Annotated in this window: 54 protein-coding genes and 2 pseudogenes (2 of these 56 running past the window's edge); 42 read left to right on the top strand and 14 right to left on the bottom strand. The window is 66.9% G+C overall.

Translation table 11 applies throughout. The annotated features are described in order from the left end of the window. From WDM86_21490 to WDM86_21435, 12 genes are all read left to right on the top strand, one after another. Positions 1–2,138, top strand: partial view of a TonB-dependent receptor gene (locus WDM86_21490; GenBank protein ID MEI9992592.1) — the 3' portion only. It extends 109 nt beyond the left edge of the window; only the last 2,138 of its 2,247 coding nucleotides appear in the window; its start codon lies off the left edge, out of view; the stop codon is at positions 2,136–2,138. A 13-nt stretch (positions 2,139–2,151) separates the two neighbouring features. After that, positions 2,152–3,348 carry a histidine-type phosphatase gene (locus tag WDM86_21485; protein MEI9992591.1) on the top strand — a complete coding sequence of 399 codons (1,197 nt, stop codon included), beginning with the start codon at positions 2,152–2,154 and terminating at the stop codon, positions 3,346–3,348. 33 nt (positions 3,349–3,381) lie between these two features. After that, on the top strand, positions 3,382–3,876 hold the full coding sequence (locus WDM86_21480; GenBank protein ID MEI9992590.1) for a GxxExxY protein: 495 nt from the start codon (positions 3,382–3,384) through the stop codon (positions 3,874–3,876). 178 nt (positions 3,877–4,054) lie between these two features. Continuing rightward, positions 4,055–7,033: an isoleucine--tRNA ligase gene (ileS, locus tag WDM86_21475; protein ID MEI9992589.1), complete on the top strand. Its 2,979-nt coding sequence runs from the start codon at positions 4,055–4,057 to the stop codon at positions 7,031–7,033. A 13-nt stretch (positions 7,034–7,046) separates the two neighbouring features. Further along, positions 7,047–7,550 (top strand): signal peptidase II, encoded by a 504-nt coding sequence (gene lspA, locus WDM86_21470; GenBank protein MEI9992588.1) that lies wholly within the window; start codon positions 7,047–7,049, stop codon positions 7,548–7,550. A 28-nt stretch (positions 7,551–7,578) separates the two neighbouring features. Then, a complete protein-coding gene (locus tag WDM86_21465; protein ID MEI9992587.1) occupies positions 7,579–8,175 on the top strand; it encodes a DUF3035 domain-containing protein in 597 nt (198 codons plus the stop codon). Positions 8,176–8,369: 194 nt separating this feature from the next. After that, on the top strand, positions 8,370–9,671 hold the full coding sequence (locus WDM86_21460) for a pitrilysin family protein (protein ID MEI9992586.1): 1,302 nt from the start codon (positions 8,370–8,372) through the stop codon (positions 9,669–9,671). Beyond that, positions 9,668–11,008: a pitrilysin family protein gene (locus WDM86_21455; protein ID MEI9992585.1), complete on the top strand. Its 1,341-nt coding sequence runs from the start codon at positions 9,668–9,670 to the stop codon at positions 11,006–11,008. The genes WDM86_21460 and WDM86_21455 overlap by 4 nt, the downstream gene beginning before the upstream one ends. A 48-nt stretch (positions 11,009–11,056) precedes the next feature. Beyond that, positions 11,057–12,349, top strand: coding sequence for a hypothetical protein (locus WDM86_21450; GenBank protein ID MEI9992584.1), 1,293 nt, complete (start codon positions 11,057–11,059; stop codon positions 12,347–12,349). 142 nt (positions 12,350–12,491) lie between these two features. Next, positions 12,492–14,270 carry a DNA mismatch repair endonuclease MutL gene (gene mutL, locus WDM86_21445; protein ID MEI9992583.1) on the top strand — a complete coding sequence of 593 codons (1,779 nt, stop codon included), beginning with the start codon at positions 12,492–12,494 and terminating at the stop codon, positions 14,268–14,270. Between the two features lie 105 nt (positions 14,271–14,375). Beyond that, the gene (locus tag WDM86_21440; GenBank protein ID MEI9992582.1) at positions 14,376–15,485 is read left to right on the top strand and encodes a pentapeptide repeat-containing protein; all 1,110 of its coding nucleotides are present in this window, start codon (positions 14,376–14,378) and stop codon (positions 15,483–15,485) included. Positions 15,486–15,602: 117 nt separating this feature from the next. Further along, positions 15,603–16,706: a pentapeptide repeat-containing protein gene (locus WDM86_21435; protein ID MEI9992581.1), complete on the top strand. Its 1,104-nt coding sequence runs from the start codon at positions 15,603–15,605 to the stop codon at positions 16,704–16,706. On the opposite strand, the gene WDM86_21430 is transcribed toward WDM86_21435, so the two are convergent. Both WDM86_21430 and rsmD read right to left on the bottom strand, forming a co-directional pair. Beyond that, positions 16,707–17,348 (bottom strand): GNAT family N-acetyltransferase, encoded by a 642-nt coding sequence (locus WDM86_21430; protein MEI9992580.1) that lies wholly within the window; start codon positions 17,346–17,348, stop codon positions 16,707–16,709. It lies immediately after the preceding gene. Then, complete coding sequence (rsmD, locus tag WDM86_21425; protein ID MEI9992579.1) at positions 17,345–17,914, bottom strand: 16S rRNA (guanine(966)-N(2))-methyltransferase RsmD; 570 nt, start codon at positions 17,912–17,914, stop codon at positions 17,345–17,347. Before rsmD ends, WDM86_21430 begins: the two co-directional genes overlap by 4 nt. A gap of 328 nt (positions 17,915–18,242) precedes the next feature. Here rsmD and WDM86_21420 point away from each other — a divergent pair, with 328 nt between their 5' ends. The 5 genes from WDM86_21420 to WDM86_21400 all read left to right on the top strand — a co-directional run bounded on the left by WDM86_21420 (position 18,243) and on the right by WDM86_21400 (position 21,895). Next, positions 18,243–19,652, top strand: coding sequence for a protein-disulfide reductase DsbD domain-containing protein (locus WDM86_21420; GenBank protein MEI9992578.1), 1,410 nt, complete (start codon positions 18,243–18,245; stop codon positions 19,650–19,652). Between the two features lie 145 nt (positions 19,653–19,797). Continuing rightward, positions 19,798–20,310 carry a thioredoxin family protein gene (locus tag WDM86_21415; GenBank protein ID MEI9992577.1) on the top strand — a complete coding sequence of 171 codons (513 nt, stop codon included), beginning with the start codon at positions 19,798–19,800 and terminating at the stop codon, positions 20,308–20,310. A 1-nt stretch (position 20,311) separates the two neighbouring features. After that, positions 20,312–21,073, top strand: a complete 762-nt coding sequence (locus tag WDM86_21410; protein ID MEI9992576.1) for an N-acyl homoserine lactonase family protein — start codon at positions 20,312–20,314, stop codon at positions 21,071–21,073. A 4-nt stretch (positions 21,074–21,077) separates the two neighbouring features. Continuing rightward, the gene (locus tag WDM86_21405; GenBank protein ID MEI9992575.1) at positions 21,078–21,581 is read left to right on the top strand and encodes a hypothetical protein; all 504 of its coding nucleotides are present in this window, start codon (positions 21,078–21,080) and stop codon (positions 21,579–21,581) included. Next, a complete protein-coding gene (locus WDM86_21400) occupies positions 21,578–21,895 on the top strand; it encodes a hypothetical protein (protein MEI9992574.1) in 318 nt (105 codons plus the stop codon). Before WDM86_21405 ends, WDM86_21400 begins: the two co-directional genes overlap by 4 nt. Positions 21,896–22,765: 870 nt before the next feature. Here WDM86_21400 and WDM86_21395 read toward each other — a convergent pair. Continuing rightward, a complete protein-coding gene (locus WDM86_21395) occupies positions 22,766–23,128 on the bottom strand; it encodes a hypothetical protein (GenBank protein ID MEI9992573.1) in 363 nt (120 codons plus the stop codon). A gap of 28 nt (positions 23,129–23,156) precedes the next feature. Between WDM86_21395 and WDM86_21390 the strand changes: the two genes are divergently transcribed. The 3 genes and pseudogenes from WDM86_21390 to WDM86_21380 all read left to right on the top strand — a co-directional run bounded on the left by WDM86_21390 (position 23,157) and on the right by WDM86_21380 (position 25,271). After that, complete coding sequence (locus WDM86_21390; protein ID MEI9992572.1) at positions 23,157–23,939, top strand: hypothetical protein; 783 nt, start codon at positions 23,157–23,159, stop codon at positions 23,937–23,939. Positions 23,940–24,308: 369 nt separating this feature from the next. After that, a pseudogene (locus WDM86_21385) lies at positions 24,309–24,551 on the top strand (Glu/Leu/Phe/Val dehydrogenase dimerization domain-containing protein). Then, positions 24,531–25,271, top strand: a complete 741-nt coding sequence (locus WDM86_21380; protein MEI9992571.1) for a Glu/Leu/Phe/Val dehydrogenase family protein — start codon at positions 24,531–24,533, stop codon at positions 25,269–25,271. Before WDM86_21385 ends, WDM86_21380 begins: the two are co-directional and overlap by 21 nt. A gap of 141 nt (positions 25,272–25,412) precedes the next feature. On the opposite strand, the gene WDM86_21375 is transcribed toward WDM86_21380, so the two are convergent. Together WDM86_21375 and WDM86_21370 are read right to left on the bottom strand one after the other, a co-directional pair. Next, the gene (locus tag WDM86_21375) at positions 25,413–25,721 is read right to left on the bottom strand and encodes a hypothetical protein (GenBank protein MEI9992570.1); all 309 of its coding nucleotides are present in this window, start codon (positions 25,719–25,721) and stop codon (positions 25,413–25,415) included. 30 nt (positions 25,722–25,751) lie between these two features. Continuing rightward, a complete protein-coding gene (locus WDM86_21370) occupies positions 25,752–25,913 on the bottom strand; it encodes a DUF3096 domain-containing protein (GenBank protein ID MEI9992569.1) in 162 nt (53 codons plus the stop codon). A 145-nt stretch (positions 25,914–26,058) separates the two neighbouring features. Here WDM86_21370 and WDM86_21365 point away from each other — a divergent pair. Continuing rightward, positions 26,059–27,159 (top strand): annotated as a pseudogene (locus WDM86_21365) (S-(hydroxymethyl)glutathione dehydrogenase/class III alcohol dehydrogenase). Between the two features lie 52 nt (positions 27,160–27,211). Here the strand turns inward: WDM86_21365 and WDM86_21360 are convergent. Further along, on the bottom strand, positions 27,212–28,150 hold the full coding sequence (locus WDM86_21360; GenBank protein ID MEI9992568.1) for a S1/P1 nuclease: 939 nt from the start codon (positions 28,148–28,150) through the stop codon (positions 27,212–27,214). Between the two features lie 318 nt (positions 28,151–28,468). Here WDM86_21360 and WDM86_21355 point away from each other — a divergent pair, with 318 nt between their 5' ends. From WDM86_21355 to WDM86_21340, 4 genes are all read left to right on the top strand, one after another. Then, the gene (locus tag WDM86_21355) at positions 28,469–29,059 is read left to right on the top strand and encodes a TetR family transcriptional regulator (GenBank protein ID MEI9992567.1); all 591 of its coding nucleotides are present in this window, start codon (positions 28,469–28,471) and stop codon (positions 29,057–29,059) included. 22 nt (positions 29,060–29,081) lie between these two features. Then, positions 29,082–30,212: a ferritin-like domain-containing protein gene (locus tag WDM86_21350; protein MEI9992566.1), complete on the top strand. Its 1,131-nt coding sequence runs from the start codon at positions 29,082–29,084 to the stop codon at positions 30,210–30,212. 77 nt (positions 30,213–30,289) lie between these two features. Continuing rightward, positions 30,290–30,610 (top strand): 2Fe-2S iron-sulfur cluster-binding protein, encoded by a 321-nt coding sequence (locus WDM86_21345; GenBank protein MEI9992565.1) that lies wholly within the window; start codon positions 30,290–30,292, stop codon positions 30,608–30,610. Between the two features lie 12 nt (positions 30,611–30,622). Then, positions 30,623–31,891: a cytochrome P450 gene (locus WDM86_21340; GenBank protein MEI9992564.1), complete on the top strand. Its 1,269-nt coding sequence runs from the start codon at positions 30,623–30,625 to the stop codon at positions 31,889–31,891. Positions 31,892–32,278: 387 nt separating this feature from the next. On the opposite strand, the gene WDM86_21335 is transcribed toward WDM86_21340, so the two are convergent. Then, positions 32,279–32,542: a hypothetical protein gene (locus WDM86_21335; protein MEI9992563.1), complete on the bottom strand. Its 264-nt coding sequence runs from the start codon at positions 32,540–32,542 to the stop codon at positions 32,279–32,281. Here WDM86_21335 and WDM86_21330 point away from each other — a divergent pair. The 3 genes from WDM86_21330 (at position 32,541) to WDM86_21320 (ending at position 35,711) form a co-directional block, all read left to right on the top strand. Continuing rightward, the gene (locus tag WDM86_21330; protein ID MEI9992562.1) at positions 32,541–32,972 is read left to right on the top strand and encodes a hypothetical protein; all 432 of its coding nucleotides are present in this window, start codon (positions 32,541–32,543) and stop codon (positions 32,970–32,972) included. The genes WDM86_21335 and WDM86_21330 overlap by 2 nt on opposite strands. A gap of 22 nt (positions 32,973–32,994) precedes the next feature. Beyond that, on the top strand, positions 32,995–34,647 hold the full coding sequence (locus WDM86_21325) for a hypothetical protein (GenBank protein MEI9992561.1): 1,653 nt from the start codon (positions 32,995–32,997) through the stop codon (positions 34,645–34,647). Between the two features lie 149 nt (positions 34,648–34,796). Continuing rightward, a complete protein-coding gene (locus WDM86_21320; GenBank protein ID MEI9992560.1) occupies positions 34,797–35,711 on the top strand; it encodes a DUF2189 domain-containing protein in 915 nt (304 codons plus the stop codon). Here the strand turns inward: WDM86_21320 and hemE are convergent. Beyond that, complete coding sequence (hemE, locus tag WDM86_21315) at positions 35,708–36,730, bottom strand: uroporphyrinogen decarboxylase (GenBank protein MEI9992559.1); 1,023 nt, start codon at positions 36,728–36,730, stop codon at positions 35,708–35,710. The genes WDM86_21320 and hemE overlap by 4 nt on opposite strands. A 69-nt stretch (positions 36,731–36,799) precedes the next feature. Next, positions 36,800–36,982 (bottom strand): hypothetical protein, encoded by a 183-nt coding sequence (locus tag WDM86_21310; protein ID MEI9992558.1) that lies wholly within the window; start codon positions 36,980–36,982, stop codon positions 36,800–36,802. Positions 36,983–37,223: 241 nt separating this feature from the next. On the opposite strand from WDM86_21310, the gene WDM86_21305 reads away from it, so the two are divergent. The 13 genes from WDM86_21305 (at position 37,224) to WDM86_21245 (ending at position 52,078) form a co-directional block, all read left to right on the top strand. Further along, positions 37,224–37,463: a hypothetical protein gene (locus tag WDM86_21305; protein MEI9992557.1), complete on the top strand. Its 240-nt coding sequence runs from the start codon at positions 37,224–37,226 to the stop codon at positions 37,461–37,463. A gap of 309 nt (positions 37,464–37,772) precedes the next feature. Further along, positions 37,773–37,862: a K(+)-transporting ATPase subunit F gene (locus WDM86_21300; GenBank protein MEI9992556.1), complete on the top strand. Its 90-nt coding sequence runs from the start codon at positions 37,773–37,775 to the stop codon at positions 37,860–37,862. A 12-nt stretch (positions 37,863–37,874) separates the two neighbouring features. Next, on the top strand, positions 37,875–39,602 hold the full coding sequence (kdpA, locus tag WDM86_21295; protein MEI9992555.1) for a potassium-transporting ATPase subunit KdpA: 1,728 nt from the start codon (positions 37,875–37,877) through the stop codon (positions 39,600–39,602). A gap of 12 nt (positions 39,603–39,614) precedes the next feature. Then, positions 39,615–41,759 carry a potassium-transporting ATPase subunit KdpB gene (kdpB, locus tag WDM86_21290; GenBank protein MEI9992554.1) on the top strand — a complete coding sequence of 715 codons (2,145 nt, stop codon included), beginning with the start codon at positions 39,615–39,617 and terminating at the stop codon, positions 41,757–41,759. A 10-nt stretch (positions 41,760–41,769) separates the two neighbouring features. Next, a complete protein-coding gene (kdpC, locus tag WDM86_21285) occupies positions 41,770–42,345 on the top strand; it encodes a potassium-transporting ATPase subunit KdpC (protein ID MEI9992553.1) in 576 nt (191 codons plus the stop codon). Positions 42,346–42,359: 14 nt separating this feature from the next. Then, positions 42,360–45,041, top strand: a complete 2,682-nt coding sequence (locus WDM86_21280) for a sensor histidine kinase KdpD (GenBank protein ID MEI9992552.1) — start codon at positions 42,360–42,362, stop codon at positions 45,039–45,041. After that, on the top strand, positions 45,038–45,748 hold the full coding sequence (locus WDM86_21275) for a response regulator transcription factor (protein ID MEI9992551.1): 711 nt from the start codon (positions 45,038–45,040) through the stop codon (positions 45,746–45,748). Before WDM86_21280 ends, WDM86_21275 begins: the two co-directional genes overlap by 4 nt. 269 nt (positions 45,749–46,017) lie before the next feature. Further along, positions 46,018–46,845 (top strand): flagellin, encoded by an 828-nt coding sequence (locus WDM86_21270; GenBank protein ID MEI9992550.1) that lies wholly within the window; start codon positions 46,018–46,020, stop codon positions 46,843–46,845. A 409-nt stretch (positions 46,846–47,254) separates the two neighbouring features. After that, entirely contained in the window at positions 47,255–47,488 is a 234-nt protein-coding gene (locus tag WDM86_21265) for a hypothetical protein (GenBank protein ID MEI9992549.1), read from the top strand. A gap of 115 nt (positions 47,489–47,603) precedes the next feature. Beyond that, a complete protein-coding gene (locus tag WDM86_21260) occupies positions 47,604–49,763 on the top strand; it encodes a TonB-dependent receptor (GenBank protein ID MEI9992548.1) in 2,160 nt (719 codons plus the stop codon). A 7-nt stretch (positions 49,764–49,770) separates the two neighbouring features. Next, positions 49,771–50,760, top strand: a complete 990-nt coding sequence (locus WDM86_21255; protein MEI9992547.1) for an alpha/beta hydrolase — start codon at positions 49,771–49,773, stop codon at positions 50,758–50,760. Positions 50,761–50,859: 99 nt separating this feature from the next. Next, positions 50,860–51,591, top strand: a complete 732-nt coding sequence (locus WDM86_21250) for an SDR family oxidoreductase (GenBank protein ID MEI9992546.1) — start codon at positions 50,860–50,862, stop codon at positions 51,589–51,591. Between the two features lie 64 nt (positions 51,592–51,655). Continuing rightward, complete coding sequence (locus WDM86_21245; GenBank protein MEI9992545.1) at positions 51,656–52,078, top strand: alpha/beta hydrolase fold domain-containing protein; 423 nt, start codon at positions 51,656–51,658, stop codon at positions 52,076–52,078. 15 nt (positions 52,079–52,093) lie between these two features. On the opposite strand, the gene WDM86_21240 is transcribed toward WDM86_21245, so the two are convergent. Next, entirely contained in the window at positions 52,094–52,855 is a 762-nt protein-coding gene (locus WDM86_21240; protein ID MEI9992544.1) for an SDR family oxidoreductase, read from the bottom strand. Between the two features lie 132 nt (positions 52,856–52,987). Between WDM86_21240 and WDM86_21235 the strand changes: the two genes are divergently transcribed. Further along, entirely contained in the window at positions 52,988–53,914 is a 927-nt protein-coding gene (locus WDM86_21235) for an AraC family transcriptional regulator (protein MEI9992543.1), read from the top strand. A gap of 14 nt (positions 53,915–53,928) precedes the next feature. Here the strand turns inward: WDM86_21235 and WDM86_21230 are convergent, their stop codons facing one another. The 4 genes in view from WDM86_21230 to WDM86_21215 are tightly spaced (at most 2 nt apart) and all read right to left on the bottom strand, a layout consistent with a single transcriptional unit that may run on beyond the window. Continuing rightward, positions 53,929–54,432: a nuclear transport factor 2 family protein gene (locus tag WDM86_21230; protein ID MEI9992542.1), complete on the bottom strand. Its 504-nt coding sequence runs from the start codon at positions 54,430–54,432 to the stop codon at positions 53,929–53,931. Positions 54,433–54,434: 2 nt separating this feature from the next. Continuing rightward, complete coding sequence (locus WDM86_21225) at positions 54,435–55,907, bottom strand: aldehyde dehydrogenase (protein ID MEI9992541.1); 1,473 nt, start codon at positions 55,905–55,907, stop codon at positions 54,435–54,437. Next, entirely contained in the window at positions 55,908–56,675 is a 768-nt protein-coding gene (locus WDM86_21220) for a hypothetical protein (protein ID MEI9992540.1), read from the bottom strand. Then, on the bottom strand, positions 56,672–56,718 hold the 3' end of the coding sequence (locus WDM86_21215; GenBank protein ID MEI9992539.1) for an FAD-dependent monooxygenase. It continues 1,150 nt past the right edge of the window; the window shows 47 of its 1,197 coding nt (coding positions 1,151–1,197); the start codon falls outside the window, past its right edge — the gene reads right to left on this strand; the stop codon is at positions 56,672–56,674. The genes WDM86_21220 and WDM86_21215 overlap by 4 nt, the downstream gene beginning before the upstream one ends.

Below are 56,718 nucleotides of genomic sequence, written 5' to 3'. Positions count from 1 at the left end.
CGCCGGACGCGCAAATCGAAACCGTCACGGTCATCGGCCAGGCGATCTACATCGCGCCGTCGGCGCCGCCGGTGGACGTGCTGCAGCCGACGTCGATCGTGCAGGAAGGCTTCATCCGCGACAACATCATCCCGCTCGGCAGCTATGACGACGTCGTCAAGTTCGAGCCCAGCGTGTTCGACGCGAGCCCGAACGGCCCGGGCCTCGGCAAGTCCGAGACGCTCAGCCTGCGCGGCTTCCAGGACGGCCAGTACAACGTCACCTTCGACGGCATCCCGTTCGGCGATTCGACCGACCTGCACCACACCAGCTCGGCTTTGTTCATCGCCCACGACCTCGCCACCGCCGAGATCGACCGCGGCCCCGGCACCGCCTCCACCATCGGCAAGGCGACGTTCGGCGGCACGATGGGCTTCGTCACCAAGAGCGCGCCCGACACCGCCTCGCTCAATCCCTACTTCACCTATGGCAGCTTCAACACGATCTCGGGCGGCCTGGAGCTGAACACCGGCGACACCGGCTTCGGCAGCGGCTTCGTCGATTACCAGCACGAGAACACCGACGGCTATCTGACCTATTCGGCGGAGCATCGCGACAACGTGCTGGTCAAGTTCGAGCACCAGTTCGACGCCGACACCACGCTGACGCTGCTGGGCAGCTACAACCACGAATTCCAGTACACGACCCAGGGCGCGACGCTGGCCAACATGGCGAAATACGGCCGCGATTTCGGGCTGAACAACGACCCCGCGACGCAGGCCTATTACCGCTACAATCCGAGCGACTACTATTCCGACTTCGCCTATGGCGACCTCAAGACCCTCATCGGGGGCCTGCGCGTCGAAGATAAGGTGTACACGGACTATTTCGCGCACGTCTACACCGAGAGCAAGGACTCGACGATCACCGACCCGTCGCTGAACACGCTCACGATCTATCCCGACGTCTACAACGCGGCCGGCTATGCCTCGCGGCAGGGCCGGAAGACGACCGACATTCCCGGCAAGGCGACCAATGCGCGGTTCCGCGCCTTCGGCAACGTCTTCCGGGTCTCCTACGACGGCGATTTCGGCACCGTCCAGGCCGGCGTCTGGTACGACGACCAGCACGACAACCGCTGGTCCGAGACCATCGACCTGTCGACCGGCGGCACGCCGGCGCCGGGCAAGAACGGCACGCCCTACAGCTATAACTACCACACCGTGTCGAGCACGATTCAGCCCTTCGCCGAGCTCGACTGGCAGGTGCTGCCCGAGTTGCTGGTGACGCCGGGCGTGAAGTTCTCGATCTTCCAGCGCGACGTGAACGGCCCGATCAACAAGGGCACGGTCGCGCCGATCGACTATTCGGAGGAATACGATTCGCTGCAGCCCTCGGTCTCGGCCCGCTACACGATCGACGAGAACTGGAACGCCTATGCCCAGGTCGCGCGCGGCTTCCTCGCCCCGCCGGTCGATGTCTTCCAGGTGACCGCGCCGCACTCGATCCGGCCGGAGACGACCTGGAACTACCAGGTCGGCAGCACGCTCAAGCGCGACAACTTCACGGTCAGCGCCGATGCGTACTACATCGACTTCAGCAACTACTTCGCCCAGATTCAGATCCCCGGCGGCACCGACACGACCTTCGTCAATGGCGGCGGCGCGGTCTATCAGGGCCTGGAGTTCGAAGGCCAGTACGCGCTCGGCGACGGCGTGTCGTTCTACGGCAACTACTCGCTGAACAGCGCGGTGTACAAGGGCACCTCGGTGACGATCGCCGAAAGCCCGGCCTATACGGCTGCGCTCGGCGTGCTCTACGACCGGGGCACCGGCTTCTACGGCTCGCTGATCGGCAAGCTGATCGGGCCGCGCTATGGCGACGACGGCAATTCGCTCGATCCGGTCACGCAGAAGCTGATCGCCGTGGATGACGTGCGGCTCGGCTCGTCCGCCACGGTCGACCTCGCGGCCGGCTATCGCTTCGATCCGCTGATCGAGAACACCGCCGACCTGGTCGTCAGCGTCAAGATCAGCAACCTGCTCGATAACCGGCAGATCGTGGATTATGCCGGCACGCAGTCGGGAACCGATGTGCCGCTGTACTGGACCGTTGCGGGCCGCAGCGTTTTCCTCAACTTTTCGTCCTCGCTCTACTAGGAACGGTCCGGGCTTGCGCAACTTTCACCGCCTCTGCGCCGCCGTCGCGCTGCTTGTCGGCGCGGCGGGGGCGCAGGCCGCGCCCGTCCTGGAGCGTGTCGTGATCGTCGAGCGGCACGGCGTGCGCTCGCCCACCAAGCCGCCCGAGGCCTATGCCGCCTTCGCCGCGCAGCCCTGGCCCGCCTGGCCGGCGGCGCCCGGCGAGCTCACCGATCATGGCGCCGAAGCGCTCCATCGCATCGGCGCCGCGCTTCGCGAGCATTATGCGCGGACCGGTCTCTTCGCCGCGCAAGGCTGTCCGTCCGGCGTCTTTCTCTGGGCCGACAATGCCGACAGCCGCACCCTTGCGAGCGCCGCCGCCGTCGCCGAGGGGCTGTCGCCCGATTGCGCCGTGCCGGTGAAATCGGCGCCGCCCGGCGACGACGATCCCTTGTTCCATGGCGCGAAGCTTTGCCGGCTCGATTCCAAGGAGGCCGCGCAGGCCCTTCGCACGCGCCTGGCGCGGGTCGTGGCGCGCAACCGCGCCGGCTATGCGCGCGCCAATGCGGCGCTGCGCGGCATCCTGCGGCCGCAGGCGTGCCTGGCTTCGGCCGACTGCGCGCTCGCCGGCGACAATCGGGTGAGCGACGACGGGAAGCTCTCCGGCCCGCTCGATACCGGCTCGACGCTGGCCGAGAATCTGCTGCTCGAATACGCGCAAGGCTTCGCGCGAGATCAGGTGGGCTGGGGCCGCGCCGCCGGACGGATCGCCGCCGTCATGCCGCTGCACAATCTCTACGCCGACCTGGCCCGGCGCACGCCCGCGGTCGCGGCCGCCAACGCGACCTTCCTCGCCCGCGCGATCCTCGCCGCGCTCGGCGTGCCGGGCGAAGAAGGCGTGCCTCTGCCGGACGGGGCGCGCTTCGTCCTCTTCCTCGGGCACGACACCAATCTCTCGAACCTGTCCGGACTTTTGGGCGTGCGCTGGCGCCTGCCGGGCCAGCCCGACGACACCGCGCCGGGCACCGCGCTCGCCTTCGAGCTGTGGCGCGACCACGGCGTGCGGACGGTGCGGATGAAGGTCTACTATCAGCCGCTCGACGCGATCCGCCGGCTGGCCCCCGGCCTGCGCGTGGTGCCCGTCGGGCAGCGCGGCCTTCCCCTCGACGCCTTCGCGCGCCGCCTCGACGCGCGCCTGCGGCCCGATTGCCGCCTCCCGCCGGCGCCCTGATCGCACAGACGAACGCCTGAAACAGCGTAACATGTGCTAGGATGCCCTGATCTTCGTCGGACCGAGGCGCGATGGGATTATCACGCGGAGCACGCGGAGCGCTCGCTCGACGACGTCACGGGCGCGATCGTCGATGCCGCCTACAGGCTGCACGTCGGGCTCGGACCCGGCCTGTTGGAGTCGGTCTACGAAGCGGTTCTGGCGCGCGATCTCGCGCGCCGGGGATTTTCCGTCGAGCGGCAGCACGGAGTCGCTTTCGACTACGACGGAATGCATTTCGACGACGGCCTGCGTGTCGATTTGCTCATCGATAGTCAGGTCGTGGTGGAAATCAAATCGGTTGAACGGACTTCGCCGGTCCACGCAAAGCAATTGCTGACCTATTTGCGCCTGCTCAATCTCCCCGTCGGCCTTCTCATCAATTTCGGTCAGCCGACGCTGAAAGATGGCCTCAAACGTGTCGTGAACGGCTTGGCGCCCTCCGCGTCTCCGCGCCTCCGCGTGAACCGACTGCCGCCGGGCACCTAGGCTGGACCGCCCGCCGCCCCCCTGTTAGAACCAGCCTCGCTGATTTGGCGGCCGGGAAAGATGCCTGTTTTGGTTGGATTTTCGCGAATTCGCCACCCGGCTCCTCGCCGGGGTTGAGCCCTGACGCGCGGAGGCCGGGACCCTATCCAACCATCCCGCCGACTCGAAAGCCCGACTGATGCCCGACACCACGACCGAGACTTCCGCGCACGATTACCGCGCCACCCTGTTCCTGCCCGCGACCGACTTTCCGATGCAGGCCGGCCTGCCCAAGGCCGAGCCGCAATGGCTGGCGCGCTGGGACGCGATCGATCTCTACCGCCGCATCCGCGCCGCCGCGAAGGGCCGCCCGCTCTTCGTGCTGCACGACGGCCCGCCCTATGCCAATGGCGAAATCCATTCCGGCACCGGCCTCAACAAGGTGCTGAAGGACATCGTGGTGCGGTCGCGCGGCTTCCTCGGCTACGACGCGCCCTACATCCCCGGCTGGGACTGCCATGGCCTGCCGATCGAATGGAAGATCGAGGAGAAGTACCGCAAGGAAGGCAAGTCGAAGGACGACGTGCCGATCGACGTGCTGCGCAAGGACTGCCGCGCCTTCGCCGAGCACTGGATCGACGTGCAGCGGAAACAATTCATCCGGCTCGGCTGCATGGGCGAATGGTACAAGCCCTACACCACGATGGACTACCGCGCCGAGGCGGTGATCGCGGGCGAGCTGCACAAGTTCGTCGCGAACAAGCTGCTCTATCGCGGCTTCCGCCCCGTGATGTGGTCGCCGGTCGAGAAGACCGCGCTCGCCGAGGCCGAGGTCGAGTATCACGACAAGACCAGCCCGACGATCTATGTGAAGTTTCCCGTCGTGTCCGGCGCGCTCAAAGGCGCGAGCATCGTCATCTGGACGACCACGCCTTGGACCATCCCCGGCAACCGCGCCATCGCCTATTCGCCGACGATGGATTACGGCCTTTATGAAGTGACGGCAGCGGAGGAGGGCGCTCTCGCCAAGCCCGGCGAGAAGATCGCGCTCGCCGATGCGCTGGCCGATCAGACGGCCAAGCACGCGAAGATCGTGCTGAACCGTCTCGGCGCCGCCGATCCGAAAGGCGCGGTCGCCGCGCACCCGTTCCGCGGCCAGGGCTACGAGTTCGACGTCCCGCTCCTTTCCGGCGATCACGTCACCGCCGACACCGGCACCGGCTTCGTCCACACCGCGCCCGGCCATGGCGAGGAAGATTTCGAGCTGATCCTCCATAACTTCCCAGACTACGCGCGCACGAATCCCGACGCCTTCAACGTGGTGAAGGAAGACGGCTCCTTCTCGGCCAACGTTCCCCTCTTCGCCGGCAAGTTCATCCTGTCGCGCGACGGCAAGAAGGACGGCGACGCGAACAAATCCGTCATCGCCGCGCTGATCGAGGCCGGCGCGCTGCTCGCCCAGGGCACGCTGCGCCATTCCTATCCGCATAGCTGGCGCTCCCGCGCGCCGGTGATCTTCCGCGCCACGCCGCAATGGTTCGTCGCGATGGACAAGGCCATCACGTCCGATCCGGCCGACACGCTGCGCGCCCGCGCCATGAAGGCGATCCACGACACCAAATGGTATCCGAAGTCCGGCGAGAACCGCCTCGCCGGCATGGTGAAGGACCGGCCCGATTGGGTCCTGTCGCGCCAGCGCGCCTGGGGCGTGCCGCTCGCCATCTTCGTGGAGAAGAAGACGCAGACCGTGCTGTTCGACGCCGACGTGAACGCCCGCATCACCGAGGCCTTCCGCGAGGAAGGCGCCGACGCCTGGTACAAGCCGGGTTCGGCCGCGCGCTTCCTCGGCAACGGCCGCGACGCCGACGACTACGAACAGGTGAAGGACATCCTCGATGTCTGGTTCGATTCCGGCTCGACGCACGTGTTCACGGTGGAACAGCCGCTCGAACCGGAATGGCCGCAAAAGGACCACGCCGATCTTTATCTCGAAGGCTCCGACCAGCATCGCGGCTGGTTCCAGTCCTCGCTGCTGGAAAGCTGCGCCACGCGCGGCCGCGCGCCCTATGACGAGGTGCTGACCGCCGGCTTCGTGCTCGACCGCGAGGGCGACAAGATGTCGAAATCGGTCGGCAATGTGATCCTGCCGCAGGCCATCGCGGAGAAGAACGGCGCCGACATCTTCCGCCTCTGGGTCGCCTCGTCGGATTTCACGCAGGACCTGCGCATGGGCAGCGACGTGATCCAGGCGAACGCCGACGCCTATCGCCGCCTGCGCAACACGATCCGCTTCATGCTCGCGAACCTCGCGGGCTTCGACGAGGCCGAGCGCATCGCGCCGGCCGAAATGCCGGAGCTGGAACGCTACATCCTCGCCAAGCTGGCCGAGCTCGACGGCCTGGTGCGCGAGGGTTACGAATCCTACGACTTCAACCGCGTCTACAACACCGTCTTCTCGTTCTGCACCAACGAGCTGTCGGCGTTCTATTTCGACATCCGCAAGGATTCGCTCTATTGCGACTCCAAGCACGCGGCGCGCCGCCGTTCCGCCCGCACCGTGACGGACGAGGTGTTCCGCCGCGTCGTCACCTGGCTGGCGCCGCTGCTGTGCTTCACCATGGAAGAAGCCTGGCTGCACCGCTTCCCCGGCGAGCATGAGAGCGTGCATCTGCAGGTCTTCCCGCCCACGCCCGAAGGCTGGCGGAACGACGCGCTGATCGAGAAATGGAACCGCATCCGCGTGCTGCGCCGCGTCGTCACCGGCGCGCTGGAGCTCAAGCGCCGCGACAAGGTGATCGGCGCCAGCCTGGAAGCGCGCCCGGTCGTATACGTTTCCGATCCAAAGGATGAAGAACTGCTCAAGAGTGTGCCGTTTGCGGAGATCGCAATCACATCACAAATCATGGTGCAGCTCGGAACAGCTCCGGGCACAGGGTTCGAGGCAGAGAATCTTGAAAATATGGGAAAGCTTGAAAGCCCCGGTCGGAAGGTCAATCGGTTGATCTGGCCAACCGGCGCGTTCGAGCTTGCGACCGAGGTTCCTGGCGTGGCGGTGGAATTCCATCACGCCGAGGGCGACAAATGCGCCCGCTGCTGGATGATCCTGCCCGAGGTCGGCAGCCACCCGAACCATCCCGACCTCTGCAACCGCTGCAGCGAGGCCGTCGATGCCGCCTAGGCCGTCGCTAACCATGTCCCCGCGCGACTGGGGCCTGGCCTCGGCCGCGGTCGCGCTCCTGCTCGACCAGGCGAGCAAGCTGGCCCTGCTGTACGGCTTCGGCTTCCGCGACATGGTCGCCGGCCAGTCCGTCCCCGTATTGCCGTTCTTTAATCTTGTGATGGTGTGGAATCCCGGCGTCAGCTACGGCCTGTTCCCGGCGCACAGCCGGATGGGCTCGACCTTCCTGGTTTTCCTGTCGCTTTTCGCGGTAATCGGCCTCGGCTGGTGGCTGTGGAACGCCCAGCGGCGGGCGCTTGCGATCGGCCTCGGCTTGGTTATCGGCGGCGCCATCGGGAATAACCTGATCGACCGGCTGATCTACGGAAAGGTTGCCGACTTTTTCCACTTTTACGTCTTCGGCTATGACTGGTATGTCTTCAACGTGGCCGACGCGGCAATCACCTTCGGCGTGATCGCGCTGCTGTACGACGCGCTGATGCGGCCGGAGGCGCACCCGGGCCATGAACCGGGTTGAACGGAATAGCAGAGTTCGGGAGTAGTCCATGCAGTCGCGCACCCTTTTCGCCCTTGCCTTCGCCGCCGGCGCCGCCTTCGCGCTGTCGGGCTGCGAGCAGATCCGCGACGCCGCCGGCCAGGGCAAGGATTCCCCCGACGAGTTCGCGGTCGTCACCAAGGCGCCGCTCGTCATCCCGCCCGACTTCAACCTGAAGCCGCCGGCGCCCGGCACCGCGCCGACCAACCAGACCGAGCCGACCCAGTCGGCGCAGAGCGCGCTGTTCAACGCCGACCAGGCGACCATCGCCTCGACGCTGCCCGCCACGATGAGCCCCGGCGAGCGCTATTTCCTCGCCGCCGCCGGCGTGCAGAACGCCGATCCGGCGATCCGCCAGCAGATCGCCTCCGACGCGCGCGGCATGCGCGCCTCCGACGACAGCTTCGCCAACAGCGTCCTGTTCTGGAAGGGTCCGACGCCCGAGCCGGGCTCGACGCCGGTCGATGCCGACGCCGAGGCCCGCCGCGTCGACGCCGCCCGCGCCGGCTCGCCGGCCGCCGCGCCGGGTGCTCCGGCGCCGCGGTCGCCCGACGATTCGAGCGGGACCAGCGACAAGGGCCTGCTCGACGACCTCTGGCCGTTTTGATGGGCTCCAATTTCTACCCTCCCCTTGAGGGAGGGTCGAAATTTGCGAAGCAAATTTCGGGGAGGGGTCAAGCTGGAGCACCCAGACCCCTCCCCGAAAAATTCTTCGCTGCGCTTCGAATTTTTCGACCCCCGCTGCGCGTCCATACGCTGTCGCTAGGACCCCTCAAGGGGAGGGTAGGGCTGCCCGCTTTCGTGGCGGCGACGCTGCTTTCGCTCGGTGCCGCCCCCGCCGCCGAATCCGTCACCCAGTTCGCGCTCCCCAACGGCCTGCAGGTCGTCGTCATCCCCGACCACCGCGCGCCGGTCGTCACCCAGATGATCTGGTACAAGGTCGGCGGCATGGACGATCCGGCCGGCCATTCCGGCCTCGCCCATTTCTTCGAGCACATGATGTTTCGCGGCACCAAGGCCGAGCCGGGCGACACCTTCTCGCGCCTGATCGCCCGCAACGGCGGCGAGGACAACGCCTTCACCACCGAGGACTACACCGCCTTCTACGAACAGATCGCGCGCGACCGGCTGAAGCTCGTGATGGGGCTGGAGGCCGACCGCATGGCGCATCTCGAACTCACCGATGCCGGCGTGAAGACCGAACGCGACGTGGTGCTCGAGGAGCGCCGCATGCGCATCGACAACGTGCCCGCCTCGCTCGCCGCCGAGCAGGTCGATGCCGCGCTCTATCTCTCCCATCCCTATGGCCGCCCGGTGATCGGCTGGCCGGACGAAGTCCACCGCATGGGCCGCGCCGAGGCACAGAGCTTCTACGACCATCACTACGCGCCCAACAACGCCATCCTGGTCGAGGTCGGCGACGTGACTCCGGACGAGGTGAAGGCCGCCGCCGCCGGCACGCTGGCGAAAGTGCCGGCGCGCGCGCTCGAACCGCGCGCGGTCTATGCCGAGCCGGCGCGGCTCGGCGAAACGCGCCTCGCCATCGCCCGCCCCGATGCCGGCGTGCCGAGCTTCTCGCGAAGCTGGCGCGTCGCGAGCTATGCCGAGGGCAGGCTCGGCCAGGCCGAGGCGCTCGAAGTCCTCGCCGCGCTGCTCGGCGGCGACGCCAACGCGGTGCTCTATCGCACCCTGGTGGTCGAGCAGAAGCTCGCCACCGATGCCGGGGCCACCTATGACGGCGACGCGCGCGACGCCGGCGCCTTCTCGGTCTTCGCGACGCCGCGCCCCGGCGTGTCGCTGCCCCAGCTCGAACGCGCGGTCGATACCATCCTCGCCGACTTTGCGAAGGCGCCGCCGTCCGCGGCCGCACTGGCGCACATCAAGACCCAGCTCGTCGCCGGCGACGTGTTCCGCCGCGACAACCAGCTCCAGCTCGCCACCGCCTATGGCCAGGTGCTCGCGGTCGGCCGCACGGTCGCCGACCTGCAGAACTGGCCGCGCGCCATCGAGGCGGTCACCGCCGAGGAGGTGCGCGCCGCCGCCGCCGAACAGCTCGTGCCGCGCGAATCCGTCACGCTCTATCTGACGCCGGGTCCGTCATGAGAAAATTCGCCCTCGCGCTTCTCTTCGCCCTCGGGTTCGCCGGTCCGGCACTCGCCTCGGCGCCGCGCCCGCTCGACATCGGGCCGAACGAGCAGGTCTGGTTCGAGGAGGATCACACCGTTCCGATGCTGGCCGTCACCGTCTCGCTGCCGGCGGGCTCGGCCTACGATCCGGCGGGCAAGGCCGGCCTCGCCGCCTTCGCCGCCTATCTGTTCAACGAGGGCGCCGGCCCGCTGACTTCCGAAGCCTACCAGTCCGAGATCGCCAACCGCGCCATCCAGCTTTCCATGTCGCCTGACCGCGACTGGCTGGTGCTGTCCTTCAGTACGCTGTCGTCGCAGGCGAAGGATGCCTTCCGCCTGTTCGCGCTGGCGCTGCGGCATCCGCGCTTCGACGCCGACGCGATCGAGCGCGTCCGCGCCCAGATGATCCAGTCCATCCAGCAGGACGACAGCGATCCCGCCGCCGTCGCGGCCAACCGCTTCTATCGGGTCTATTTCGGCAACCATCCCTACGCCCATCCGGTCAACGGCGAGACCCGGAGCCTGAGCGCGATCGGCGCCGCCGACCTGAAGGCCTTCGCCGCGACTCATTGGGTGAAGGGCGGGGCGAGGATCGCGGTTTCCGGCGATATCGACGCGGCGACGCTGACCGCGCTCCTGAAAGCGACCTTCGATCCCCTGCCGGCCACGGCGCCGCCCGCGCCGCCGCCCTTCGTCCATCCCGGCGCGCCGGGCGAGACCATCGTGGCGATGGCCGTGCCGCAGCCGAGCGCGGTGTTCGGCCTTCCGGGCATCGGCCGCGCCGACAAGGATTACCTCGCGGGCTATGTCGCCAACTACATCGTGGGCGGCGGCGGGTTCTCTTCGCGGCTGACCTATGAGGTGCGCGAGAAGCGTGGCCTCACCTACGGCATCTCCACCGGCTTCTCCGATTTCGCGGGCGGCGGCGTCGTACTGGGCCAGGTCGCGACGCGGCAGGACGCGATGGACGCCTCGCTCGCCGTGGTGCGCGGCGTGCTGGCCGACTACGCCGCGCACGGTCCGTCGGCGGCCGAGCTGGCCGACGCCAAGACCTATCTGACCGGCTCCTATCCGCTCGCCTTCGCCTCGAATGCCGGCATCGCGGCGCAGCTCAACACGTTCCAGCGCTCCGGCCTGCCGCTCGGCTATGTCGCGCGCCGCAACGGGTTGATCCAGGCGCTGACGCTGGCCGATGTGAAGCGGGCGGCGGCCCGGCTGTTCGATCCCCGCCGGATGACGGTCGTGGTCGGCGGCACCATCGCGGTCGCGTCGTCAAGTCACAAGCCGTCGCGGAAACCTGCCGCGCATGGTTGAGTTATAATTGTCGCTGGAATTCGACCCTCCCTCAAGGGGAGGGTAGCCATGAGGACGTATGCCATGTCGCTGCCCTTCACCATCTCCCTCGATCTCGCTCTCTCCGGCCCCGGTGCCGTTCCACGCGCTGCCTTCGACTCCGCGCTGAAGGAGGGCGCCGCCGCGCTCGCCTGGTTGCGCGAGCAGAAGAAGGCTCACGCGCTCGAACTGCTCGACATCGTCGAGCGCACCGACGACATCGCGGCGGCGAAGGCCGTCGCCGACACCTGGACCAAGGACTCCTCCGACATCGCCGTGCTCGGCATCGGTGGCTCCAGCCTCGGCGGCCAGGCGCTGAAGGCCATCGCGAAGAGGGACGGCGCGCCGCGCGTCACCTTCCACGACAATCCCGATCCCTGGAGCTGGCAGGAGACGCTGGCCTCGGTCGACCTCAAGACCACGCGCTTCGTGGTGATCTCCAAATCCGGCGGCACGGCGGAGACGCTGTTCCAGGCTCTGACCGCGGCCGACGCCATCGAGAAGGCCGGCGGCGGCAAATGGCTGAAGCAGCACTTCGTCGCGATCACCGAGCCGAAGAAAAGCCCGCTGGCGGACTTCGCCGACTCGATCGGCGCGCCCAAGCTCGATCATCCGCTCGGCATCGGCGGCCGGTATTCGGTGCTCAGCATGGTCGGCGTGCTGCCCGCCCTGCTGATGGGTCTCGACGTATCCGCCCTGCGCGCCGGCGCCAAGGCCGTGATCGACGCCACGCTCGCGAGCGAGGGCGAAGCGAATGGCCCGCTCGCCGGCGCCGCGCTGCATCACGCGCTGGCGAAGGCGGGCAAGCTGAATCACACGGTGCTCTGGAACTATGCCGATCGCCTCGCGACCTTTTCCGGCTGGTGGCGCCAGCTCTGGGCCGAAAGCCTCGGCAAGGACGGCAAGGGTTCGACGCCGGTCGGCGCGGTCGGCCCGGTCGACCAGCACAGCCAGCTCCAGCTTTTTCGCGACGGTCCCAACGACGCGCTCTACACCGTCGTCGCGCCCGACACGAAAGGCGAGGGTCTCATCGCGCCGCCGGAGCGCTCCCGCGCGCTCGGTCTCGATTATCTCGCCGGCAAGCACATGGGCGATCTCGTCGCCGCCGAGGCCCGCGCCACCGCCGCGACGCTGTCGCGCAACAAGCGCCCCGTCCGCCAGATCCGCATCCCCAAGATCGACGAGACCGGCGTCGGCGCCCTGATGATGCATTTCATGCTGGAGACGATCCTGATGGGCCGCCTGATGGGCGTCGATCCCTTCGACCAGCCCGGCGTGGAAGAAGGCAAGGTCCTGGCGCGGGAATATCTGGCGGGAAAATGACGCGCGAAGCGCGTCGGAGGCCTCACGCGGAGCCGCGGAGGACGCGGAGGTTTTCGCATTCCGCGTCTCCGCGCCTCCGCGTGAAACCCTTCATCCACAGGGGTTTTGCGCGCCGTCACGGCCGCGCGTGTATAGTCGCGCGATGAAGATTCGCCGCCTCTCGGAAGGAACCGTGAACCGCATCGCCGCCGGCGAGGTGGTCGAGCGGCCGGCCAGCGCGGTGAAGGAACTGGTCGAGAACGCGCTCGACGCCGGCGCGCGGCGCGTCGACATCGCGGTCTCCAACGGCGGCGCCGATCTCATCCTGGTCGAGGACGACGGCGACGGCATGGAGGCCGCCGACCTCGCGCTCGCCATCGAGCGCCATGCCACGTCGAAGCTGCCGGGCGACGATCTCTTCCACATCGTCACGATGGGGTTTCGCGGCGAGGCGCTGCCCTCGATCGGCGCCGTGGCGCGCCTCACCATCGCCAGCCGCACCGCGACGAGCGACGCGCACGAAATCCGCATCGACGGCGGCAGCGTCGTCGCGCCCCAGCCCACCGGTTTTCGCGCCAAGGGCCAGCACGGCACGCGCGCCGAAGTGCGCGAGTTGTTTTTCGCCACGCCGGCGCGCCTGAAATTCCTCAAATCGACGCGCTCGGAGGATCTGGCGACGCTCGACATCGTCAAGCGCCTCGCCATGGCCCGGCCCGATGTCGCCTTCACGCTGACGCTCGACGGCCGCCGCGCGCTCGACCTGCCGGCGGAGACCGATCTCATCGGCCCGCAGTTGAAACGCCTTGCCAAGATCATGGGCCGCGAATTCGGCGACAACGCCGCGCCGGTGAACGTCAGCCGCGAAGGCGTGACCATCGCGGGCTTCGCCGGGCTTCCGACCTACAACCGCGCCAACGCGCAGATGCAGTTCCTGTTCGTCAACGGCCGCCCGGTGCGCGACAAGCTGCTGATCGGCGCGGTGCGCGGCGCCTATGCCGATTTCCTCGCCCGCGACCGCCATCCCGCGCTCGCCCTGTTCCTGGAATGCGATCCCGCCTTCGTCGACGTCAACGTGCATCCCGCCAAGACCGAGGTGCGCTTCCGCGACGCCGGATTGGTCCGTGGACTGATCGTCTCGTCCTTGAAGGATGCCCTGGCCGAGGCCGGCCACCGCGCCTCGACCACCGTCGCCGGCGCGGCATTGGCGGCGCTGCGCCCGCAAGCGAACGCGCCGTTCTACCAGCAGGATTATACCCGCCGTCCTTCGGCGAACGATCCGGGCCGCGCTTTCTACGCCCCGCTGCTCGCCGACACCGCGCCGGCGGCGCGCGTCGAGGCGCAGCCGGAGGCGCCGCAGCCCGACCTGCCGCTCGGCGTCGCCCGCGCCCAACTGCACGAGACCTATGTCGTCGCCCAGACCGCCGACGGCATCGTGATCGTCGACCAGCACGCGGCGCATGAGCGCCTCGTCTATGAGCGGATGAAGAAGGCGCTGGCCGATGGCGGCATCGCGCGCCAGCCGCTGCTCATTCCCGAAGTGGTCGAGCTCGATCCCGCCGAAGTCGCGCGCCTCGCCGCGCGCGCCGGCGAGCTTGCCGAGCTCGGCCTCGTGGTCGAGCCGTTCGGCCCCGACGCGGTGATGGTGCGCGAAATGCCGGCGCTGCTCGGCCAGGCCGACATCAAGGCGCTGATCCGCGATCTCGCCGACGACATCGCGGAGACCGGCAACGCGCTGTCGCTCAAGGAGCGGCTCGAAGAAATCTCCGGCACGCTGGCCTGCCATATGAGCGTGCGCGCCGGCCGCCGCCTCACGGGTGAGGAGATGAACGCGCTGTTGCGCGAGATGGAAGCGACGCCGCATTCGGGCCAGTGCAATCACGGCCGCCCGACCTATGTCGAGCTCAAGCTCGCCGATATCGAACGGCTGTTCGGACGGCGCTGAAGATCGCGCGCCGCTTCAAGCGACCACGCATTACATCGAAAATTTACAACTCACGGGTTAGTTTGGAGATGACCTTAAACCCAGAATGGGTATGGCGGACCTGCCATGTTGAGAAATCTCTACGAGGAAACGCGCACCGCGTTGACGCAGCAGGAGCTGAACACGGTGCTCCAATCGCACGAGCGCTATCTGGCCCGCACCAGCGGCGGGCTGCGCGCGCATCTCGCCCATGCCAGGCTCGACGGGCTCAATCTCGCCAACCGCAATCTGACCGAAGCCGATTTCAGCGGCGCCTCGCTGGTGGGCGCCAATATAAGCGGCTCCAATCTGGAGCGGGCGGTCCTCTATTGCGCCGATTTGCGTGGCTGCAACATGCAGTCCTCGCGGCTGCCGCGCGCCGATCTGCGCGGCGCCTCGTTCAACGGCGCCAAGTTGTCCTTCGCGGTGCTCGACGCCGCCGACCTGCGGGCGGCGACGATGATGTACGCGGCGGCCGGCGGCATCACCGTCATCAGCCGCGACCGCGGCAAGGGCGCGCCCAGCGTCGACTTCTCGAACTGCTCGATGAAGGGCGCATCCTTCGGCAACGCGAAACTGGACGGCGCGATCTTCACCGGCGCGCTCCTGCAGGGTGCCAGCTTCAGGGGCGCCCGGCTCACCAATGCCACGTTCAAGAACGCGGTGCTGACCGGCGTCGCGATGCACGAATTGCAGGTGCCGGCCTCGGCCCTGGAAGGCTGCGTGACCGACGCCGCGCCGGTGCCGGCCGAAAAGGTCGATGCATTGAAAAGTCGCCTCGATGCGCATCGCCGCTGGATAACGAGCCATGGCGCCGAGGGCGCGCCGGCGGTGTTCGACGGCGAGGACATCCGTCCCCTGGGCGGCCTGCTGGCGGGGCGCAGCCTGGTGGGCCTGTCGGCGCGCGGCGCGATCGCCATCGGGATCGATTTCTCCGGCGCCCAGCTTCAGGCCGCCAAGCTCGACGGCGCGGATTTGCGCGACGCCGATTTCTCGGGCGCCGATCTGCGCGGCGCCTCGCTGCGGTCCGCGAAGCTGGCGCATGCCAAGTTCGACAAGGCGAATCTCTCGCGTCTGGTGCTGCGCGACGGAACGGCGATCGCGCCGGACCTGACCGGCGCCGCCGCAAGCCCGGGACAATTCTACGACAGCATTCTGGAGGACCGGATTGCCGTGCTCGGACTCGCCGACGCTTAGCGTCGCGCGCGGCGCGACATCTCTCGTTAACGATTTTCCCAAGCCTTTCCTTAACACTTGTCTGAGACGCTCTAGGAAGTCTTAACAGGGCGGTTAAGGCCGATGGCCGGGGCGTAGATGCTCAAGAACTATTATTCCGAGCCGCGAAAAGTGCTGACGCAGCAGGAGCTGAACGCGGTCCTGCTGGCGCATGAGCGGCTCCTCGCCTACCAGAAAGGCGCCGCCAAGGCGGAGCTGGCGCGCACCAAGCTCGACCGCCTCAACCTCGCCAACCGCAATCTGGCCGAGGCCGATTTCTCCTTCGCCTCGCTGGTCGGCGCGACCGCGTTCGGCACCAATCTGGAGCGCGCCAATCTGCACTGCGCCGATCTGCGCGACTGCGACTTCACGTCCGCGCGCATGATCAAGACCGACATGCGCGGCGCCTCGATCTGCGGCGCCAAGCTGTCCTTCGCCAAGCTCGACGGCGCCGATCTGCGCGCCGCGACCGTCGCCTATAAGGGCCCCGGCGCGGTCGCCGAGGAGACCGTGCGCGTCGATTTCGCCAACGCCTCGCTCAAGGGCGCGTCGTTCGGCCATGCCCGGCTGGACGGGGTGAATTTCACCGGCGCGATCCTGGAAGGCGCGAACTTCAAGAACGCGCGGCTCTCCAATGTCAGCTTCAAGAACGCGGTGCTCACCGGCGTGAACGTCGCCGATCTCGACCTGCCGCCCGAAGCGTTCGAAGGCTGCGTGATGGACGTCACCGACGAGGCCGCCGCCAAGGCCGAAGACCTCGCGGCGATGCTGGAGGCGCACGCGCTCTGCATCGCCAGCGCCGCCACCCGCGGCGCGCAGGCGGTGTTCGACGGCGAGGATTTGCGCGTGGTGCGCGGACGCTTCGCCGCAAGGCCGCTGACCGGCATTTCGATCCGCGGCGCCATGGCCATCGGCGTCGATTTCTCCGACAGCCAGCTTCAGGGCGCGCGCTTCGACGGCAGCGATCTGCGCGAATGCAACTTCACCGGCGCCGATCTGCGTGGCGCCTCGTTCCGCAACTGCAAGCTCGCCCATGCCGAATTCGAGAAGGCCAATCTCGGCAGCCTCAAGCTGGCGAACGGCAAGACGCTGGCGCCCGATTTCACCGGCGCCGACGCCTCCAAGACGCAGTTCTTCCACGCGGTGCTGGAGACCAATATCGGCGCGCTCGGCCTCGGCGCCCCGGCGGCCGTGGCGGCGTAGTCAAAGATCCCGCGCCAGCCGCCGGATGCCCGGCACGCCCATCGCCGCCTCGAATACCTTGTCCGTTTTGTCTTCCGCGAACACGAAGCCGCAGGAACGGTAGCAATGCTCGGCCGGCGCGTTGCCGATCAGAAAGCTGATCTGCGCCCGTTTCGGCGGACCCATCTCGCGCAGCATGTGCGCGATCAGCGCCCGCGCCACGCCGCGGCCGCGATAATCCGGCCAGGTGGCGACGTTCTCGATCGTCCAGCAATCGTCCTCGCCGGTCGTCGCGTTCAGGATGAAGGCGCCGCGCGGCCACAGCTCGGCCTGTTCCGCCTTGCCGATCCCCATCCTGTCGGAGGCTTCGGCCATCGCTTCGTCCGAGACCATATAGGGCGCGTTGTCGGCGAAGGCGCAGGCCGCGGCGGCGGCCACGCCGTCGACCTCGGCCACCGTGAAGAAGGAATGGTGCCACCACGACCGCGCCTCGGCATTGGCGAGCCGGGTGCAGAACGCGACGCCGAACTCGACCGGCCGCTGGAGCACGATGTCGAACCAGCCGCGCGGCAAATGTCCGCGCGCCGCCATGAACATCGCCCAGCCGAGGAAGCGGGCATCGTCGGCGGTGGCGGGGCGGAAGGTCGTGGTCGTGAGAGTCACGCTGCGCTCCCCTTGAGGATATGAACCGCGGTCTCGCCATAGCTTCGCGCATCGAGCGCCCGGAAGCCGGCGGGCGCCGATAGCGCCTCGTCCGCCGCCGTCTCCGCGACGATCACCGCGCCGGGGGCGAGCCAGCCGCCCTCGGCGAGGCTGGCCAGCGCTTTCTCGCTCAGCCCCTTGCGATAAGGCGCGTCGAGGAAGGCGAGGGTGAACGGCCCGCCGGCGCCCGCGCCGAGCGGCCCCAGCGCGGTGGCGTCGCGCCGCCAGATCTTGGTCGCGCCGGTCAGGTTCAGCGTCTCGACATTGGCGCGGATCAGCGCGCGGCTCTCGGCGCTGTCGTCGACGAACAGCGCGAAAGAGGCGCCCCGGCTGAGCGCCTCCAGCCCCAGCGCGCCGGTTCCCGCGAACAGGTCGACGACCTTGGCGCCGTCCAGTTCGAAGCCGAAAGCGTTGTGCGCGAGGATGTTGAAGATCGCCTGGCGCACCTTGTCGGAGGTCGGCCGCACCCGATTGTCCGCCGGCTCGGCCAGCGGACGGCCGCGATATTCCCCGCCGGTGATGCGCACTTATGGCTCCTGCGACACCTGGATCAGCAGCTTGCTGGTGAACGGCATGTCGAGCGACCCCATTGCCTTTTTGCTGCCGCGCATGATCGTCTCCCGATAGTGATTGCGGCGAACCTAGCATCCCGGGAAGTTCGTGAAATCAAATAGTGGTGTCATCCGCCGCGAATGGGGCGGACCCAGGTGACATCTGCTCGCCGGTTCATGTTTCAACTGGGTCCGCCGCATTCGCGGCGGATGACATCGGGTGCGTGATGTCCGGCTCGGTCCACCCGGTCACGCTCGCGCGAGGGCGCTGGATAAGCGGTGCGGACGCGGCTATGACCCGTGCATGAAGCGGCTCTTGCCCCTGCTGTTCGCGCTGTCTTTCGCCGCCCCCGCCGCGGCGCAGATCGACGACCTGCCCAAGGTCCATGCGCGCCTGATCGCCGAGCACGACCGCCTCGCCCCCGGCGGCACCGAGACCGTCGCCTTCGAGCAGGACATCCGCCCCGGCTGGCACACCTACTGGCTGAACCCCGGCGATGTCGGCCAGCCGACGACGCTCGACTGGAAGCTCCCCGCCGGCTGGAGCTTTGGTCCGCTGCAATGGCCTTACCCCAAGCGCCTGCCGGTCGGCCCGTTCATGGATTACGGCTATGAGGGCAAGGCCTGGATCCTCTCCACCGTCACCGCGCCGAAGGATGCGAAGCCCGGCGAGGTCGTCACGCTGAAGGCGGCGGCGACCTGGCTCGTCTGCAAGGAAGTCTGCATTCCCGAAGACGCGACGCTGACCTTGCCGGTCACCATCGGCACGCCGACCGCTTCGCCGAACGCCGCCGGGTTCGCCGCCGCGCGCGCGAAATTGCCGACGCCTTCGCCCTGGGCGACGCATTATCGTCTCGGCGACGCGCTCGATCTCTTCGTCGCCGCCAAGCCGCTCGCCGACGCCCATCCGCTGCACGCCGAATTCTTTCCGCTGAGCGACGGGATGGTGAACGGACCGGCGGCGCAGGGCATGGGCTTCGCCTCCGACGGCCTGGTGCTGCGCATGGCGCCGGGCAAGAAGCTCGCCAAGACGGGCGGCGCGCTCGAAGGCGTGGTCGTTCTCACCTCGGTGGACGGCTCGATCCAGCCCCTGCTGGTCAAGGCGCTTCCCGGCCCGGTGCCCGAAGCCGTTTTCGATACCAGCGGCGGCGAAAGCGGGATCGGCCTTGCCGCCGCGCTGCTCCTCGCCTTCCTCGGCGGGTTGATCCTGAACCTGATGCCCTGCGTGCTGCCGATCCTGGCGATGAAGGCCTTCGCGCTGTCGTCGCTTTCTGGCCGCGACCGCGCCGAGGCGGTGCGCGAGAGCTTCGCCTATGGTAGCGGCGCGGTGCTGAGCTTCCTGGCGCTCGGCGGATTGCTGCTGGCGCTGCGCGGCGGCGGCGCCGCGATCGGCTGGGGCTTCCAGCTCCAGGAGCCGCTGGTCGTGGCGGGATTCGCGCTGCTGATGTTCGGCGTTGGCCTCAATCTCTCCGGCGTGTTCGAGGTCGCCGGCTTCGGCGGCGGCGACAGTCTCACCCGTGCCGGCGGTGTGGCGGGCTCGTTCTTCACCGGCGTGCTGGCGGTCGCGGTCGCCGCGCCCTGCACCGCGCCGTTCATGGCCGCCGCGCTCGGCTATGCGCTGACGCAGACCGCCGCGCTGGCGCTCGGTATCTTCCTGGCGCTCGGCCTCGGTTTCGCGGCGCCTTTCGTGCTGATCGCGTTTCGCCGCTCTTGATGCGTGCGTTGCCGCGCCCCGGCGGCTGGATGATCCGCTTCAAGCAGGCGCTCGCCTTCGCGATGTACGGCACGGCGGCGTGGCTCGTCCTGGGTGCTGGCGCAGCAGGCCGGCGCCAACGCGGTGGCGGCGATCCTGGCGGGCGATGGTCGCGACCGGCTTCGGCGCCTGGATCTGGGGCGTCAGCCGAACCTTCCGCCCGCGCGGCCGGGGCATCGGCGCGCTGGTCACGCTGATCGCCATCCTCGCGGCGCTCTCCTGCCTCTCCTTCCTCAAATCCGCGCCGGCCCAGGCCAGCACGATCAACGTCACCGGCATCCCGTCGGAGCCCTATTCGGCCGCGCGGCTCGCCGGCCTGCGCGCCGCCAACAGAGCCGTGTTCGTCAACGCCACCGCCGCCTGGTGCATCACCTGCCTCGTCAACGACGAGACCGCGCTGTCGCGCGCCGCCGTCCGCCAGGCTTTCGCCGACAGGCACATCGCCTATCTGATCGCCGACTGGACGCGCCGCGATCCGGCGATCACCGCGCTTTTATCCGCCCACGGACGATCCGGCGTGCCGCTCTATCTCTACTACGCGCCCGGCGCCGCCGAGCCCAAGGTGCTGCCCCAGGTTCTGACCGAGGGCGAAGTCCTTTCCGCCCTGGACGGATCCTGACATGGCGGCCGAACTCTTCGCCTTCACCTGCGGCCATGTCACCGGCGACCGCCACGGCTTCCTGAAAGGGGAGAGCGGCAGGATCACGGTCCCGGTGCCGGCCTATCTGATCGCGCACGATCAGGGAAAGGTCCTGTTCGACACCGGCCTCAACATCGAGCTGCGCCAGCGCCAGGCGCAGATGCTGGGCCCCTCGGCCAAGGATTGGCAGATCGATTTCCCGCAAGGCGCCGATATCGCGAGCCAGCTTGCCCGCCTCGGCCTCACGCCGTCCGACATCCGCTATGTCGTCAACTCGCACCTGCATTACGACCATTGCGGCGGCAATGGCTTCTTCCCGAACGCGACGCTGGTCGTCCATGCCAAGGAATGGCGCGCGGCGCAGCGTCCCGCCATGCAGGCCGCCGGCGTCTACAACCCGCTCGACTTCGCGCACATGCAAAGCACGCGCGAGATCGAGGGCGAGCTCGACCTCTTCGGCGACGACAGCGTGGTTGTCTTCCCGACTCCGGGCCACACCCCCGGCCACCAGTCGCTGCGCGTGCGCACCGCGAGCGGAACGATCGTGCTGGCGGCCGATTGCTGCTACCTGCGGCGCACGCTCGAGGCGCTGCATCTGCCGGCCAGCCTCTACAAGCGCGACCAGATGCTCGAAAGCCTGGCGCTGCTGCGCCGGATGCAATCCGACGGCGCCCGCATCTTCTACGGCCACGATCCGGAATTCTGGGAGACCGTGCCGCAGGCGCCGCGTCCGGTGGATTGAGGCGATGTACGAACCGCGCATCCTGCTGAAAGGCCCGTTCGCGCTGGACGCCTTCGGCCTGTCGGTCGCCGCGGAGCCGTGGCGTTGCGACGCCGCCTATGAGGCGCTCGTCGCCGAGGCCTGGGCGAAACGCGTCGCGGCGGCGGCCGAGCGCAATCATACTTTGTGGGACGGCACGCATTACCGGCTCACCCATCTGGAGGATCTCACCGACGGACGCGGCATCCTTCGCCTCGGCACCGCCGCGTTCCGCCACATCGCCACCTATCGCCCGCTGCACAAGGAGCATGCGGCGCGCGGCCTCGCTCCGTTCCATCACATCTCGACCGCCGCGCTGCTCGCCACCGCCGACGGGCACTATGTGTTCGGCAAGCGCGCGATCAACGGCGCCATCGATTTCATCGGCGGCGGCTTTCAGCCGGACGATGCGCCGCCCGACCTCGCCCGCAACGTCGCCAAGGAAATCCGCGAGGAGATCGGCATCGCAAGCGACCGGCTCGGGCGATGACCGGCCTCGGCATCGTGCTGTCGACGACCTCCAACGTGCTTGTCATCGCCGCGCTCGACACGGCGCTGACGCGCGACGGCGTCCTGGAGGCGTTCGCGCGGCGCGAGGACGACGAAATGGCCGAACCGGTCTTCGTCCCCGGCGATGCCCATCGCCGCCTATCTGCGCGCGATGACCGACTACCGCCCGCTGGTGGCGGAGCTGCTATAGAGCGAGCGCGTCGCAATCGGATGGCGCCCGCATTTTCGATTCCGAGTTCTGGATGTCGGTGCCGCTGGCACCCGACCCGGCCGGTTAGCTACCGGCGGCGCTAGCCTTGTTCGGCCGGTTCGGCCGATTGCTCGAGCAGATAGTCCTGGCCAGTGCTCTCCAGGCGCCTGCCGAGGAGACCGGCAATCTGGTCGGCCATTCGCTTGCTGAGGGGTATGTCGCCGAGCCTCTCGATGTGGGTCGGATTGGCGATATCCAGCGCTTCCGGCGCCTGGCGCTGGGAATGTCGTATTCGACGGCGAGTTCGTCTGTCTCGCGATTGAAGCCCACAAGTTTCAGGCTGACGTTCATATTAGGGCTCCACCGACTTGCTCGGATCCGCGTTCTTCAGCTGTTTCCAGTGTATGCATCGTACGCGCCCAAATGATGTCCGCGGCGGTCGTACATTTCGACATGGCCATGCTGATAGTCCCACTCGAATATCCGCTTGTCGTCTCGCCATCGCCGCCTCTTGCTGCCGCCATCGAACACGGTCTTTGGCCTCGCCTTTCGTGCTTGCGGAACCCGGGCAAGCCGCCTTTTGGCGGCAAGATGTAGCGGTCACGCAAAAATCTCTCCAGCCGGCCCCGAGCGCCAGGCCAGACCTACCTTTATATAACGGTGAATGTTGATGAACAGTGCCCGCCCCACTCACTGGTTGTTTGAGAGGTTTCGTGCAACCCGGATCCTTGTCAAGGCGTGCCTGGCGATTCGGGCGAATTTTCTCGCGAACCGGGGGAAATCCTGGCCCCGCACGCGCGAATTGGGGGTCCGTTAAGCAACATGGCGCCCCTTTGTGGGCCAATCGATCGTCGCGATCTGACGTGATTCGCACAATTTGCCGCCTTGCCCATCAAAGCGGCAGTCCGGCCCGACACTTCGGGCGGTCGTCGAAAATGCGGTTCTTGGTCGCCAGTTGCGGAAATCGCTCCGCCCTATGGCGCCACCTGCACCTGCTTGGGATCGCTGACGGCGATCTCCGGCTTGCCCTGATAGGTCTTGATCAGCCCGGTGACGGCGAGCGTCTTGCCGATCAGCGGCGTGACGTTCGGCACCACATCCGTATCGTGCTTGGACACATACACGGTCAGCGGATTGGCCGGATAGGCACCGCCGATGTCCCACAGGAAGGCCTTGCCCGGGGTCTCGTGCACATTCGTCAGCACGCCGACGACCGTCGCGGTCTCGCCGACATGCTGCCCCGCCTCGCTCGCCTGGATCTTCACCGGCACGGCGTCGGCGGCGAGCGCCGGCATGGCGGCCAGGGCGAACAGCAGGGCAAGGGCAGGGATACGCATCACAAATCGTCCTTCGTCGGTCAGCGGCGTGGCTGCCGCCGACATAGCTGTGGGTGCCGCGATGGTGCACGCGGTCGGCCGGCAGGATGTCGCCGGGCTTGTAGGTCTCGCCGCCCCGCAGCCTGGCATAAAGCGCGGTGAAGTCCTTGTAGGTCTCGGCGAACAGGGCGTCGAACCCATCGATGACGAAATAGCTCTCCTGGAAATCGTCGATCCGGTACTCGGTGCGCATCACCCGCTCCAGGTCGAAGCCGATGCGGTTGGGCGAGGGGCTCTCGACCGCATGGATCGATTCCGCCCGGCTCGACACGATGCCCGAACCGTAGATGCGCAGGCCGTCCTTGCCGGCGACCAGCCCGAACTCGACCGTGTACCAATAGAGCCGCGCCAAATTCTTCAGCGCGTGGAATTCGTTCAGCGCCCGCATCCCGCCCTTGCCATAAGCCTGCATGTAATCGGCGAAGACCGGATGAGCCAGCATCGGCACATGGCCGAACACGTCGTGGAAGACGTCCGGCTCCTCGATATAGTCGAGCTGGTCGGCGCGCCGGATGAACTGGCCGGCGGGAAAGCGGCGGTTGGCGAGGTGGTCGAAGAAGATCTCGTCGGGCACCAGCGACGGCACGGCGACGACGCGCCAGCCGGTCAGCTTCTGAAGCCCGTCCGACAGCCGCTCGAAATCGGGAATGGCGTCGGACACCAGGTCGAGCCGCTTCAGCCCGTCGAGGATTCGTCGCAGGCCCGCCCCGGCAGCACCTTGGCCTGGCGCTCGAACAGAGTCTTCCAGGTGGCGTGCTCGGCCGCGCCATAGCGCTCCCAATGCTGCTGGATGGTGAAATCCGGCCGGATCTCCGGATGCTTGATTCGCAGGGTTTCGAGGCTCGGCATGCGCGGACTAGAGAACGGGCAAGCGCCGCTGTAAAGCCGCCGCGCGGAACCGATTTTTGTTGCGCAACCCGCGCCGCGCGGGCACCAGTGTTGCGGGCCGCGCCGTCAAAGTCGCAAGCCAATTGCCGGACATAAGCGGTATGGTCGCGGCGCGCCGGAACAAAGGTCCCCTGCATGAACGTGTTCGACTCCCCCGACTTCGACCATCACGAGGCGGTCGCCTTTTTCGACGACAAGAAGACGGGCCTGAAGGCGATCATCGCCCTCCACTCGACCGCGCTGGGGGCCGGCCTGCGGCGGCACGCGGATGTATCCTTACGTGAACGGCGACGCCGCGCTGACCGATGCGCTGCGTCTCTCCAAGGGCATGTCCTACAAGAACGCCATCGCCGATCTGCCGCTGGGCGGCGGCAAGGCGGTGATCCTCGGCAATCCCGCGACCGACAAGTCGGACGCGAAATTCGCCGCCTTCGCGGAAGCGGTGAACAGCCTCGGCGGTCGCTACATCACGGCGATGGATGTCGGCATCCTGCCGGCCGACATGCCGGTGAATTCTGGGGAAGCTGGCGGCGGCACCAAATTCATCGCGGGCTACGACCAGCCAGGCAAGGCGGGCGGCGACTCGGGCCCCGCCACCGCGCTCGGCGTGTTCTCAGGCCTCAAGGCGGCGGTGAAGCACCGCCTCGGCGTCGACACGACCAAGGGCATGCGCGTCGCGATCCAGGGCCTCGGCAAGGTCGGCATGGGCGTGGCCAAGCGGCTGCATGCCGAAGGCGCGAAGCTGATCGTCGCCGACACCAATCTCAAGGCGGTGGCCGAGGCGGTCGAAACGCTGCACGCCGTCGCCGCGACGCCGGACCAGATCGTGACCTGCGAATGCGACGTGCTGTCGCCCAACGCGCTCGGCGCGATCCTGAACGACCAGTCGATCCCGCGGCTTTCCGCCAAGGTCGTCGCCGGCGGCGCCAACAACCAGCTCGCCCGCGACCACCACGGCGCGATGCTGCGCGACCTGGGCATCCTCTATGCGCCGGACTATGTGATCAACGGCGGCGGCATCATCCGCGTCGCCGCCCAGATCGAGAACTGGAGCGACGAAGAGGTCGACCGCCGCGTCCTCGCCATCGCCGAGACGCTGAGCGCGATCTTCACCCGCGCCGCCAAGGACGGCGAGCCGACCAACGTGATCGCGGACCGGATGGCTGAGGAACGGATCGCACGGGGCAAAGGCGCGGCAGCGAAGGCGGCGGAGTGATTGGCATCATCAATACGGTTGTCATCCGCCGCGAATGCGGCGGACCCAGGTGACGCCTATTGGCGATATCAACTGGGTGCCCCGCATTCGCGGGGCATGACACCTGTTTTTGAATTGAGGGACTTTCCCGTCCCAGGCGACTCAATAAGTATGCGGCACCTTGGCGTCGCCGGTCTTTACCTTCTTCTCGGCTTCCTTCACCGCATGCGTCTCCGCCGTCGGCGAATCGCTTTCGCGCTCGACCGGCGCGCCGATGATGTGCTTGCCGCCCGAGAAGGACGGCGGATCGGACGCCGGAAGGAATCCTTCATCTGCCGGTCGATCTTGTCTTCCTGCGTCTTGTGCTCTGGCGGGTGTCTGCTTCTGGCCGCAGGCCCCGTCGGTTTCGTCGCGGTCATGATATCCTCCAGTCGCGGCCGGCGCGCGCCTGCGCGTCAGCCTCGCTGGCAAGAAAACGGACCGGTGCGCCGATGGTTGCTGTCAGGCGGTCACATGGCCGAGCAGGTGCGGAAACAGCCCCAATATACCGATCAGAATCAGGTAGATGGCGATCAGGTAATTGAGGATCCGCGGCACGATCAGAATCAAAATGCCGAAGATCAGCGCGATCAGCGGCTGGAGCGTCACAATATCGAGATGCATGGGTGGGTTCCTCGGTTCGTGTTCCTTAACGCATGGAAACCCGTTTCGTTACGGGGTTTGGAAGTGTCGAAGCGGCTTCGCTCCCGGTTTCGACAAAATCCCGGCGATGGGTAGCAAGCCGTTGCCAGAACGAAGGTGAAGACCCGTGAAAACACGTGCCGCCGTCGCTTTCGAAGCGAAGAAGCCGCTGGAGATCGTCGAGCTCGACCTCGAAGGTCCCAAAGCCGGCGAAGTGCTGGTCGAGATCAAGGCCACCGGCATCTGCCACACCGATCAATACACGCTGTCGGGCCTCGACTCCGAAGGCCTGTTCCCCTCGATCCTCGGCCATGAAGGCGCCGGCATCGTGCGCGAAATCGGCGCCGGCGTGACCTCCGTGAAGCCGGGCGATCACGTCATCCCGCTCTACACGCCCGAATGCCGCCAATGTAAGTCGTGCCTCTCGGGCAAGACCAACCCTCTGCACCGCGATCAGGGCCACCCAGGGCAAGGGCCTGATGCCCGACGGCACCTCGCGCTTCTCCTATAAGGGCCGGCCGATCTTCCATTACATGGGCTGCTCGACCTTCTCGAACTACACCGTGCTGCCGGAGATCGCGGTGGCGAAGATCCGCGACGACGCGCCGTTCGACAAGGCCTGCTATTGCGGCTGCGGCGTCACCACCGGCGTCGGCGCGGTGATCAACACGGGCAAGGTCAAGCCGGGCTCGAACGCGATCGTGTTTGGCCTGGGCGGCATCGGCCTCAACGTGATCCAGGGGCTGAAGCTGGTCGGCGCGCAGATGATCGTCGGCGTCGACCTCAACGACGACAAGAAAAGCTGGGGCGAGCGCTTCGGCATGACGCATTTTGTCAATCCGAAAAAGGTCGCGGGCGATCTCGTCGCCCATCTCGTGGCGCTGACCGACGGCGGGGCGGACTACACCTTCGACTGCACCGGCAACGTGACGGTGATGCGCCAGGCGTGGAGGCCTGCCATCGCGGCTGGGGCGAAAGCATCATCATCGGCGTGGCGCCGGCGGGCACGGAGATTTCGACGCGCCCGTTCCAGCTCGTCACGGGGCGGGTATGGCGCGGCACGGCGTTTGGCGGCGCGCGCGGCCGCACCGACACGCCGCGGATCGTCGACTGGTACCTGATCCAGATCGACCCGATGATCACGCATGTGCTGCCGCTGGAGAAGATCAACGACGCCTTCCACCTGATGGAAGAAGGCACGAGCATCCGCAGCGTGGTGGTGTACTGAAGAAACACCCTCTCCCCGTCAGGGGGAGAGGGCAGGGCGTCTCCGTCAGGCGTTACTTCGCATCCTTCGCCACCGGGGCCGCCGCGATCGCGCGCAGCAGGTCGGCCAGGCGATAGCCGCCGAGCGCCAGACGCCGCGACGAGATCTCGTAGCTCATCTTCGCGTAATCGGCCGGGACGGTCGGTGCGTTCGCCTCGGCCGTGGCGGTCGCGAGGCTTGCCGGATAGGCGTGCTGCACCGCCAGCGCGTGGCTCTCCGCCGCCCATTGCGCGACCTCCTGCGGCCCGGACAATTCGCTCAGGCCGCCGCGCGGAAAGCGCGTCTCGATGTTGGCCGCGAGGGTCTTGATCGTCTGCGGATCGGCGCTCTTGTTGACCCGGTCGTCCCAGTACCAGTGCAGGCTCACCACCGTCCCGGTCTCCGGATCGCGCACGAACTGCTTGCCGCCGCCCGCGTCGCCCTGCGGATAGGTCGCCGAATAGAGCGTCGAATTGTGCAGCGGCTGCTGAATGTCGCCCGCCAGGTGCATCACCCAGCACAGCGCCAGCGCCCGGTCCGCGACCGGCGCCAGCGGATCGCCGGCCTCGGCCAGCGTGAGGCGCAGCGCCTCGATCGCCTGGCCGGAAACCGCCTTCGGCATGTCGGCGGGCGCGCCGGCGCCGGCCGTCGCTACTTCCGCATAATGCCAGGTCGGATGGTCGAAGGGCGTGCCCCGCTGGTCGTCCGGCCAGCGGGCGCATTCCATCATCAGGCGCAGCGTGCGCTCGGCGCCGCTGGTCCGGTCTGCCGCCACTTCGAACGGGCCGTGATCGGGATGCCTGGCGAGCAGGGCCGCGATGGTGTCGAGCACAGCGGGATCGTGCGCGCTCAAATCGTCGAAGGCGATGGCGGCCGTCAGCATATGGCCGGGCCGGCTCCAGGCGCCGGCGGGATTGGCGGCAAGCAGCGCCACGGCGAACGAGGCCGCGGCAATCGAAAACGGGCGGGTCATGACGGGTCCTTTCGATAGCGATGCCGGAGTCTAGAACCGTCCTCGTGACAAGTTGAACGGCGCCGCCCCGCGTCCCCACATCAGCAATGTCGGTGGTGTACCTCGCGTGGAGAAACCGGGCCGGCGAGAGGGGACCCCCTCGATTTTTTCGCGGTTCGAATGCCGGAAAATCGGTTTCGCAATCTCGAAAACAGTACGATGTGGTGGATCGGCTTCTCGCCACAATATCGAGTAGGTCCGGCGTCCCGTCCCGACCGCCAGGGGGATGTCATTCCCCGTTGACATCCGTTGCCGACCTCGGCACCGTGTCATCCCAGAATGACAAACGCTGCCGCCTTTGCTCCCGAGCGTTCCGCACCCCGTCGGCGCGATGCCGAAGCGACTCGCGCCGCCATCCTCGCCGCCGCCAAGACGCATTTTGCCAAGTCCGGCTATGACGGCGCCTTCCTGCGCGACATCGCCGCCGAGGCCGGCGCCGACGCGGCGCTGATCAACCGCTATTTCGGCGGCAAGGACGGGCTGTTCGCCGCCGCGCTTAAGGACTCGATCAGCCCCGACGGCATCTACCAGTGGGACCGCAAGAGCTTCGGCCGCGACATCGCCAAGATGATGGCCAACCACGCACATGAGCACAGCGATCGCACCCATGTCTTCCAGTTCCTGCTGCGCGCCGCCACCTCGCCGGCGACCGCGCCGCTGCTGAACGAGGCGGTGCAGGCGCGCTTCATGGGCCCGATCCGCGAATGGATCGGCGGCGAGGGCGCGCCGGCGCGGGCGCGGCTCTTGGCGGCGGTGTTCATCGGCCTTCTGGTGGAACGGCTGGTGCGCGACGAGCCGCTCGCCGGGCCCGAGCGCGAAATCTTCATCGAACGCACCGCGGCCTTGTTGCAGTCGCTGGTGGATCAATAAAGCAACGACACGGGAGAGGAACATGGCCGACGGGAACATCACCAAGGACATCGTCTACGAGGCGGTGGCGCCGGACGATTTCGAATCGATGATCGAGCTTGATCGCTACGAAAAGCGCTCGACCGCCTTCGACAAGATCATCAGCGCGACCCACGACCATTTCTGGGACCCGCTCGACAAGAAATACATCGATTTCGACGAGCCGTTCGACATCGAGAACGTCCAGATGATGCCGGACGACCAGGTCTTCCAGCTCCAGATCCCTTACGTCCGCGAGCACCTGGAAAAGACCGGCCAGAAGATCAAATTCGCCAACGAGATGCAGCTCTGGGGCTTCTCTTCCATCCTGCATGGCGAGCAGGGCGCGCTGAATCTCTCCGCCTCGCTTTGCCATGTGCTGAAGGACCAGGGGGCGCAGGAATACGCCGCCAACCAGACCCGCGAAGAGGCGCGCCACGTCACCGCCTTCGCGAAATACGTCAAGGCGCGCTGGGGCCGCCCGCGCCCTTGCGGCACGGTGCTGAAGGCGCTGCTGGTCGACATCATCTCGGCGCCGGAGGTCTACAAGAAGATCATCGGCATGCAGATGCTGGTCGAGGGCCTCGCCATGGGCGCCTTCGCGACCGGCTACAAATACAACCAGGACCCGCTGGCGCGGAAGCTGTTCCAGCTCGTGATGACCGACGAGGCGTTCCATCACAAGTTCGGCAAGATCTGGGCCGATCGCACCATCCCGCGCATGTCGCAGGCCGAGCGCGATGTGGTGGAGGATTGGGCGGCGCACTGCTTCCAGTCGCTGATCATGAACCTCGGCAGCCCGCAGCAGCAGGCGCAGATGTACCAGGAGTTCGGCCTCGACCCGGAGAAGGTGATGGCCGGGCTGATCGAACTGCGCGCCAGCGGGCGGCAGCGCGAGCGGCTGAAGGAATCGACCAACATCTTCCGCGTACTGATCAAGACGCTGCTGAAGGCGGGCCTGATCACCGACCGCACCAAGGCGTTCTACGGCATGTATGTCGATATGGACGAACTCAAGGGCGAGGGCGACCGCATGGTCGGCGACGACATCGCCGAGGACGGCATCCGCTACCTGCAGGAGATCAACTTCAAGGACCGCAGCGACGCCGCCGCGATCCGCATCGCCGCGGAATAATCGCCGCCGGACGGGCTGCTTCTCTTGAAGGCGCGGCCCGTCCGTATATTTCCCTTTCGGTTTTCAGACGGAACGACATGCCCAAGATCAAATACATCGAGCACAACGGCAGGGAACACGAGGTCGAGGTTCCCGAAGGCTACAGCGTCATGGAAGGCGCGGTGAAGAACATGATCCCCGGCATCGACGCCGATTGCGGCGGCGCCTGCGCCTGCGCCACCTGCCACGTCTTCGTCGATCCGGCGTTCGAGGCCAAGATCCCGCCCAAGACCGACATGGAGGAAACCATGCTCGACTTCGCGCCGGAGATCGCGCCCAACAGCCGGCTCTCCTGCCAGATCAAGGTCACCAAGGAACTGGACGGCCTCATCGTCCGCATGCCCCACAGCCAGCACTAGCGAGGTCAAGCCATGAACATCGCCGTCAACGCGCTCGAGAAAGACGCCCGCGACGCCGCCTATGCGCTGCCGCTCGACAAGATCGACGTGGCGCAGGGCATCCTGTTCAAGACCGACACGATGTGGCCCTATTTCGAGCGCCTGCGCCGCGAAGACCCGGTGCACTACTGCGCCGACAGCGAGTTCGGCCCGTACTGGTCGATCACCAAGTACAACGACATCATGGCGGTCGATACCAACCACCAGGTGTTCTCCTCCGATTTCACCTATGGCGGCATCACGATCGGTGGCGGGGCGGCGAACCAGGAGCCGCTGCCGATGTTCATCGCGATGGACCCGCCGCGCCACGACATCCAGCGCAAGGTGGTGACGCCGGTCGTGTCGCCGGCCAATCTGCAATATCTCGGCCCCATCATCCGCGAGCGCGCCGGCAAGATCCTCGATTCGCTGCCGATCGGCGAAAAGTTCGACTGGGTCGACAAGGTCTCCATCGAGCTGACGACGATGACGCTCGCCACGCTGTTCGATTTCCCGTTCGAGGAGCGGCGCAAGCTCACCTACTGGTCCGACGTGGTCACCGCCGTGCCGGGCTTCGGCCTCGTCGACACGCTCGAGCAGAAGATGGCGATTCTGCAGGAATACCACGCCTATTTCACGAATCTGTGGAACGAGCGGGTCAACGCGACCGAGGCCAGGGGCGATCTGATCTCGATGCTGGCGCACAATCCGGCGACGCGGAACATGGAGCCGCGCGAATATTTCGGCAACGTCGTCCTGCTCACCGTCGGCGGCAACGACACGACGCGCAACACGATCACCGGCAGCGTGCTGGCGCTGAACCAGAACCCCGACCAATACGCCAAGCTGCGCGCCAATCCGGACCTGATCTCCTCGATGGTGTCGGAGACCATCCGCTGGCAGACCCCGCTCGCCCATATGCGCCGCACCGCGACGCAGGACATCGAATTCCAGGGCAAGCAGATCAAGAAGGGCGACAAGGTCGTGATGTGGTACGTCTCGGGCAATCGCGACGAGACGGTGATCGACCGCCCCAACGACTACATCGTCGACCGCGAGAATCCGCGCCGCCACATCTCCTTCGGCTTCGGCATCCACCGCTGCGTCGGCAACCGGCTGGCGGAGCTTCAGCTCCAGATCATCTGGGAAGAGATCTTCAAGCGTTTCCCGGTGATCGAAGTGGTGGGCGAGCCGCAACGCGTCTACTCGACCTTCGTCAAGGGTTACGAACATCTCGACGTGGTGATTCCGAAACGCCTGTGAAGGGCGCCGTCCATTACGCCGTCATCACCCGGTCGCGCCCGTCGCGCGATCCAAGGCAAAGATGTCATGGCCCGCGAATGCGGGCCATCCAGGTGAAAACCGTTGTGGCGGTGCAGATTTCACCTGGGTCCGCCGCATTCGCGGCGGATGACACCGAGATGTGCGAACTTCGCATTCGGGACACTTAGAGTCGGTTGCAATCTTCCGATTGCAATTTGTCATAGCCCGCATACGCAGCGCTTCCGGCGCCGCTCCGGCTTTGCTAACCTTCCCGCATACCATCGGCCGCCCGTGCGCGCGGCTTCTCGCGTTTTCGCGGGCGTAGCCTGATTTCGGCTTTCGCGTTGTTCGTCACATCCATCATTGGGGGGTGCCGTGGACGACGTCTCACGCAAATTCGCTTCGCTTTCGATCAAGGACCTGCTCGACGCGCGGGAGGCCTATCACGTCCATCTCGCGCATCTGGAAGGCGTCTACGCCACGGCCATCGGCCGCTATCTGCTGCGCGACGGCGAGGCGGCCCATGCCGGCGCGAAAGGCAAAACCACGTTGGGCCCGCGCCGGCTCGACAACACGACGATCGTTGATGCCTCCTGGCCCTGCGTTCTGGTCTTCGTCGAGCAGTGGCTGGAGCCCGACAAATTCGTCCATGACCGGGGCGCGCGAATACGTGCCGTCGCGGCTCTATCTGCCCGATGGCCGCGTCGTGCCGACCTGCGTCGTCGAGGTGAGCCGCGATCCCGGCCTGCCGCAGCAGCCGCCGATGCCGACCTACAAAAGCGATCTTCTGGGCGGCGGCTATCCGGTGTCGGTCACGGTGCAGGGGCGCCAGCATATCGGCTCGGCCGGCTGCCTGGTGACGGACGGGGATTCGGTCTACGCGCTCACCAACCGCCATGTCACGGGCGATGCCGGTCGCGAGATCTTCGTGGGCTTCGGCGACACCACAAGGCGGATCGGCGTGAGCGCGCCCGCCCAACTCGCCAAGATGCCGTTCGGCGAGGTCTATCCCGGCTGGCCCGGCCAGCGCGTGCTCGCCAATCTCGACGCGGGGCCTCATCCGGATCGATTCGGTCCATGACTGGACGGCGCAGGTCTACGGCATGGGCGAGATCAGCCAGGTCTGGGACCTGAACGTCGATTCCTTCAGCCTCGACATGATCGGCTGTCCGGTCGCCGCCTTCGGCGCGGTCAGCGGCGCCATGAAGGGCCGCATCATGGGGCTATTCTATCGCTACAAGACGGTCGGCGGCTACGAATACGTCAGCGATTTCGCCATCGGCCCGCGCGACGCGGCCACGCCGGTCAACAATCTGCCGGGCAATTCGGGCACGCTGTGGTTCGAGGACGTCGCGGACCTCAAGGCCGATCCATCCTCGCCGGGCGAGGCGCCGCCGGTGAATGCGGCGGGGGCGCCCCGCCGCCGCGCCTTCGGCCTGGAATGGGGCGGCCAGGAATTGCTGGCGCCGGGCGGGCGCAACTCGGTGCAGCTCGCGCTCGCGACCTGCCTCTCCACGATCTGCCGCGAACTCGATGTCGAGGTGATCAGCGACTGGATGACCGGCCACACCGAATATTGGGGCGAGTGGGGCCACACCAAGATCGGCGCGCTCGCCTGCGCGCTGATCGACGACGCCTATCCCGCGCTCGCGGCGCTGATGAAGGCCAATGGCGCGAATATCGGCCTGCCGGACGAGGAGCTCGAGAAGACCTGGAAGAAGGCGACCGCGCCCGATGGTGGGCCGCCGCCGCTGGCCGATGTCGCCGATCTGGTCTGGCGCACGACGCGGTTCAAGAGCGACGAATCCAATCACTTCGCCGACATGGACAAGCCGGGCACGGACGGCAAGACGCTGCTCGACATGTCGGTCGACAAGACGGGCATCACGCCCGAGGCCTGGAACGCCTACTACGCCGGCATCGGCGAGAACGACAAGCGCGGCGCGCTGCCGTTCCGCGTCTGGCAGATGTACGAAGGCATGGTGGGCTTCGCGAAGGAGAACCCGCCCAACATCCTCAAATTCGTCACCGCCGGCGGATTGATGGCGCATTACGTCGGCGACGCCTGCCAGCCGCTGCATGTTTCGCAATACCATCACGGCCGCGACCTCGGCGACAAGAAACAGATCAAGGTCCACAGCGTCTACGAGACCACGATGATCGGCCTGCACGGCAAGGAGCTTCTGCCGATGATCGCCGCGGCCGATCCCGGCGCGGTCGCCCCGGTCGCGGGCGATCCGCCGGCCGGCCAGGACGTCGCCTTCGCGGTCACCGAGCTGATGCGCCGCACGGTGGCGCGCCTGCCGCCGCTCACCATCGTCGATCTGTTCGACAACAACATGGGCAAGAGCCAGACCGATGTCCTGTGGGCCCAGCTCAAGGACAAGACCGCTGCGTGCATGAAGGACGGCGCGCTGACCCTGGCGCGCATCTGGGAAGCGGCCTGGCGCGCGGGCGGCCTGACCGCCGCGCCGCCGACGCCGTTCGCCTATGCCGACATGGAGGCGCTCTATCGGCAGAAATGTTTCCTGCCCTCCTTCCCGCTCGACAAGGTGAGTCTGGGCGCCGACGGCAAGCTGGTGGTGCCGCCCTGCACCGAAACCTCGCCCGGCGGCGACGGGCCGCCGCCCGCCGATGCGAAGGTGGCGACGGCGCCGGCCAAGCGCGCGAAAAAGCCAACCAAACCCAAGAAAAAAGCCATAAAGGCCAAACCGAAGAAGAAGGTGAAAAAAGCCGCCCGGAAACGGAGCCGCTGATGCCCGCGCATAAATGACGTGAGGAACGGCCGCGCGCGTGTATAGTGCCGTCATCGAAGGTTGCGGGGTCTCCCGTGACCGACGGCATGGGACGTCCGCTGGCCACGCGCTCCGAGCCCTCGAACGACAAAACGTTCGGGAGGACAGCCATGACCATCAAGAACCCCATCGAGTGGACCGGCGCCCAATTCGTCGAGGCGGCGCAGGCGCTGCGCTCGGCCGGCCATTCGTTCCAGCATTTGCAGGACACCACCCATTCGCCGATCCCGGCGGTGCGCAAGATCGGATTCGCCGATCTGCGCGACGCCCTCGCCAAGGGCTTTGCCGATTTCGAGGCTTATCGCAGCGACGTGTTGTTCGTCGGCATCGTCTATGCCGCGGTCGGGCTCGTGCTGGCGCGCATCGCCTTCAACATGAACCTCATTCCGCTCCTGTTCCCGCTGGCCTCGGGCTTCGCCATCGTCGGCCCCTTCGCCGCCATCGGCCTTTACGAGATGAGCCGGCTGCGCGAGCAGGGACAGGAGGCGCGCTGGACCAACGCCTTCGACGTCTTCAAGACGCCGGCGATCGGCGGCATCGCGGTGCTCGGCGCGATCCTGATCGTGACCTTTCTCATCTGGCTTACGGTCGCCTGGCAGATCTACCAGGCCGCCTTCGGGCCGGCGCCCATCGTGTCGCTGGCGCAGTTCGAACACGACATCTTCCACACGCCGGGCGGCCGCGACACGATCATCCTGGGTTTCGGCATCGGTTTCCTGTTCGCGCTTTTCGCCATGACGATCAGCCTGGTGTCGTTCCCGCTGCTGCTCGACCGCGATGTCGGCTTCGACGCGGCGATCCGCACCTCGGTCCGCGCGGTCCTCGCCAATCCCGTGCCGATCGCGGCCTGGGGCCTTATCGTAGCCGCCGGATTGGTCCTGGGCTCGCTGCCGCTGTTCGTCGGCCTGATCGTGGCGATCCCGGTGCTCGGCCACGCCACCTGGCACCTCTATCGCAAGCTCGTGCCGCGCGACGGCGAGGGACGCGCCGCCTTACGCCTCTATCCGTCCGACGACGTTCACTAGCCGGCCTTGACGATATCGACGAGGCGCGCGACGTGATCGGGCGGCGTGTGCTGCAAGACGCCGTGGCCGAGATTGAAGATATGCGGCCGCCCCGCCATCGCGTCCACGATGCGGCGCGCCTCGGCCGCCATGGGCTCGCCACCCACCATCAGCAGCATGGGATCGAGATTGCCCTGCGCCGCGACAAGGGCCGGCAGCGTCGCGGCGGCGGCCGCGATATCGGTCATGTGGTCGATCCCCACGGCGTCGACGCCGGTCTGCGCCGCATAGCGCGCGACATGCGATCCGGCGCCGCGCGGCAGGCCGATGATCGGGATGTTCGGATGCCGCGCCTTGACGGCCTTCACGATGCGCGCGGTCGGCTGGGTCACCGCCGTCTCGAACAGCGGCGCCGGCACGGCCCCGGCCCAGCTATCGAACAGCTTGAGCGCCTCGGCGCCGGCGTCGGCCTGGGCGATCAGGTAGGACGCCGTGGCATCGACCAGCCTGTCCAGCAGCGCCGCGAACAGCGCCGGCTCGCGCCACATCATGCGGCGGCAATTCTCGTAATCGGTCTTGCCGTGACCCTCGATCATGTAGGTGGCGACCGTCCATGGCGCGCCGGCGAAGCCGATCAGCGCCACCTCGGGGGGCAGGGCGGCGCGCACGCCCTTGATCGTCGCCATGACCGGCGCCAGCGTTTCGGCAAGCCGCGCCTCGGATAGCCGGGCGAGGGCGGCGGCGTCGCGGATGGGTTCCAGGCGCGGCCCCTCGCCCTCGAAGAAGCCGACCGTCTGGCCGAGCGCGTGCGGCACCAGCAGGATATCGGCGAACAGGATCGCGGCATCCATGCCGAACCGGCGCACCGGCTGCAGCGTCACCTCGACCGCCAGTTCCGGGTTCAGGCAGAAATCGATGAAGTTCTTCGCGTTGGCGCGCAGCGCGCGATATTCGGGCAGGTAGCGTCCGGCCTGCCGCATCAGCCAGATGGGCGGCCGCGGCGTGGGCTTGCCGGCGAGGACTTGGAGAAGCGGTTTCAAGACATCTGCCTGGACGAGGGATCGGGCAGAGACATGAACGCCCCGCCCGCCTCTTGGCAAGAGGTCCGGCTAAACCGTCAGCAGCGCCACGCCGACGACGCCCGCGACCAGGCCGATCAGCGGCAGCGTCGCCAGGCCGATGCTGAGGACGAGGCGTTCCCGCGCTTGCGTCTCGCGGGCCGCGCGTTCCGCCGGCGGTTCGAGGCGTGTCAACACGAATTGGTCGGCAAGCGGATGCAGGCCAGAGGACATGGGCTTCTCCTTGCCGTTCGAGAGGGTCGATCCGGCACGGTGAATCTGTCGACGCGGCCATAAGAATTCGAGCGTGAAGGGGCCGCAAAAGCATAAGAACCGCATGTGCGGCGCGTCCGCGGCGTTTCCTTATCGCCGCGCCACCCTTTCCGCATGGATTTTTAATGGCCGGATTTCCTATCTCTGCCGCGTGGCGCTTCCGCGCGGTCGCGGTGTGCGCCTTGATCGGCGAGTGCTCACCATGTCCGGCGTTCTCGACTTCAACGATGTGGCGGTTCCGCGGAGCCGCCGGCCGTGTCCGGTCCTGCGCGGCGACGACATCGGCCAGTTCTGGCTGGACGTCCATCCGTCGGACGCGCCGCTCGCCGCCGACCCCGCCAACGCGCCCGGCCGCGTGCTGTTCGAGGCGTTTGCCGTCCTGGCGGCCGCCGCGCTCCTGGTCGCCGGCGTGACCTGGCTCATTCCCGGTCCGGTGTTCTGACCGGCCGATACTTATGGAATTCTTATATCGGCGCGGGAACTTCGCTCTCGAACCTTTATATCGCCGAGCCTACTTAAGCCCTCGCATTAGCAACCGCGGTATTGATTGAGATCATGACCAGACCCGGACAAGTTCTAGAAGCTCCGTTCGCTCGTCGGCGGGGACCGACAACGGCGCCTCGATCTCTCCACGTCTCCCGGAACTGAAGAGGCTCTCATGCTCGACATTCTGTTCATCGTCATCGGGCTCGCCTTTCTCGGCGGCGCGATGCTGTACGTCCGCGCCTGCGACCGTCTCTGAGGTGATCCCATGATGCTCGACTACTGGCTCGGAGCGGCCGTCACGCTCGGCATTCTCGTCTATCTCGTCTACGCGCTGATCCGCCCCGAGCGGTTCTGAGGAATACGTCCCATGACCGTGAACGGCTGGATTCAGATCGCCTTTTATTGCGCGATCGTCATCGCGATCACCCGCCCGCTGGGCGGCTACATCACGCGCGTCTTCAATGGCGAGCGCACCTTCCTGTCCTTCCTGTTCCGCCCGATCGAACGCGTCCTCTACGCGGTCAGCGGCGTCGATGAGAAGGAAGACCAGCATTGGACGGTCTACGGCATCGCCATGCTGGCCTTCACCATGGCCGGCTTCGTGGTGCTCTACGCGCTCCAGCGCCTCCAGGCCGTGCTGCCGTTCAATCCGCAGCATCTGCCGGCGGTGGGCGAGCATCTCGCCTTCAACACCTCGGTCAGCTTCATCACCAACACCAACTGGCAGTCTTACGTGCCCGAGACGACGATGAGCTATCTCGTCGAGATGGCCGGGCTGACGGTGCACAATTTCCTCTCCGCCGCGACCGGCATCGCGCTCGCCGTGGCGCTGGTGCGCGGCTTCGCGCGCCGCTCGGCGCAGGGCGTGGGCAATTTCTGGGTCGATATGACCCGCTGCACGCTCTACATCCTTCTGCCGATCTCCATCGTCGTCGGCCTGTTCTTCGTCTGGCAGGGCATGCCGCAGAATTTGCTGCCCTATACGGCCGCGCACACGCTCGAAGGCGCCGTGCAGACGATCGCGCAGGGCCCGGTGGCGTCGCAGGAAGTCATCAAGATGCTGGGCACCAATGGCGGCGGCTTCTTCAACACCAATTCGGCGCATCCCTTCGAGAACCCCAACGCGATCACCAATCTCGTCCAGCTCGTGCTGATCTTCTCGCTGGGCGCGGCGCTCACCAATCTGTTCGGCCGCATGGTCGGCAGCGAGCGCCAGGGCTGGGCGATCTTCGCCGTCATGGGGATCCTGTTCCTCGCCGGCGCGCTCGTCGTCTACGCCTCGGAAGCGCCCGGCAATCCCGCCTTCGCGGCCCTGCATGTCGACCAGGCGCCGAGCGCGCTGCAGGCCGGCGGCAACATGGAAGGCAAGGATGTCCGCTTCGGCATCGCCAATTCCTCGCTGTTCGTGACCGTCACGACCGACGCCTCCTGCGGCGCGGTGAACACGATGCATGACAGCCTGATGCCGCTCGGCGGCCTGGTGCCGATGTTCAACATCATGCTGGGCGAGATCATCTTCGGCGGCGTCGGCTCGGGCCTTTACGGCATGCTGCTGTTCGCCGTGCTGGCGGTGTTCATCGCCGGGCTGATGGTCGGGCGCACGCCGGAATATCTCGGCAAGAAGATCGAATCGAAGGAAGTGAAGATGGCGATGCTCGCCATCCTCGTCCTGCCGCTGTCGATGCTGGGCTTCACCGCGCTCGCCACCGTCCTGCCGGCCGGCCTGGCCGGCCCGGAGAATGCCGGTCCGCACGGCTTCAGCGAGATCCTCTACGCCTTCGTTTCGGCCACCGGCAACAATGGCAGCGCCTTCGCCGGCCTCACCGCCAACACGATGTTCTACAATTCGACGCTGGGCCTGGCGATGTTCATCGGCCGCTTCCTGATGATCGTGCCGATGCTCGCCGTCGCCGGTTCGCTCGCCGCCAAGAAGATCGTGCCGCCTTCGGCCGGCACCTTCCCGACCGACCAGGGCCTGTTCGTCGGCCTCCTGATCGGCGTGATCCTGATCGTCGGCGGCCTCGTCTTCTTCCCCGCGCTCGCGCTCGGGCCGATCGTCGAGCATTTCGCGATGCTCGCCGGCAATACGTATTAAGGATCGCACATCATGAGCATGACATCCGACAAGCCGATGGGCATCGAGAAGCTCAGCAAGCGCGCGCCCGCCGCCACGATCACCGATCCCAAGATCGTGATCCCGGCGATCTGGGGCGCGATCAAGAAGCTCGATCCGCGTCACATGATCAAGAATCCGGTGATGTTCGTGGTGGAGGTCGTCGCGACGCTGACGACCGTGCTGTTCCTGCGCGACCTCGCCGTCGGCGCGCCGCATCTGGGCTTCGCGCTGCAGATCAATCTGTGGCTGTGGTTCACCGTGGTCTTCGCGAACTTCGCCGAAGCCGTCGCCGAGGGCCGCGGCAAGGCCCAGGCCGCCGCGCTGCGCCAGACCAAGACCGATGCCGCCGCCAAGCTGCTCGGCAAGGGCGCCGCCCCCTGGACGCTGGTGCCCGCGACCCAGCTCAAGCAGGGCGATGTCGTGCTGGTCGAGGCCGGCGATCTGATCCCCAGCGACGGCGATGTGATCGAAGGCGTCGCCTCGGTCAACGAGGCGGCCATCACCGGCGAGTCGGCGCCCGTCATCCGCGAGAGCGGCGGCGACCGCTCCGCCGTCACCGGCGGCACGCAAGTCATTTCCGATTGGATCAAGGTCAAGATCACGGCCGCCCAGGGCCACACCTTCCTCGACCGCATGATCGCCCTGGTCGAAGGCGCCGAGCGCCAGAAGACGCCAAACGAGATCGCGCTCAACATCCTGCTCGCCGGCCTGACGATCATCTTCGTCTTCGCCGTCGCCTCGATCCCGAGCTTCGCGCTCTATGCCGGCGGCTCGATCTCGGTGCTGGTGCTGGTCGCCTTGTTCGTGACGTTGATCCCCACCACCATCGGGGCGCTGCTCAGCGCCATCGGCATCGCCGGCATGGACCGGCTGGTGCGCTTCAACGTGCTCGCCATGTCCGGCCGCGCCGTCGAGGCCGCCGGCGACGTCGACACGCTCTTGCTCGACAAGACCGGTACGATCACGCTCGGCAACCGCCAGGCGACCGAGTTCCTGCCGATCCCCGGCGTGGACGCGCGCGACCTCGCCGACGCGGCGCAGCTCTCCTCGCTCTCGGACGAGACGCCGGAGGGCCGCTCCATCGTCGTGCTGGCGAAAGAGAAATACGGCATCCGTGGCCGCGAGATGTCAGGCCTTCAGGCCCACTTTATTCCGTTCACGGCGCAGACCCGCATCAGCGGCATCGATGTCGAAGGCTCCTCCATCCGCAAGGGCGCGGTCGACGCGGTGCTCGACTATGTCCGCGCCCAGAAGGGCATTCCGGCCGGCGGTACCTCCGACCGCGCCGCCGCCGCCGCGCTCCAGGCCATCGGCCCCGAGACGGCGCAGCAGCTCATGACCCTTGCCGAGGGCATCGCCAAGTCCGGCGGTACGCCGCTCGCGGTCGCCAAGGATGGCAAGCTGCTCGGCGTCATCCACCTGAAGGACATCGTCAAGGGCGGCATCCGCGAGCGCTTCGCGGCGCTGCGCAAGATGGGCATCCGCACCGTGATGATCACCGGCGACAACCCGCTGACCGCCGCCGCCATCGCCGCCGAATCCGGCGTCGACGATTTCATGGCCCAGGCGACGCCCGAGACCAAGCTCAAACTGATCCGCGACGAGCAAAGCCAGGGCAAGCTGGTCGCGATGTGCGGCGACGGCACCAACGACGCGCCGGCGCTGGCCCAGGCCGATGTCGGCGTGGCGATGAACACCGGCACGATGGCGGCGCGCGAGGCCGGCAACATGGTCGACCTCGACAGCGATCCGACCAAGCTCATCGAGATCGTCGAGATCGGCAAGCAGCTCCTGATCACGCGCGGCGCGCTGACCACCTTCTCCATCGCCAACGACGTGGCGAAATATTTCGCCATCATCCCGGCGATGTTCGTCGCCTTCTATCCGCAGCTCCAGGCGCTGAACATCATGGGCCTGCACTCGCCGCAAAGCGCCATCCTGTCGGCCATCATCTTCAACGCGCTGATCATCATCGCGCTGATCCCGCTCGCCTTGCGCGGCGTCGCCTATCGCGCCGTCGGCGCGGCGGCGCTGCTGCGCCGCAACCTGATGATCTACGGCGTCGGCGGCATCGTCGTGCCGTTCGTCGGCATCAAGCTGATCGACATCCTCGTCACCTCCACCGGCCTCGTCTAAGGAGCGCCCCATGGTCCGCCAGATCCGTCCCGCCATCCTCATGATCGTCCTGATGACGATCCTGACCGGCCTCGCCTATCCGCTCGGCATGACCGGCTTGGCACAACTCCTCTTCCCCCATCAGGCGAACGGCAGCCTTGTCGCGGTCGACGGCAAGGTCGTCGGCTCCGAACTGCTGGGCCAGACCTTCGCCAGCCCGAAATATTTCCACGGCCGCCTCTCCGCCGCCGGCAACGGCTATGACGCCGCCAATTCCTCGGGCTCCAATCTCGGCCCCACCTCCAAGACGCTGATCAAGCGCGTGGCCGGCGATGTCGCGACGCTGCGGAAGGAGAACCCGGGCGTCCCCGTGCCGGTCGATCTGGTCACGTCCTCGGCCAGCGGCCTCGATCCCGACATCACGCCGGCCGGCGCCTATTTCCAGGTGCCGCGCGTCGCCAAGGCGCGCCATCTGCCGGAAGACGCCGTGCGCAAGCTCGTCGCCGACCACATCGAGGGCCGCGTGCTGGGCCTGATCGGCGAGCCGCATGTCAATGTGCTGAGGCTCAACCTGGCGCTGGACGCGATGCGGACCGCCAGCCGTTGAGCTATCCTGCCTGAATGGCCATTGTTGAAGACCGACCCTCGCCGGAGGCCCTGCTCGAGCAGGCGAAGAAGGAAGGCCGCGGCAAGCTCAAGATCTTCCTGGGCGCCGCGCCGGGTGTGGGCAAGACCTTCGAGATGCTCACCCAGGCGCGCCAGCGCCGGCTCGACGGCGTCGATGTCGTCATCGGCGTGGTCGAAACCCATGGCCGCGTCGATACCGACGCGCTGACCAAGGGCTTCGAGACCGTCCCCAAGAAGCGCTCGCTCTACAAGGGCAGGGTGATCTTCGAGATGGACCTCGACGCCGTCCTCCAGCGCAAGCCCAGGCTGGTGCTGGTGGACGAGCTGGCGCACACCAATGCCGAGGGCAGCCGCCATCCCAAGCGCTATCTCGATGTCGAGGAGCTGCTCGCCGCCGGCATCGACGTTTACACCACGGTCAACATCCAGCACATCGAGAGCCTGAACGACGTCATCGCCCAGATCACCCGCATCCGCGTGCGCGAGACCGTTCCCGACGAAGTGCTCGACGAGGCCGACGAGATCGAACTGGTCGACACCACCGCCGACGATCTCCTCCAGCGCCTGAAAGAGGGCAAGGTCTACGTCAAGGCGCAGGCCGAGCGCGCCCTGCGCCATTTCTTCTCGCCCGGCAACCTCACGGCCTTGCGCGAGCTCGCTCTGCGCAAGACCGCGCAGCGCGTCGACCGCGACATGACCGACTACATGCAGGCCCACGCCATCGCCGGGCCGTGGTCGGCCAGCGATCACATCCTGGTCTGCGTCAACGAGCATCCCTCCGCCGCCGAGCTGATGCGCCGCGCCCGCCGCCTCGCCGACAATCTCAAGGCGTCCTGGACCGCGCTCTATGTCGAGAGCCCCCGCCATCTCGGCCTGAACGATGTCCAGAAGGACCGCATCGCCGACACGCTGCGCCTCGCCCAGCGCCTCGGCGGCGAGGCCGTGACCTTGCCGGGCCGCGACATCGCGCAGACCGTCCTCGACTATGCCCGCAAGAACAACGTCACCCAGATCCTGATCGGCAAGTCGGAGCGCTCGCGCTGGTTCGAGCTGCTGCACGGCTCGGTCGTCCGTGACCTCATGCGCATGAGCGGCGCGATCAGCGTCACCGCCGTCCTCGCCGACGGGGACACTGTCGCGCCCAAATCCGTCAGGACGGTGCCCGGCGCCGCCCCCGTCGCCTGGCGCGACTACGGCTTGAGCGGTGTCGCCATCGCGGTCACCGCCGGCTTCGCCTGGGCGCTGATCGCGATCCTGCCGCAGGCCCTCGGCAGCATCGATCTGCTGTTCCTGATCCCGGTGCTGCTCAGCGCGGTGTCGTTCGGGCTTAGGCCCGCGCTCTTCACCGCCTTCGCCGCCGGGTTCACCTACAATTTCTTCTTCCTGCCGCCGCTCTACAATTTCACCATCGCCGATCCCAACAATTTCCTCTCCTTCGCCGTCCTGCTGCTGGTGGCGGTCACCGCCGGCAACCTCACCGCGCGGGTGCGCGACCAGGCGGACCTCGCCTCGGCCCGCGCCGCGATCGCCAGCGAACTCTTCCGCTTCACCGGCAAGCTCGCCGCCATCGCGCGGCTGGACGACATCCTGTGGGCCGGCGCCTATCAGATCTCGTCCATGCTGAAGGTCAACGTCGTGATCCTGCTGCCCGACCCCAAGACCAGGCGCATCGAAATCCGCGTCGGCTATCCGCCGGAAGACGAGCTCGACGCCCAGGATCTCGCCGCCGCGATGTGGTCGTGGGAGCGCGGCAAGCCCGCCGGCCGCAACTCCGAGACGCTGCCGGGCACCAGGCGCCTCTTCCTGCCGATGCGCACCGGCGAGGGCCTGGTCGGCGTCATCGGCCTGCAGCGGGCGGACCAGGAGGCGCTGTTCACGCCGGAGGAGCGCCGCCTCCTGGACTCGCTGATCGACCAGACCGCGCTCGCCATCGAGCGTTCCGAACTCGTCGAGCGGGTCGACGAGGCGCAGGTGCACGTCGAGGCCGACAAGCTGCGCGTCGCCATGCTGACTTCGCTGTCGCACGACCTGCGCACGCCCCTGGCGTCGATCCTGGGCGCGGCGACCACGCTTCTGACCGACCGCGAATTGTACGACGCGGCGCAGACCCACGAGCTGCTCTCCACCATCCGCGACGAGGCGGAGCGGCTGGACCGCTTCGTCGGCAATCTGTTGGACATGTCGCGGCTCGAAGCCGGCGCGCTCGGCGTCAAGCCCGAGACCGCCGACGTGACCGAGCTGGTGGATGTCGCGCGCAAGCGGCTCGCCCGCCGCCTCGCGGCGCATCGTCTCGTCCTCGATATCCCGGGCGATCTGCCCGCCGTCCGGGTCGATCCCCTGCTGGTGGAACAGGCGCTGGTGAACCTGCTCGACAACGCCGCGAAATATTCCGCCGAAGGCTCCGCCATCCATGTCCGCGCCGCCGCCGACGGCGACCGCGTGCGGGTCACGGTCGCGGACGAGGGGCCGGGCATCCCGCCCGAGGCGCTGCCGCACATCTTCGACAAGTTCTACCGCGCCAAGGCCGCCGACCGCCGGATCGCCGGCACCGGCCTCGGCCTGGCGGTGGCGCGCGGTTTCGTGGAGGCGTTCGGCGGCAGCCTCGATGCCGCCAACCGCGGCGACCGGCCCGGCGCCGTCCTGACGCTATCGCTGCCCAGAGCGGACCCGCCATGATCCATCGGCTGCCCCGAATCCTCATCGTCGACGACGAGCCGCAGATCCAGCGCTTCCTGCGCGCCGGCCTGCCGCCGCACGGCTACGAATGCATCGAGGCGGCGACCGCCGCCGAGGCGCTCAAGCTGTTCGCCGGCGCCAAGCCGGATGCGGTCATCCTCGATCTCGGGCTTCCCGACCAGGACGGTTTCGCGGTGATCCAGAAGATCCGCGAGGCGGCGCTGACGCCCATCGTCGTCCTGTCGGCGCGCAGCGACGTGGAGGGCAAGGTCAAGGCGCTGGAAATGGGCGCCGACGATTTCGTCACCAAACCGTTCGACATGGCCGAGCTGCTCGCAAGGCTGAAGGCCGCGTTGCGCCATGGCCTGCAGACCACCGGCGAAGCGCCGCTGTTCCACAGCGGCCGGCTGACGGTCGATCTGGTCAAGCGCCACGTCCGGCTGGGCGAAAGCGAAATTCATCTCTCGCCCAAGGAATACAGCCTGCTGCGCTTCCTCGTCGCCCATGCCGGCAAGGTCGTGACCCACCACCAGCTCCTGACCGAGGTCTGGGGACCCGCCCATGTCGAGGACGTGCAATATCTGCGCGTCCTGATGCGCCAGCTCCGCCAGAAGCTGGAGCCCGACAGCCTGCCCAACCTGCTGCTCACCGAGCCCGGCGTCGGCTACCGCCTCCAGCTCCTGCCGGCGCCATCGCCGGAAAATTAGAGCCGAATCCCGAATGCAAATCGAGGCGCGGCCGTTTTTACGCGGCAGAATTTTCCCGGTGCTAGGCAATTTGTGCCGGGCAGGCGGCAGAAACTGCCTATTGAATGAAAAATATCTAAAATTTTACGCGTCGGAATTGCCGACAAAGTGCCTCGCAAAATGATCCTAAGAATCTCTGAACGCCGCGGCGGCACGGCGTTTGCCAATGCTTCTTCCGGGCGAAATGCCCCGAGCTGACGGCTCGTGTCCCAACCAGAAGGGGGAAAGTCATGTCATTCAGCGTCAATACCAACACCGGCGCCCTCGTCGCGCTGCAATACCTCAACCAGACCCAGTCGCAGTTGAGCACCGCCCAAAGCGCCATCAACAGCGGTCTCAAGGTCTCATCCGCCCGTGACGACGGTTCGACCTACGCCATCGCGCAGAACCAGCGTGGCGCGGTCGCCGGCTATGCCGCGGTCACGGACAGCCTCAACCGCGCCACCTCGGCGGTCGATGTCGCGCTCTCCGCCGGACAGTCGATCTCCGACCTGTTGATCCAGCTCAAGACCAAGGCGCTGTCCGCCGCGGACTCCTCGCTGGATACCGCCAGCCGCCAGGCCCTCAACCAGGACTTCGTCGCGCTGCGCGATCAGATCACCACCATCGTGAAGAACGCCTCGTTCAACGGCACCAACCTGGTCGACGGTTCGACGACCCAGATCTCGGCCTTGTCCTCGGCCGACGGTTCGCGTCGTATCACGACGTCGTCCCAGACGCTCGCGCTTTCGGGCACGATCGTCACGCTGAAGTCGACCAACACGATCTCGACCCAGGCCAAGGCCTCGACGCTCGTCGCCACCATCCAGGCATCGCTGACGAACGTGAACGCCGCTCTCGCCAAGCTTTCCGCCGGCGCGAAGAAGTTCTCGATCCAGGCGACCTTCGCGCAGAAGCTGTCCGACACGCTGACGACCGGCATCGGCAACCTCGTCGACGCGAACATGGCCCAGGAAAGCGCCACGCTGCAGTCCCTGCAGGTCAAGCAGCAGCTCGGCGTTCAGGCTCTGTCGATCGCCAACCAGGCGCCGCAGACCATCCTGTCGCTGTTCCGCTAGCCATCATTGAACACAGAACAAAGTTCTGGTGGGTGAACTTGGGGATGCCGGCGGGCTTTGCCGCCGGTCCGGCGTCCCCGCTTTTTTGAACGATACCGAAGGGCGCCCCCGATGCCGCGGGACGCGATCCTCGGAACCGCGACGCTGTAAGCGCCGCGTCGGATAGCTGCCGGGCGATCTTGAACCGCCGGCGCGTCTCATGGCGGTTGCGCCGACGCCGGCGAACGCTAAAATCCATGCAATCCCCGTCAGCGGCTTCCTGACGCCCGCGCGGCGCGACCCCTTTACTCTACTAAAACGATAGAGTATGCAGGTGACGCTGCTTCATGGCGGCGTTTCCTCCCTGAACTTGGCGGGCCTTCGGGCCCGCCCTTTCCGGGGCGGGTGAATTTGAGGTGGGGACCAAGGGGTGGACGGCATCGATAGCCTCGCGCGCCGATGGAAGCGCGAATATGGCGGCGCCGCCGAATGGCATCTGCGCCGCAAGATCGCGCAATTGCGCGACTGGGGCGACGACGCGGGCGCCGACCTTCATCAGCAGGTGCTTGACCTTTATGAGGACCGCAGGCCGGCTGTGCGCCCGGCGCTGCGGTTCGGATGGCCGGTCGCCGCCTTTCGCCGCGGCCGCCGGGGCGTGCGATAAGCGTTGTCATTGTTCGAGGGGTGTAATGAAGATCGAGATTGTTGCTGCGTCGCTTGCGTTGATAGTGACATTGGATCCGGCGGTTGCCGATACGCTCCCGACGGGAATCGAAACCGTGACGGTCACGGCCGAAAGGCGGGTGGAATCGGCGCAGAACGTCGGCATCGCCCTGACGGTGCTGTCGGCCGACGACTTGCTGAAGCACAACGTCACGCAGATCAACAACCTGCAATATGCCACGCCGAGCCTCGAGATCGTTCCGGCCTTCGGCAGCGGCCAGCCCGAATTCCGCCTGCGCGGCGTCGGCTTCGACGATTACGGCTCCAACAACAGCTCTACCGTCGGCGTCTATGTCGACGAGGTGGCCTATCCCGTGCCGGCGCAGACCCAGGGCCTGCTGTTCGACATCGGCCGGGTGGAAGTGCTGCGCGGGCCGCAGGGCACGCTCTATGGCCGCAACACGACCGGCGGCGCGGTCAACTTCGTCACCAACAAGCCGACGGAGGATTTCACCGCCGGCCTCACCGCCGATTTCGACAGCCATGACGAATTCCACGCCGAGGGCTATGTCTCCGGCCCGATCTCCGACGATCTGCTCGGGCGTCTCGCCATCGTGACCGACCAGGGCGGCGCCTGGCAGAAGAACCGCGAGAACGGCCAGTCGCTCGGCGACAAGGACACCACCGCGCTGCGCGGCGAGCTGCAATGGAACGCCTCCAGCGCGGTCAATTTCCTGCTCGAAGGCCATTGGGGCTACGACGATTCCGAGCCGACCGGCCTTTACCTGTTCGACCCCATCCCCAACATCTATCTGGGCGGCACGACGGTGCCCGCTTTCGCCAACAATGCGCAGACCGGCTGGGGCGGCTCCGACACCTTCGGCGATCTCATCGGCAAGCCGGCCGACGTCAAGCCGTTCCACGACACGACCAGCGGCGGCGTCAGCCTGCGCGCCAATGCGGATTTCGGCTTCGCGACGCTGACCTCGATCTCGTCCTACGAGAATCTGGACCGCAAGGAATACAACGACTGGGACGCCTCCTCGCTCGCCTATGCCGGCACCTATTTCAAGACCAACGCGAACGTCTATTCGCAGGAGCTGCGGCTGGCCTCGAACGACGATTCCGCGCCGCTCACCTGGCTCGTCGGCTTCTACTTCTCGCATGAGGATCTGGACGAGTTCTTCGACAGCGATTTCTGGCAGTCGCTCGGCTTCGTCACCCAGACGACCTACAACCAGCATGTCGAGAGCGAGGCCCTGTTCGGGCAGGCCCAATATCGCTTCAACGAGCAGTGGTCGCTGGTCGGCGGCCTGCGCGGCGAGAGCGAGCATCGCGAGCAGAAGAACTACGTGACCGCCGGGATTTTCGCGCCCGGCACGACGCCGACGGCGTTCAGCCCGACCGCCGACAAGACGCTCAACAACACCAACCTCTCGGGCAAGGCGGAGCTGGAATACAAGCCCGTGGAGGAGACGCTGCTCTACGCCAGCATCAGCGAAGGCGTGAAGTCCGGCGGCTTCACCTCCTACAACGTGCCCAGCGCCAGCGCGGTCGGCGCCTTCAAGCCGGAGACGCTGTGGGCCTATGAGGCGGGCTTCAAGACCACGCTGGCCGACGGCACGCTGCAGCTCGACGGCGCGGGATTCTACTACGACTACCACAATCAGCAGGTGCAGTCGGCGATCTGGTCCGATTTCGGCGCTATCGGCGCGATCGTCAACGCGCGCAAATCGCACATCTACGGCTTCGAGTTCGAGGGCAAATGGCAGCCCATCCCACAGCTCCAGCTTTCGCAATCCGTCGGCTGGAAGGACGGCGAGTTCGACGAATACGCCAACGACCTCGACATCGCCGCCACCACCGCGCTGTGCGTGCCGGCCTCGATCTGCGTGGCGCCAGGCAACACGCTCAATCCGGTGTTCGTCAACCGCAAGGGCGCGCGCGTCGGCTTCGCGCCGTGGAGCTATGGCGGGTCGGCGGCCTATACCTTCCTGTTGCCGGGTTATGCGCTGGAAGCGGAGGCCGACTATGCCTTCCACGACCATTTCGACCCGCTGCTGCTCGGCCCGGTCTATTACGTCCACGCCTATTGGCTCGCCAATGCGAACCTCACGCTCACGCCCGACGGCCAGCCCTGGTCGGTGGCGCTGTTCGGCCACAACATCTTCAACGCGAATTACGACACCACGCGCAATTTCTTCCTGACGGATATCGACATCGCCCAGCGCGGCGAGCCGGCCACGGTCGGCGTCCGCCTCAGCCTGAAATACTGAGAGCGCCATGCGGTCCGTGCTGAAGCTGGTCGGTTGGTTGTTGGTCGCTCTGATCGCGGCGGCGGTCGGCTATTGGTGGTTCGTCCTGCGCGGGCCGGACATTCCCTATGCAACGCTGGAGGCGAAATACGCCGACGCGCAGTCGCACTTCGCCGACCTGCCGGGCGGCGTGCGGCTGCACTACAGGGACGAGGGCGATCCGCACGCGCCGGTCCTGCTGCTCGTCCACGGCTTCGGCGATTCCTTCACCACCTGGGACGGCTGGGCCGCACAGCTCCACGACCGCTTCCGTATCATCCGCATCGATCTGCCCGGCCACGGGCTAACGCGCGCGCCGGCCGGCTATGTGCTGAACGACGATGAGAGCATCGCCTTGATCGGCGCGCTGGCGGCGAAGCTCGATCTGCCCAAATTCGCCATTGCCGGGAACTCGCTAGGCGGCGGCGTCGCCTGGCAGTTCGCGCTGCGCTATCCGGCGCGGGTGCGCGCGCTCATCCTGGTCGATGCCGCCGGCTGGCCGAGCGAGACGCTGAAATCCCCGCCGCTCGCCTTCCGTCTCCTGCAATACAGTTGGGGCCGCGCCTTCCTGAAGAGCATCGACAACACGCCGCTCATCCGCAGCGGCCTGCGCGGCGAGGTCGGCAATCCGGCGGTCATCACCGATGCCTTCATCGCGCGCTGGGCGGAATTCCAGCGCGCCCCCGGCCATCGCGACATTCTCATGTCGCTGGCGCCCGGCAAGCTCGGCGTCGCGGCCAAGGAAGCGCTGTCGCATATCGCGGTTCCCACGCTGGTGCTGTGGGGCGCCGTCGATCCGTTGATCGGCGTGGCAAGCGCGCATAAATTCGCCGACGCCATCCCCGGCGCCAAGCTGATCGTCTATCCCGGCGTCGGCCATCTGCCGCAGGTCGAGATACCGGCGCGCTCGGCGGACGATGTCGCGGCGTTTCTCGAAGTCGCCGATTCGAACCGGAACGGCTCGCTCGGGGCGAAGTAGACTGTCTGGTTCGCGCCAGACGTCGCCTCGCGCGGATGGATCGCATTTCGCGCATCGCCTCAATGGACGCCTGGCCTCCATTTTTTCAGGAGACGAACCATGACGGATGCAACCATGTCGCTCGCGGGAAAGCGGGTGGTCGTGATCGGCGGAACGTCGGGGATCGGCTTTGCCGTCGCCGCGCTGGCGCGCGAGCTGGGAGCGGCCGTGGTCGTCGCGTCGAGCAAGAGCGCCAGCGTCGATGCGGCCATCGCGCGCCTGGCCGGAGCGAGCGGCGATGTCGTCGATCTGAAAGACGCGGCCAGCATCTCCGGCTTCCTGGACCGGCTCGATCCTTTCGATCATCTGGCGATCACCGCGGGCGATTTCGATCGGAGGGTCTTTGCCTCGACCGAGGACCTCGATCTCGCCTTCGCCCGCGAAGCCTTCGAGGTGCGTTTCTGGGGATCGCTCGCGATCATCAAACATGGCCGCCGCAAGATCGCTCCGGACGGCTCGATCACGCTGACCAGCGGCATGCTCGCCCATCGCCCGTCGAAGGGCTCTCCGCTTCCCTCCGCCGTGGTCGGGGCCGTGGAGCATCTCGTTCGCAGCTTGGCCGTCGATCTCGCGCCGCTGCGGATCAACGCGGTTTGTCCGGGGCTGACCCTGACCGGACTTATAACGGAGAGGCCGGGCAGCGCGGGGCGCATCGCGGCGGCCACGGCCGGCTTGCCCTTGCCGCGGGCCGCGTCTCCCGCCGAGGCCGCCACGGCCTATATCTATTTGATGCTGAACGGCTACGTGACCGGCCAGAGTCTTCCCGTGGACGGCGGCGGCTTGCTGGTCTGACGCGGCAACGCTCTGCTCCGTGGGTTTCTTGAACGCGCGCCGCGCCAATACAAGCGCGGTCTGCTTGTCGAGCACGGATACCGGCGGCCGGATGCCGGACCGGCTGGCGCTCATCGCCGGAACGCTCGATCACGTCTCGATGTGGGACCGGATCGGCATCGACGATCTCATCTGCACATGGGAGGCCTTGCAATATTCCGTCGACAATTACCTGCCCCCGTTGCACAGCGCCGCCGATCCGGAAGTCTCGCCCGCATTCGCTCCGACGGCGTTGCTGAAGAAATTTCCGCCCACGCTGCTGCAGGTGAGTTCGGTCGAAGCCCTCGTCTTCGACAGCAAGCGGTTCGCCGACCGCCTCGAAAAGGCGCGCGTCCGGGTGAACCTCAGCCTCTGGCCGGATGTCCCGCACGTGTGGCACGGCATGTTCAGGCTCTTTCCCGAGGCCCATGCGGCGCTCGGCGAAATCGCCGACTTCATCAACCGGTGACCGGGACCGTTCCGATCAAAGCGCCATGCCGCCCGAGACCTCGATGCGCTGGGCATTGACCCAGCGGTTGTCGTCGGAGAGCAGGGCCGCGATCATCGGACCGATGTCGTCGGGCTGTCCGACCCTGCCCAGCGCCGTCGCCTCGGCGACAAATCTGTTGATCCCGGGATTGTCGCGCACCATGCCGCCGCTGAAATCGGTTGCGATTGCGCCGGGCGCGACGGTGTTGACGGCAATGCCCCGCGGCCCGAGTTCCTTGGCGAGATAGCGGGTCAGCACTTCGACGGCCCCCTTCATGGATGCGTAGGAGCCGCTCCCCGGCATGGCGAAGCGGGTCAGGCCGGACGAGATATTCACGATCCTGCCGCCATTGTTGAGCAGCGGCAGAAGCTTCTGCGTCAGGAAGAACACGCCCTTGAAATGCACGTTGTAGAGGCCGTCCAGCTCCTCCTCGGTCGTCTGGTCGAACGCGTTGTGGTGGGACGTGCCGGCATTGTTGACGAGGAAGTCGAAGCGTTCCGCGCCCAGCTCCGCCAGCGCCGAGCGGACGTTCCGCACGAAATCGTCGAACGACCGGACCTTGCCCGTGTCGAGTTGCAGGGCGACAGCTTTGCCGCCCGCCTCCCGGACCGCCGCGACGACCTTGTCGGCTTCCGCGCGATTGGCGTTGTAGGTGAAGACCGAGTGGACGCCGCGCCGGGCGAGACTGATCACGGTATTGCGGCCGAGGCCGCGGCTTCCGCCCGTGACGATCGCGATCTTTGTTCCTGCGGACATGGTGTTCTCCTGGTTGCTTGAGCCGGAATATGCTCATCCGCCTCGCGGGACGGAATACCGAAAGTCGCATACTTCTTGCCTAATCCTGCCCGGATGCCTATCTGCGCAAGGTTGGAGCGGAAAGGCACGGACATGGCGGAAACGCTACTGGAACTCGTCACCCGTTATACGGATGCCCAGATTGGCGAGAGCCCGTTCCAAACGGAGATCGACGGCCTGGCCATGTTGCGGTCGGACTACGAGAAGCGTCCAAGCCACTTTGTGCACAAGCCCGCGCTCTGCGCGGTCCTCCAGGGCACCAAGTGGACGATGTTCGGCAGCAACCGGATCGTCTACCGGCCGGGCCAGGCTGTTGTGGTCGGCGTCGAGATGCCGGCTGTCGGCCGGGTCACCGAGGCCAGTCCAAACGCGCCGTTTATCGGCGTCGCCGTCGCACTCGATGTCGCCGCGATGCGCGACGTCCTGGAGTCGCTGGGCGCGCCGCCAGCGGCAAATGGCGAGGTCGGAAGCGGGGTCTTTGTCGCGGATTTCAGCGGACCGTTGGAGGACTGCATGCTGCGCTTGGTGCGTCTGCTGGGCGAGCCGGCGGCGATTCCGATCCTTTATCCCGCGATCATGCGCGAGATCTGCTATCGGCTGTTGACCGGGCCGCATGGCGCCGAAGTTGCGCGGATGACGCTCGGCCATGATCATACGCATGAGGTGATCGGCGCGGTTCATGCGCTGCGCAATCGTTTCGCGGAGACCCTGCGGATCGACGAGCTGGCCGCCATCGCGAAGATGAGCCCATCCGCGTTTCATCGCCAGTTCAAGGCGATTACGTCGATGACGCCGCTGCAATACCAGAAGCAGATGCGGTTGCTGGAAGCACGCCGGCTGATGGCTGCCGAGGCCGTCAACGTCGAGGCGGCGGCGCGTCAGGTAGGTTATGAAAGCCCGTCGCAGTTCAGCCGCGAATACGCTCGCATGTTCGGGATGCCGCCGAGACGGGACATGTCCTCATTGCGGGATGGTGCGCACAGGATTGCCCCGCGCGCGCAAGCGGCGAACCCGGCCTGATCCGTGGCGGACTTTCAATATTTCACGCCCTTGGCGGCGAGGCGGCGGTGGATTTCCGGATCGACGGCGTCTTCATGGGCTCTGCGCAGCTGCACGATGGAGGCGAGAGGGCACTCCACATAATGGAAGGCGCGCCAGCCTTCGGGCTTGCGCCGCAGCGCCATGGTGATCCGCACCGGGCCGCCAAACGGCTTGGGATACAGCCGCGAATTCGGGATGTAGGTGCTCCAATTGCAGTGAAAGAAGGCGATCGTCACGTCGGGTGAACCGGCCACCACCGTCAAATCGCGCCAGGTCAGAAGCCGTTCCGACTTGGAACGGTCCACGCCCCAATAGCCCAGGATGGCGGGCCAGCCGATATGCGGCTCGTTCTCCTCGGCGAGGTAGATCGGCGTCTGTTCCTGTTCGTCCCACAGCGCCTTCATCGCCGGCACGTCATACTTGTTCCATGCCGCGAAATAGGCATCGAGAAAGGCGGTGATGTCCTTGTGCAACACGGCCGTCGGATCCTCCGCCATGGTCACGCCGTCGCGCCCAGCTTGCGCAAGGCGATCGGCCGGCGCGGAATGCTCACCGATTTCTGCCGCGTATAGAACGCCTCGCAGGCCTTGCCGCCCTCCGCGCCGACGCCGGATTCGCGCACGCCGCCGAACGGCGCGCGCAGTTCGCGCATCATCGGGGTGTTGCACCATACGATGCCGCTGGAGAGCACTTCCTGCGCTTCCATGATCGTGGCGATGTTCTGCGACCAGACATAGCTGACGAGGCCGAAGCGGCTGGCATTGGCGATGGCATAGGCCTCCTGCGCCGTGTCGAAGACCATCAGTGCCGCGAAGGGACCGAAGATCTCGTCCTGGCAGACGCGGCTGTCGTTCGAATCGGCGATCACCGCGGTCGGCTCGTAGTAATAGCCGCGGTCGAAGCCCGCCGCGCGTTTGCCGCCGGTCAGGAGCTTCGTGCCGCTCGCGCCCGCCGCGGGCACGAAGCTCGCGACATGGTTGAAGTGCACCTTCGAGGAGAGCGGGCCGATCTCGGTCTCTGCATCGCGCGGATGGCCGATGCGGATGGCGCGCGCCCGCGCCACGAAGGCTTCGATGAAGCGATCGGCGATGGCGCGCTGGACCAGGATGCGCGAGCCGGCGAGGCATTGCTGGCCGTTGTTGGTGAAGATGCCGAGCAGGGCACCGTCCAGCGCCTGCTCGAAATCCGCGTCCGCGAAGATGATGTTGGCGGACTTGCCGCCCAATTCCATCGTCGTCGGCTTCAGCCCGGCGCCGGCCGCCGCCATGATCGCCTTGCCGGTGCGCGTACCGCCAGTGAAGGAGATGAGATCGACATCCGCATGCCGTACCAGCGCGTCGCCGACCGTCTGGCCCCGGCCGTTGACGAGATTGACCACGCCCTGCGGCAGCGCGGCCTGGAGAACCTCCACCGCGCGGGTTATCCCGAGCGGCGCCTGCTCCGAAGGCTTGACGACACAGGTATTGCCGAAAGCGATGGCGGCGGCGATCTTCATCGTGCCGAGCGCGATCGGCGCGTTCCAGGGGGCGATCAGGGCGGCGACGCCGACCGGCTCGCGGCGGACAAGCGTCAGATAGTCCGGGTTCTGCTCGTAAAGCTCGCCCGCCGACTGGCCGATATAATCGGCGAAGAAGCGGAAATTGTAGCCGGCGCGGGCGATCTGGCGGGCGCGAATCTGGCTCAAGGGAATTCCGGTATTGGCGGATTCGAGCGCCGCCAATTCCTCGCTCGCCGCGTCGATCAGATCAGCGCAGTGGCGCAGGACCTGCTGGCGCGCTTCGCACTCCATCTTTCGCCAGGGGCCGTGTGTAAAAGCCGCGCGCGCGGCCGCCACGGCGCGCTCCACCGTCGCGGCATCGGCTTCGGGTATCTCGGCGATGATCTCCTCGCTCGCCGGATCGATGACGGACAGCACGGGGCCAGCGGCGGTCAGGCTCTGCTGGTCGATGACGGCGGAGACGGCAGCGGACATTCAGGATATTCCCGGTTGGTTGGCATGGGGCGTGGTGGCGGCGGCACAGCGCGCGCGCCAGCGTTCGAAGTCCGGCTCGCCGCCGAGGCCGAGCCGCTGGCATAGGCTCGCGGCCAGGCAATAGTTCGAGGACAGAAGCGGCGGACCGGGCGGCGGCGAGGCGAGCACCGGCAGGGTCGGCATGCCGGTCCCGCTCAGAAGGATCGCGTCGACGGACGCGTCCTTGAGCCGGTCGAGCGCCTTGCGCGCGTCGGCGCTTCCCAGCGCATAGATGCTGCGGGTGTCGGCGCTGCCGGTCTCGATCCGGATCGTCTCGGCGACGTCAAATCCGCTTTGGGTCCAGAAACTGGCGGCGGCGTGCGACAGGGCGGGCGGGTAGGGCGTGATGAGCGCGATGCGCCGGGCGCGCAGCCGCGTCAGTTGCTCCGCGATGGCCGCCGTCGCCGTGACGATCGGATAGCCGAAGCGGCGCTCGGCGGCGGCGACGATTTGCGCCTCTTCGCCGACCAGATAGGACGAGGCGGTGCAGCCGAAGCCGAACACATCGGGCTTCAGCGCGTCGAAGCGCGCGAGGTACTCCTCGATGCCCTCGAGATAGGCGGCCAGCCTCATCAGGGGATCGGCGATCGGGCTGGTGAGGCGGACGGTCGCGCAGGCGACGGAGGGCGGCAGGAGGATCGCCATTTCCGCCTCGACGGTCGGATTGGCCTGCGGCGTGCCGATTCCGACAACGCCTGCCTTGCCGTAATCGTAGGCGCCCCTGGTCATGCGATCGCCGCCGCGCGTTGCAGTCCGGCGATCATGGAGGAGC

Source organism: Rhizomicrobium sp. (assembly GCA_037200045.1).
Taxonomy (GTDB): Bacteria; Pseudomonadota; Alphaproteobacteria; order Micropepsales; family Micropepsaceae; genus Rhizomicrobium.
Note: the sequence above shows the minus strand (reverse complement) of the source record. Positions and strands in the feature narration are given on the sequence as shown.

Excerpts from the sequence above, each read along its gene's own strand:
- ileS (MEI9992589.1), top strand. The coding sequence starts at position 4,055 with ATGCCCGACACCACGACCGAGACTTCCGCGCACGATTACCGCGCCACC.
- lspA (MEI9992588.1), top strand. The coding sequence starts at position 7,047 with ATGTCCCCGCGCGACTGGGGCCTGGCCTCGGCCGCGGTCGCGCTCCTG.
- WDM86_21465 (MEI9992587.1), top strand. The coding sequence starts at position 7,579 with ATGCAGTCGCGCACCCTTTTCGCCCTTGCCTTCGCCGCCGGCGCCGCC.
- WDM86_21455 (MEI9992585.1), top strand. The coding sequence starts at position 9,668 with ATGAGAAAATTCGCCCTCGCGCTTCTCTTCGCCCTCGGGTTCGCCGGT.
- WDM86_21450 (MEI9992584.1), top strand. The coding sequence starts at position 11,057 with ATGAGGACGTATGCCATGTCGCTGCCCTTCACCATCTCCCTCGATCTC.
- mutL (MEI9992583.1), top strand. The coding sequence starts at position 12,492 with ATGAAGATTCGCCGCCTCTCGGAAGGAACCGTGAACCGCATCGCCGCC.
- WDM86_21440 (MEI9992582.1), top strand. The coding sequence starts at position 14,376 with ATGTTGAGAAATCTCTACGAGGAAACGCGCACCGCGTTGACGCAGCAG.
- WDM86_21435 (MEI9992581.1), top strand. The coding sequence starts at position 15,603 with ATGCTCAAGAACTATTATTCCGAGCCGCGAAAAGTGCTGACGCAGCAG.
- WDM86_21420 (MEI9992578.1), top strand. The coding sequence starts at position 18,243 with ATGAAGCGGCTCTTGCCCCTGCTGTTCGCGCTGTCTTTCGCCGCCCCC.
- WDM86_21415 (MEI9992577.1), top strand. The coding sequence starts at position 19,798 with ATGGTCGCGACCGGCTTCGGCGCCTGGATCTGGGGCGTCAGCCGAACC.
- WDM86_21410 (MEI9992576.1), top strand. The coding sequence starts at position 20,312 with ATGGCGGCCGAACTCTTCGCCTTCACCTGCGGCCATGTCACCGGCGAC.
- WDM86_21405 (MEI9992575.1), top strand. The coding sequence starts at position 21,078 with ATGTACGAACCGCGCATCCTGCTGAAAGGCCCGTTCGCGCTGGACGCC.
- WDM86_21400 (MEI9992574.1), top strand. The coding sequence starts at position 21,578 with ATGACCGGCCTCGGCATCGTGCTGTCGACGACCTCCAACGTGCTTGTC.
- WDM86_21395 (MEI9992573.1), bottom strand. The coding sequence starts at position 23,128 with ATGCGTATCCCTGCCCTTGCCCTGCTGTTCGCCCTGGCCGCCATGCCG.
- WDM86_21380 (MEI9992571.1), top strand. The coding sequence starts at position 24,531 with ATGGATGTCGGCATCCTGCCGGCCGACATGCCGGTGAATTCTGGGGAA.
- WDM86_21370 (MEI9992569.1), bottom strand. The coding sequence starts at position 25,913 with ATGCATCTCGATATTGTGACGCTCCAGCCGCTGATCGCGCTGATCTTC.
- WDM86_21360 (MEI9992568.1), bottom strand. The coding sequence starts at position 28,150 with ATGACCCGCCCGTTTTCGATTGCCGCGGCCTCGTTCGCCGTGGCGCTG.
- WDM86_21355 (MEI9992567.1), top strand. The coding sequence starts at position 28,469 with ATGACAAACGCTGCCGCCTTTGCTCCCGAGCGTTCCGCACCCCGTCGG.
- WDM86_21350 (MEI9992566.1), top strand. The coding sequence starts at position 29,082 with ATGGCCGACGGGAACATCACCAAGGACATCGTCTACGAGGCGGTGGCG.
- WDM86_21345 (MEI9992565.1), top strand. The coding sequence starts at position 30,290 with ATGCCCAAGATCAAATACATCGAGCACAACGGCAGGGAACACGAGGTC.
- WDM86_21340 (MEI9992564.1), top strand. The coding sequence starts at position 30,623 with ATGAACATCGCCGTCAACGCGCTCGAGAAAGACGCCCGCGACGCCGCC.
- WDM86_21330 (MEI9992562.1), top strand. The coding sequence starts at position 32,541 with ATGACCGGGGCGCGCGAATACGTGCCGTCGCGGCTCTATCTGCCCGAT.
- WDM86_21335 (MEI9992563.1), bottom strand. The coding sequence starts at position 32,542 with ATGGACGAATTTGTCGGGCTCCAGCCACTGCTCGACGAAGACCAGAAC.
- WDM86_21325 (MEI9992561.1), top strand. The coding sequence starts at position 32,995 with ATGGGCGAGATCAGCCAGGTCTGGGACCTGAACGTCGATTCCTTCAGC.
- WDM86_21320 (MEI9992560.1), top strand. The coding sequence starts at position 34,797 with ATGACCATCAAGAACCCCATCGAGTGGACCGGCGCCCAATTCGTCGAG.
- WDM86_21310 (MEI9992558.1), bottom strand. The coding sequence starts at position 36,982 with ATGTCCTCTGGCCTGCATCCGCTTGCCGACCAATTCGTGTTGACACGC.
- WDM86_21305 (MEI9992557.1), top strand. The coding sequence starts at position 37,224 with ATGTCCGGCGTTCTCGACTTCAACGATGTGGCGGTTCCGCGGAGCCGC.
- WDM86_21300 (MEI9992556.1), top strand. The coding sequence starts at position 37,773 with ATGATGCTCGACTACTGGCTCGGAGCGGCCGTCACGCTCGGCATTCTC.
- kdpA (MEI9992555.1), top strand. The coding sequence starts at position 37,875 with ATGACCGTGAACGGCTGGATTCAGATCGCCTTTTATTGCGCGATCGTC.
- kdpB (MEI9992554.1), top strand. The coding sequence starts at position 39,615 with ATGAGCATGACATCCGACAAGCCGATGGGCATCGAGAAGCTCAGCAAG.
- kdpC (MEI9992553.1), top strand. The coding sequence starts at position 41,770 with ATGGTCCGCCAGATCCGTCCCGCCATCCTCATGATCGTCCTGATGACG.
- WDM86_21280 (MEI9992552.1), top strand. The coding sequence starts at position 42,360 with ATGGCCATTGTTGAAGACCGACCCTCGCCGGAGGCCCTGCTCGAGCAG.
- WDM86_21275 (MEI9992551.1), top strand. The coding sequence starts at position 45,038 with ATGATCCATCGGCTGCCCCGAATCCTCATCGTCGACGACGAGCCGCAG.
- WDM86_21270 (MEI9992550.1), top strand. The coding sequence starts at position 46,018 with ATGTCATTCAGCGTCAATACCAACACCGGCGCCCTCGTCGCGCTGCAA.
- WDM86_21255 (MEI9992547.1), top strand. The coding sequence starts at position 49,771 with ATGCGGTCCGTGCTGAAGCTGGTCGGTTGGTTGTTGGTCGCTCTGATC.
- WDM86_21250 (MEI9992546.1), top strand. The coding sequence starts at position 50,860 with ATGACGGATGCAACCATGTCGCTCGCGGGAAAGCGGGTGGTCGTGATC.
- WDM86_21240 (MEI9992544.1), bottom strand. The coding sequence starts at position 52,855 with ATGTCCGCAGGAACAAAGATCGCGATCGTCACGGGCGGAAGCCGCGGC.
- WDM86_21235 (MEI9992543.1), top strand. The coding sequence starts at position 52,988 with ATGGCGGAAACGCTACTGGAACTCGTCACCCGTTATACGGATGCCCAG.
- WDM86_21230 (MEI9992542.1), bottom strand. The coding sequence starts at position 54,432 with ATGGCGGAGGATCCGACGGCCGTGTTGCACAAGGACATCACCGCCTTT.
- WDM86_21225 (MEI9992541.1), bottom strand. The coding sequence starts at position 55,907 with ATGTCCGCTGCCGTCTCCGCCGTCATCGACCAGCAGAGCCTGACCGCC.
- WDM86_21220 (MEI9992540.1), bottom strand. The coding sequence starts at position 56,675 with ATGACCAGGGGCGCCTACGATTACGGCAAGGCAGGCGTTGTCGGAATC.